The 57671-nt window shown below is 67.4% G+C and carries 45 protein-coding genes and 1 riboswitch (2 of these 46 only partly in view); of the genes, 21 read left to right on the top strand and 24 right to left on the bottom strand.

Going from position 1 to position 57671, the window contains the following annotated elements; genetic code table 11:
• The 7 genes from BM009_RS03265 to BM009_RS03235 form a co-directional block, all read left to right on the top strand.
• Window positions 1–679 carry the 3' portion of a DeoR/GlpR family DNA-binding transcription regulator gene (locus BM009_RS03265; protein ID WP_093293764.1) on the top strand. Its footprint begins 104 nt before the window's first position, so only the last 679 of its 783 coding nucleotides appear in the window; the start codon falls outside the window, past its left edge; its stop codon occupies window positions 677–679.
• Between the two features lie 83 nt (window positions 680–762).
• Window positions 763–2019, top strand: coding sequence for an MFS transporter (locus tag BM009_RS03260; RefSeq protein ID WP_093293761.1), 1257 nt, complete (start codon window positions 763–765; stop codon window positions 2017–2019).
• Window positions 2016–4394: a glycoside hydrolase family 31 protein gene (locus BM009_RS03255; RefSeq protein WP_093293759.1), complete on the top strand. Its 2379-nt coding sequence runs from the start codon at window positions 2016–2018 to the stop codon at window positions 4392–4394. Before BM009_RS03260 ends, BM009_RS03255 begins: the two co-directional genes overlap by 4 nt.
• A 164-nt stretch (window positions 4395–4558) precedes the next feature.
• Entirely contained in the window at window positions 4559–6832 is a 2274-nt protein-coding gene (locus BM009_RS03250) for a TonB-dependent receptor (protein WP_254772129.1), read from the top strand.
• Between the two features lie 262 nt (window positions 6833–7094).
• Window positions 7095–9389: a TonB-dependent receptor gene (locus BM009_RS03245; RefSeq protein ID WP_093293754.1), complete on the top strand. Its 2295-nt coding sequence runs from the start codon at window positions 7095–7097 to the stop codon at window positions 9387–9389.
• Window positions 9390–9639: 250 nt separating this feature from the next.
• The gene (locus BM009_RS03240) at window positions 9640–11931 is read left to right on the top strand and encodes a TonB-dependent receptor (RefSeq protein ID WP_093293751.1); all 2292 of its coding nucleotides are present in this window, start codon (window positions 9640–9642) and stop codon (window positions 11929–11931) included.
• Window positions 11932–11990: 59 nt separating this feature from the next.
• Entirely contained in the window at window positions 11991–13301 is a 1311-nt protein-coding gene (locus BM009_RS03235) for an alpha/beta hydrolase family protein (protein WP_093293747.1), read from the top strand.
• A gap of 205 nt (window positions 13302–13506) precedes the next feature.
• Here BM009_RS03235 and BM009_RS03230 read toward each other — a convergent pair whose 3' ends face one another.
• Together BM009_RS03230 and BM009_RS03225 are read right to left on the bottom strand one after the other, a co-directional pair.
• Window positions 13507–14892 (bottom strand): L-serine ammonia-lyase, encoded by a 1386-nt coding sequence (locus BM009_RS03230; protein ID WP_093294607.1) that lies wholly within the window; start codon window positions 14890–14892, stop codon window positions 13507–13509.
• Between the two features lie 102 nt (window positions 14893–14994).
• Window positions 14995–15084: riboswitch (glycine riboswitch) on the bottom strand.
• 28 nt (window positions 15085–15112) lie between these two features.
• Window positions 15113–15790 (bottom strand): HAD-IA family hydrolase, encoded by a 678-nt coding sequence (locus tag BM009_RS03225; RefSeq protein WP_093293744.1) that lies wholly within the window; start codon window positions 15788–15790, stop codon window positions 15113–15115.
• 83 nt (window positions 15791–15873) lie between these two features.
• On the opposite strand from BM009_RS03225, the gene glmU reads away from it, so the two are divergent.
• Both glmU and BM009_RS03215 read left to right on the top strand, forming a co-directional pair.
• Window positions 15874–17226, top strand: coding sequence for a bifunctional UDP-N-acetylglucosamine diphosphorylase/glucosamine-1-phosphate N-acetyltransferase GlmU (gene glmU, locus BM009_RS03220; protein WP_093293742.1), 1353 nt, complete (start codon window positions 15874–15876; stop codon window positions 17224–17226).
• Window positions 17223–17534 carry a hypothetical protein gene (locus BM009_RS03215; RefSeq protein ID WP_093293739.1) on the top strand — a complete coding sequence of 104 codons (312 nt, stop codon included), beginning with the start codon at window positions 17223–17225 and terminating at the stop codon, window positions 17532–17534. Before glmU ends, BM009_RS03215 begins: the two co-directional genes overlap by 4 nt.
• 18 nt (window positions 17535–17552) lie before the next feature.
• Here the strand turns inward: BM009_RS03215 and BM009_RS03210 are convergent, their stop codons facing one another.
• Window positions 17553–18305 carry a hypothetical protein gene (locus BM009_RS03210; protein WP_093293736.1) on the bottom strand — a complete coding sequence of 251 codons (753 nt, stop codon included), beginning with the start codon at window positions 18303–18305 and terminating at the stop codon, window positions 17553–17555.
• 164 nt (window positions 18306–18469) lie between these two features.
• Here BM009_RS03210 and glmS point away from each other — a divergent pair, with 164 nt between their 5' ends.
• Complete coding sequence (gene glmS / locus BM009_RS03205; RefSeq protein ID WP_093293733.1) at window positions 18470–20293, top strand: glutamine--fructose-6-phosphate transaminase (isomerizing); 1824 nt, start codon at window positions 18470–18472, stop codon at window positions 20291–20293.
• A 42-nt stretch (window positions 20294–20335) separates the two neighbouring features.
• Here glmS and BM009_RS03200 read toward each other — a convergent pair whose 3' ends face one another.
• The 9 genes from BM009_RS03200 to BM009_RS03165 form a co-directional block, all read right to left on the bottom strand.
• Window positions 20336–21727: an HlyD family type I secretion periplasmic adaptor subunit gene (locus tag BM009_RS03200; RefSeq protein WP_093293730.1), complete on the bottom strand. Its 1392-nt coding sequence runs from the start codon at window positions 21725–21727 to the stop codon at window positions 20336–20338.
• Window positions 21724–23859, bottom strand: a complete 2136-nt coding sequence (locus tag BM009_RS03195) for a type I secretion system permease/ATPase (protein ID WP_302847345.1) — start codon at window positions 23857–23859, stop codon at window positions 21724–21726. The genes BM009_RS03200 and BM009_RS03195 overlap by 4 nt, the downstream gene beginning before the upstream one ends.
• Window positions 23856–25460 carry a TolC family protein gene (locus BM009_RS03190; RefSeq protein ID WP_093293728.1) on the bottom strand — a complete coding sequence of 535 codons (1605 nt, stop codon included), beginning with the start codon at window positions 25458–25460 and terminating at the stop codon, window positions 23856–23858. The genes BM009_RS03195 and BM009_RS03190 overlap by 4 nt, the downstream gene beginning before the upstream one ends.
• Window positions 25461–25542: 82 nt before the next feature.
• A complete protein-coding gene (locus BM009_RS03185; RefSeq protein WP_093293725.1) occupies window positions 25543–29856 on the bottom strand; it encodes a glycosyl hydrolase in 4314 nt (1437 codons plus the stop codon).
• A gap of 334 nt (window positions 29857–30190) precedes the next feature.
• Window positions 30191–32209, bottom strand: coding sequence for an ATP-binding protein (locus tag BM009_RS03180; RefSeq protein WP_302847352.1), 2019 nt, complete (start codon window positions 32207–32209; stop codon window positions 30191–30193).
• A gap of 62 nt (window positions 32210–32271) precedes the next feature.
• The gene (locus tag BM009_RS03175) at window positions 32272–32532 is read right to left on the bottom strand and encodes a hypothetical protein (RefSeq protein WP_093293718.1); all 261 of its coding nucleotides are present in this window, start codon (window positions 32530–32532) and stop codon (window positions 32272–32274) included.
• Between the two features lie 3 nt (window positions 32533–32535).
• Window positions 32536–33255: a hypothetical protein gene (locus BM009_RS03170; protein WP_093293715.1), complete on the bottom strand. Its 720-nt coding sequence runs from the start codon at window positions 33253–33255 to the stop codon at window positions 32536–32538.
• Window positions 33256–33310: 55 nt separating this feature from the next.
• Complete coding sequence (locus BM009_RS22480) at window positions 33311–33460, bottom strand: hypothetical protein (RefSeq protein ID WP_175487874.1); 150 nt, start codon at window positions 33458–33460, stop codon at window positions 33311–33313.
• Window positions 33461–33727: 267 nt separating this feature from the next.
• The gene (locus BM009_RS03165; protein WP_175487873.1) at window positions 33728–34132 is read right to left on the bottom strand and encodes a response regulator transcription factor; all 405 of its coding nucleotides are present in this window, start codon (window positions 34130–34132) and stop codon (window positions 33728–33730) included.
• A gap of 249 nt (window positions 34133–34381) precedes the next feature.
• On the opposite strand from BM009_RS03165, the gene BM009_RS03160 reads away from it, so the two are divergent.
• The gene (locus tag BM009_RS03160; RefSeq protein ID WP_175487872.1) at window positions 34382–36352 is read left to right on the top strand and encodes an ATP-binding protein; all 1971 of its coding nucleotides are present in this window, start codon (window positions 34382–34384) and stop codon (window positions 36350–36352) included.
• Here the strand turns inward: BM009_RS03160 and BM009_RS03155 are convergent.
• The 4 genes from BM009_RS03155 to BM009_RS03140 form a co-directional block, all read right to left on the bottom strand.
• Entirely contained in the window at window positions 36339–36983 is a 645-nt protein-coding gene (locus tag BM009_RS03155; RefSeq protein ID WP_093293707.1) for a response regulator transcription factor, read from the bottom strand. The two genes, BM009_RS03160 and BM009_RS03155, sit on opposite strands and share 14 nt — an antisense overlap.
• 119 nt (window positions 36984–37102) lie before the next feature.
• On the bottom strand, window positions 37103–38437 hold the full coding sequence (locus BM009_RS03150; protein WP_093293704.1) for a c-type cytochrome: 1335 nt from the start codon (window positions 38435–38437) through the stop codon (window positions 37103–37105).
• Between the two features lies 1 nt (window position 38438).
• Complete coding sequence (locus BM009_RS03145) at window positions 38439–40583, bottom strand: xanthine dehydrogenase family protein molybdopterin-binding subunit (RefSeq protein ID WP_093293701.1); 2145 nt, start codon at window positions 40581–40583, stop codon at window positions 38439–38441.
• Window positions 40580–41041 carry a (2Fe-2S)-binding protein gene (locus tag BM009_RS03140; RefSeq protein WP_093293698.1) on the bottom strand — a complete coding sequence of 154 codons (462 nt, stop codon included), beginning with the start codon at window positions 41039–41041 and terminating at the stop codon, window positions 40580–40582. The genes BM009_RS03145 and BM009_RS03140 overlap by 4 nt, the downstream gene beginning before the upstream one ends.
• Before the next feature lie 173 nt (window positions 41042–41214).
• On the opposite strand from BM009_RS03140, the gene BM009_RS03135 reads away from it, so the two are divergent.
• Window positions 41215–41625 carry a hypothetical protein gene (locus tag BM009_RS03135; protein ID WP_093293696.1) on the top strand — a complete coding sequence of 137 codons (411 nt, stop codon included), beginning with the start codon at window positions 41215–41217 and terminating at the stop codon, window positions 41623–41625.
• Between the two features lie 76 nt (window positions 41626–41701).
• Here BM009_RS03135 and BM009_RS03130 read toward each other — a convergent pair whose 3' ends face one another.
• The 3 genes from BM009_RS03130 to BM009_RS22090 all read right to left on the bottom strand — a co-directional run bounded on the left by BM009_RS03130 (window position 41702) and on the right by BM009_RS22090 (window position 42594).
• Window positions 41702–41953, bottom strand: coding sequence for a hypothetical protein (locus tag BM009_RS03130; protein ID WP_093293694.1), 252 nt, complete (start codon window positions 41951–41953; stop codon window positions 41702–41704).
• Between the two features lie 220 nt (window positions 41954–42173).
• Window positions 42174–42365 carry a hypothetical protein gene (locus BM009_RS22095; RefSeq protein WP_175487871.1) on the bottom strand — a complete coding sequence of 64 codons (192 nt, stop codon included), beginning with the start codon at window positions 42363–42365 and terminating at the stop codon, window positions 42174–42176.
• A 13-nt stretch (window positions 42366–42378) separates the two neighbouring features.
• Entirely contained in the window at window positions 42379–42594 is a 216-nt protein-coding gene (locus tag BM009_RS22090) for a hypothetical protein (RefSeq protein ID WP_139216518.1), read from the bottom strand.
• Window positions 42595–42677: 83 nt separating this feature from the next.
• On the opposite strand from BM009_RS22090, the gene BM009_RS03125 reads away from it, so the two are divergent.
• The 6 genes from BM009_RS03125 to BM009_RS22870 all read left to right on the top strand — a co-directional run bounded on the left by BM009_RS03125 (window position 42678) and on the right by BM009_RS22870 (window position 47431).
• On the top strand, window positions 42678–43106 hold the full coding sequence (locus BM009_RS03125; RefSeq protein WP_093293691.1) for a DUF983 domain-containing protein: 429 nt from the start codon (window positions 42678–42680) through the stop codon (window positions 43104–43106).
• A 5-nt stretch (window positions 43107–43111) separates the two neighbouring features.
• Window positions 43112–43429 carry a hypothetical protein gene (locus BM009_RS03120; protein WP_139216517.1) on the top strand — a complete coding sequence of 106 codons (318 nt, stop codon included), beginning with the start codon at window positions 43112–43114 and terminating at the stop codon, window positions 43427–43429.
• A 58-nt stretch (window positions 43430–43487) separates the two neighbouring features.
• The gene (locus tag BM009_RS03115; RefSeq protein WP_093293686.1) at window positions 43488–44870 is read left to right on the top strand and encodes an aminotransferase-like domain-containing protein; all 1383 of its coding nucleotides are present in this window, start codon (window positions 43488–43490) and stop codon (window positions 44868–44870) included.
• A gap of 192 nt (window positions 44871–45062) precedes the next feature.
• Complete coding sequence (locus BM009_RS03110; RefSeq protein WP_093293684.1) at window positions 45063–45839, top strand: DUF2334 domain-containing protein; 777 nt, start codon at window positions 45063–45065, stop codon at window positions 45837–45839.
• Window positions 45839–47008: a glycosyltransferase gene (locus BM009_RS03105; protein WP_093293681.1), complete on the top strand. Its 1170-nt coding sequence runs from the start codon at window positions 45839–45841 to the stop codon at window positions 47006–47008. Before BM009_RS03110 ends, BM009_RS03105 begins: the two co-directional genes overlap by 1 nt.
• Before the next feature lie 105 nt (window positions 47009–47113).
• Window positions 47114–47431 (top strand): hypothetical protein, encoded by a 318-nt coding sequence (locus tag BM009_RS22870; RefSeq protein ID WP_254772128.1) that lies wholly within the window; start codon window positions 47114–47116, stop codon window positions 47429–47431.
• 37 nt (window positions 47432–47468) lie between these two features.
• On the opposite strand, the gene BM009_RS03095 is transcribed toward BM009_RS22870, so the two are convergent.
• A complete protein-coding gene (locus BM009_RS03095; RefSeq protein WP_093293678.1) occupies window positions 47469–48686 on the bottom strand; it encodes a histidine-type phosphatase in 1218 nt (405 codons plus the stop codon).
• A 231-nt stretch (window positions 48687–48917) separates the two neighbouring features.
• On the opposite strand from BM009_RS03095, the gene BM009_RS03090 reads away from it, so the two are divergent.
• Window positions 48918–51710: a TonB-dependent receptor gene (locus BM009_RS03090; RefSeq protein ID WP_093293676.1), complete on the top strand. Its 2793-nt coding sequence runs from the start codon at window positions 48918–48920 to the stop codon at window positions 51708–51710.
• Window positions 51711–52007: 297 nt separating this feature from the next.
• Here BM009_RS03090 and BM009_RS03085 read toward each other — a convergent pair whose 3' ends face one another.
• The 4 genes from BM009_RS03085 to BM009_RS03070 form a co-directional block, all read right to left on the bottom strand.
• Window positions 52008–52727, bottom strand: a complete 720-nt coding sequence (locus BM009_RS03085; protein WP_254772127.1) for a 3'(2'),5'-bisphosphate nucleotidase CysQ — start codon at window positions 52725–52727, stop codon at window positions 52008–52010.
• On the bottom strand, window positions 52724–54637 hold the full coding sequence (gene cysN, locus BM009_RS03080; RefSeq protein WP_093293670.1) for a sulfate adenylyltransferase subunit CysN: 1914 nt from the start codon (window positions 54635–54637) through the stop codon (window positions 52724–52726). The genes BM009_RS03085 and cysN overlap by 4 nt, the downstream gene beginning before the upstream one ends.
• Window positions 54637–55557 (bottom strand): sulfate adenylyltransferase subunit CysD, encoded by a 921-nt coding sequence (gene cysD, locus BM009_RS03075; RefSeq protein ID WP_254772126.1) that lies wholly within the window; start codon window positions 55555–55557, stop codon window positions 54637–54639. Before cysD ends, cysN begins: the two co-directional genes overlap by 1 nt.
• A 115-nt stretch (window positions 55558–55672) precedes the next feature.
• Complete coding sequence (locus BM009_RS03070; protein ID WP_093293664.1) at window positions 55673–56989, bottom strand: UDP-glucose dehydrogenase family protein; 1317 nt, start codon at window positions 56987–56989, stop codon at window positions 55673–55675.
• Here BM009_RS03070 and BM009_RS22085 point away from each other — a divergent pair.
• On the top strand, window positions 56982–57299 hold the full coding sequence (locus tag BM009_RS22085) for a hypothetical protein (protein ID WP_139216516.1): 318 nt from the start codon (window positions 56982–56984) through the stop codon (window positions 57297–57299). The two genes, BM009_RS03070 and BM009_RS22085, sit on opposite strands and share 8 nt — an antisense overlap.
• 272 nt (window positions 57300–57571) lie before the next feature.
• On the top strand, window positions 57572–57671 hold the 5' end (the start) of the coding sequence (locus BM009_RS03065) for a putative bifunctional diguanylate cyclase/phosphodiesterase (protein ID WP_254772125.1). It continues 1148 nt past the right edge of the window; the window shows 100 of its 1248 coding nt (coding positions 1–100); it begins with the start codon at window positions 57572–57574; its stop codon lies beyond the right edge, outside the window.

Here is a 57671-nt window from a genome sequence, read left to right as displayed (position 1 = left end):
GGAAGTGACGCCGCAGACGATCCGCCGAGACCTGAACCAGCTTGCCAAGCAGGCGATGCTGTCGCGCGTGCATGGCGGCGCGGTGGTGACCTCGGGCGTCGACAATCTCGATCGCGAGGCGCGGCGGCAGGTGGCCGCCGAGGCCAAGGCGGCGATCGGCACGGCGGCGGCGGCTTTGGTGCCAGACGGCGCCAGCCTGTTCATCAATATCGGCACGACGACCGAGGCGATCGCCCGCGCGCTGGTCCAGCACCGCCATTTGCTGGTGGTGACCAACAATCTCAACGTCGCCGACATCCTCGGCGGCGTGCCGACCATTGAGGTGGTGGTCGTCGGCGGGCGGGTACGCGCCAGCGACCGCGCGGTGGTGGGCGCGCTGGCGATGGATTTCCTGCGCGGCTTCAAGCTCGATTACGCGCTGATCGGGGCCTCGGCGATCGACGAGGAGGGGACGCTGCTCGACTTCGACATGGACGAGGTGCGCGTCTCGCAGACGATCATCGAACAGGCCCGCACCGTGATCCTCGCGACCGACCAGACCAAGTTCGGGCGGCCGGCGCCGGTGCGGATCGCGGAGATCGGAATCGTTGATCATTTGGTCACCGATCGCCTCCTACATCCCGGGATCGCTGCCGCCTGCGCGGCGGGGCAAGTCAAGGTGACGCAGACGGACGCTTGATTGGTCAGGCCAATCCGTGCAGGATTGCCGAAACGAAGAACAGAATGGCCGCGGAGCCATTCAGAGAGGGCAGTGAAAGGTTTATGCGGCGTATTGCCCATCTTCGCTGGTGGATCGTCGGGCTGATCTGTGCCGGCACCATTGCCAATTATCTCGCGCGCAACTCGTTGGGCGTGCTCGCGCCCGAGCTGAAGACCGTGCTGCACATGACGACGCAGCAGTACAGCTATGTCGTCGGCGGCTTCCAGCTCGCCTATACGGTGATGCAGCCGATCGCGGGGATGATCGTCGACCGGATCGGGCTGCGCGCGGGCTTCGCGCTGTTCGGCGCGGCCTGGTCGGTCGCCAACATGCTCCATGCGCTCGCGGCTGGCTGGCTGGGGCTGGTGTTCTTCCGCGGGCTGCTCGGCATGTTCGAATCCGCCGCCATCCCGTCGGGCATCAAGGCGATCGCCGAATGGTTTCCGGCGCGCGAGCGATCGGTGGCGGTGGGCTGGTTCAACGCCGGTACGTCGCTGGGCGCGCTACTGGCGCCGCCGGTCGTCGCGATCGTGATGATCTATACCGACTGGCGGATGGCGTTCGTCGTCACGGGTGCGGTGGGGCTGCTCTGGTCGCTCGCCTGGTGGGTATTCTACCGCAGCCCCGGCAGCCATCCCAAGATCACCCATCACGAGCGCATGCTGATCGCCGAGGGGCGGCCCAAGCCGCTCGACCGTCGTGCCTCGGCGCGCGAGATCCTGGGCACCGCGCGCTTCTGGATCATCGCGGTGCCGCGCTTCCTCGCCGAGCCGGCGTGGCAGACCTTCAGCTTCTGGATCCCGCTCTATCTCGCCACCGAACGCGGCATGGACCTCAAGCAGATCGCGCTGTTCGCCTGGCTGCCCTTCCTTGCGGCCGATCTGGGCGGGGTGCTGGGCGGCTATCTCTCACCCTTCCTGGTCGCGCGCTTCCGCCTGCCGCTGATCGCCTCGCGCGTCGCTGGGGTTGCGCTGGCGGCAGTGCTGATGATCGCGCCGGGCTGCATCGGGCTGGCGGCGAGCCCCTACACCGCCATCGCGCTGTTCTGCATCGGGGGCTTTGCGCACCAGATGATCTCGGTGCTGATCAACACGCTGTCGGCCGACGTATTCACCGCCGAGGAAGTCGGCGCGGCCAACGGCTTTATCGGCCAGGCCGGCTGGGTCGGCGGGCTGATGTTCTCGCTGCTGATCGGGCAGCTGGCCGATACGGTCGGCTATGCGCCGCTGTTCGGCATGCTTTCCGTCTTCGACATTATCGGCGCGGTCGTGCTGATCGCCGGCCTGCGCCATCTTCGCCTTCCGGAGCCTGTGAAATGAGACGCGCCACGCTTTCCAATCCCCCGCGCTTCACGATTGCCGAAGAGGGGCAGGGGCGGATCACGCTGGAGTCCGATACCGGCGCCGTCGCGCACCTGTTCGTGCTCGAGCAGGACATGGTGCGGCTGCTGCTGCTTGCGCACGGCATTGTCACGAGCCCGCCGAGCTGGGCGATCGCGCCCGGGCAGGAAGACATCGCCGAGCCGGGGCGGGACCGGATGGACGTGTCCGGCTTCACCTGCCCGGACTATCGGCTGTCCCACGATGCCGAGCAGCTGGTGCTTGAGACCGATCGCATTCGGCTCACCGCGCGGCTCCACGGTCTGCACTGCCGCTGGGAGCAGCGCGACGGCGATGCCTGGGTCCCGATGGCGGAGGATCGCCCGACCCATGCCTATGACTTCGGCTGGTGGGACGGCAAGGCGCACCATTATGTCGCGCGCCGCCCGGGCGAGCGCTTCTACGGCCTGGGCGATCGCACCGGCGACGCCAATCGCGCCGGCCGCAGCTTCCGCCTGACCAATCTCGACCCGATGGGCTATGACGCGGAAACGAGCGACCCGCAGTACAAGTCGATCCCCTATGTGCTGGTCGCCGACGAGGCCGGGCGTTGCCACGGCGCCTTCTACGACACGCTGGCCGACGTTGCCTTCGATTTCGGGCGCGAGCTCGACAATTACCACGGCTTCTACCGGCACATGGTTGCCGATTACGGCGATGTGGATCTGTGGATGATCGCCGGTCCCGATCCGCTGGCGGTGACCAAGCGCTTCACCTGGCTGACCGGCCGCCCAGCGCTGATGCCGCGCTGGTCGCTCGGCTATTCGGGCTCGACCATGACCTATACCGACGCGCCCGATGCGGCGGCGCAGATGGGCGGGTTCCTGGAGAAGCTGGCCGAGCATGACATCGGCTGCACCTCGTTCCATCTGTCCTCGGGCTACACCTCGATCGGCGACAAGCGGTACGTGTTCCACTGGAATCGCGACAAGTTCCCCGATCCCAAGGCATTCGTGTCGAGCTATGCGGACGCCGGCGTCGAGCTGGTGCCCAACATCAAGCCTGCGCTGCTGCGCAGCCATCCGCGCTATGACGAGGTCGCGGCGGCGGGCTACTTCGTCAGCGACGGAGACGGGCAGCCCGTGGAGGCACAGTTCTGGGACGAGGTCGGCAGCTATGTCGACTTCACCAACCCGGACGCCGCCGCCTGGTGGCGGGCGCAGGTGAAGTCGGCGCTGCTCGACAACGGCATTCGCTCCACCTGGAACGACAATAACGAATATGAAGTGTGGCATGCCCGCGCCCGCTTCGCCGGCTTCGGCACGTCGGTGCCTGCCGCGGCGATGCGGCCGGTGCAGCCGCTGCTGATGATGCGTGCCTCGCGCCGCGCGCAGATCGAGGCGCGGCCGGACGAACTGCCCTATGTCGTCACCCGCGCGGGCATGGCGGGGCTGCAGCGTTACGCCCAGACCTGGACCGGCGACAATCGCACCGAATGGAAGACGCTGCGCTACAATGCCCGGATGGCGATCGGCCTGGCGCTGTCGGGCGTGTCCAACAGCGGGCATGATGTCGGCGGCTTTGCCGGTCCTGCGCCGGATGCCGAGCTGTTGGTCCGTTGGGTGCAGGCGGGCGTGCTCATGCCGCGCTTCAGCATCCATAGCTGGAACGACGATCGCAGCGTCAACGAACCCTGGATGTACCCGGAGGCGCTGTCCGCGATCCAGGCGTTGATGCGGCTGCGCCAGCGACTGGTGCCGTTCTTCCACGACCTGCTCCACCGCTATCACTCGGACTATATGCCGATGGTGCTGCCGACCTGGGCGGTGTTCCCCCAGGATCCGCAATGCTGGGCGGAAAGCGACGAGCATCTGCTCGGCACCGACGTGCTGGCGGCGCCGGTGGTGGAGCAAGGCGCGACCGAGCGACGGCTCTACCTCCCCGCGGGTGCGGACTGGACCCATGTGTGGACGGGCGAGACCTTCACCGGCGGCACCTGGGTGACCGTCGCGGCGCCGCTCGACGGTCCGCCGCCGCTGTTCGCCCGGGCGGGCTCGGCGATGCTGGTCGACCTCGCCGAGGGAGGCTGGCGCGCGGGCGCACCGCGCCGCGGCATGTGGCTGTTCCCGCCCCGCGAAGGCGCTTTTGCCTGCGAAGCGATGGACGGGGACGGCAATGCCCTCGTGCGCTGGCAGATCCAGGGCGAGGCGCGGGAGGACCGGGTCGTGGTTCGCGTCACGCCAACAGGTACGCAATTGGACGACGCAGATGTGACCATGTTGCTACCAAGTAACGATCATCGTCCGCTAGTCGTGGAGCGTGGCAGCGCTGTCAGTGTGGCGTCGCAGCAACAGATTGAGCACAAGAGCAAGTAAAAAACGATTGCATACCGCGTTTCCCCGATATTTCTCGGAGTGTCGGGGAACCTATTGTCCGGCTGTCTAAAAAAGAATTGCGGGTAGAACCCTGCCGGACAAGGGGAGTATTAATGAGAGGTTACCAGGTATCGGTCGCGCATGCTGCTTTGGTTGCTGCATGCTTGGCGGGTAGTGCGCATGCGCAGACCCAGACCGTTGACACTTCCGCCGCGACGACCGTCGCCGCAGGGGCCGCCGCGGCCCAGACCGCCGGCAAGATGGCGCAGGACGATGGCGAGATCGTCGTCACCACGACCGCCCAGAAGCGCTTCGAGAACATCCAGAACGTGCCGCTCGCGGTGCAGGTGGTGACGCCCGCACAGCTCGAAGCCCAGGGCGTTCGCAACTTCCAGGATCTCGGCAAGGTCGCCCCATCGCTGACCATCCGCCCGGCCGAGCATCCGGTCAACTCGAACGTCTCGTTGCGCGGCGTCGGTACCTTCGCGTTCGGCATCGGTGTGGAGTCCTCGGTTGCGGTAACGGTCGACGGCGTGCCGCTCGCCTTTCAGGCGCGTGCCTTCACCGATCTCCCCGATGTGGCGCAGATCGAAGTGCTGCGCGGCCCGCAGAGCACGCTGTACGGCAAGGCTGCCTCGGCCGGTCTGATCAAGATCATGACCACGCAGCCGACCAACGACTTCCACGTCAAGGCGAACCTGCTCGCCACCGACGACAGCGAATATGGTGGCAGCTTCAGCGTAACCGGCCCGATCAGCGAGACGCTCGGCTATGTCTTCTCCGCCAGCTATTCGAACTGGGACGGCAACGTTAAGAACCTGTTCAACGGCAAGCAGGTGAATGGACGCGAAACCCTCAACAGCCGCGGCAAGCTGCGCTGGAAGGCGGCGCCGGACGTCACCTTCACGCTTTCGGGCAACTATCTGAACGGTAACACGACGGTTGGTCGTCCGTTCATTCGCCTGGATCCCAATGGCTATCTGCGTTTCCAGCCTGGTCTGAAGCCGGCGGTGGTGCTGCCCGGCGTGCAGGTGGGGCCGTCCAACCAGACCGTCAGCAACAACTACGACTCGCGGACGAAATATTGGGGCTGGGGCACGATGCTCCGCACCGACGTCAACATCGGCAAGATGAACATCCTCGGGCTGACGTCGTACGATCGTTTCCGCCTCGACGACTATCTCGATCATGACGACACGTCCGCACCTGGCCTTTTCGGCACGAACACGCAGATCGGCGCGTTCAAGTCGCGACTGTTCACGCAGGAAATCCGCCTGCTGTCGCCGGGCACCGACGCGTTCCGATACGCGCTCGGCATCTATTATGCGAACACTGCCTTCAAGCGGCCGTTCCTGCGCGGTCCGGCATTCTCTCCGGCAGACTGGTACGCCACGTCCGGATCGCGCCAGATTGCGGCCTTCGGTCAGATCGACTGGGAGTTCGTGAAGAACCTCACCGCGACGGTCGGCGGTCGTGCGCAAAATGAGCGCGTGCAATATACCTTTACCGATAATCGCGCGAAGGGAAGCTGGAACGGCCACGCCAGCGACAACGCGACCACCTATCGTTTGGGTCTGCAATATCAGGCGACCCGGGACGTCATGGTGTTCGGCAGCTATGCGACCGGCTACAAGGGCCAGACCTACGATCTGACCACCGGCTTCAACCAGCTCCGCGCCAATGCTGGCCCGATCAAGCCGGAGACGTCGAAGGACAAGGAGTTCGGTATCCGCACCCAGTTCTTCGATCGCCACATGACCTTCAACGTCACCTATTTCGATACCAACTACAAGAACCTGCAGGCACAGACGCTGGAGCCGCTGCCGGACGGTACGGCGAACTTCCGCCTGACCAATGTCGGCGGCCTCAACACCAAGGGCCTGGAGTTCGAAAGTGCGGTACGTGTGACGCGCGATCTGACGATCAGCGGCGCGGCGACGTACCTTGATGCCACCTACACGTCCTTCCCGGCGGCACCGTGCTATCCGCGTCAGACGCTTGCAGCCGGCTGCATCCCGAAGGGTGTCACCGGCTATCAGGTCCTGACCGGCACCCGCGCCGTGCAGTCCCCCGAATGGAAGGCGTCGGCGAGCATCGAGTACGCACCGGCGATCACCGAGAAGCTCAACGGCGTCCTGCAGGGTAGCTGGCAATATCAGGGCAGCGTCTATTTCGCAGCACGCGACCCGGAACAATTCCAGCCCGCCTACAGCATCTTCAATCTGAGCGCAGGCGTTCGGGACCACAAGCGGGCGTGGGAGGCGACGGTTTTCGTCAGCAACCTGTTTGACAAGCAGTACTACGGCTCCGTGGTCAATTCCGCAGGCAACTTCAACATCGCGCCCGTTTCGGGAAGCGCAAACGTGATCGCGACGCAAGCGGTGCTACCACGCGACTTCCGTCGGTATGCCGGTGTCCGGTTCGGCCTGAATTACTGATCATTCTTTTCGCCAGGTGCTAGTCGAGGGCGGAAGCGTTGCTTCCGCCCTTTTTTACGCCCAAATGCAATCGTTTGCTCAATTGTGGCTTTGAAGCAACATGAGCTTTCGATGTTGGCAAAGGTCCGGGATAATTCCCAACCAAATTTGGGAATTCTCGCGCTGGTCCTACAATTGTCAGGACAGAGCGACCGGTGGCCAGAGCGTATACCGGCGTGGGGGAGAGGAGGGATGAGGTTCACCTTCTAAAGGGGCATGATACATGAGGGGTTACCAGTTTCCGCTGTGCACGCTTGCGCTCGCCGCATCGTTTATCGGCAGCGCAGCACACGCGAAGTCGGCGGAAGAGCATCGTGATCCGGCGGCCGCGCCGGCCCAGGCCGCGGCGCCGGTGAAGGACGACGGCGAGATCATCGTCACGACGACCGCGCAGAAGCGCTTTGAGAATATCCAGAACGTGCCGCTCGCGGTGCAGGTCGTCACGCCCGCCCAGCTCGAGGCGCAGGGCGTCCGCCACTTCCAGGATCTCGGCAAGGTCGCGCCGTCGCTGGTGATCCGCACCGCCGAGAACCCGGTCAACTCGAACGTCTCGCTGCGCGGCGTCGGCACCTATGCGTTCGGCATCGGCGTCGAATCCTCGGTTGCGGTGACCGTGGACGGCGTGCCGCTCGCCTTTCAGGCACGCGCCTTCACCGATCTGCCCGACGTGGCGATGATCGAAGTGCTGCGCGGGCCGCAGAGCACGCTGTACGGCAAGGCCGCCTCGGCCGGCCTGATCAAGATCATGACCACCCAGCCGACCAGCGACTTCCACGTCAAGGCCAATGCGACGGTCACCGACGATAACGAATATGGCGGCAATTTCAGCGTCACCGGCCCGATCAGCGAGACGCTCGGCTATGTCTTCTCGGCCAGCTATTCCAACTGGGCCGGCAATGTCCGCAACGTGGTCGACGGCAAGGACGTCAACGGCCGCGAAACGCTGAGCACCCGCGGCAAGCTGAAGTGGAAGGCGAGCCCGGACGTCGTCTTCACCGCCTCGGCCAATTACCTCAACGGCAACACCACCGTCGGTCGTCCGTTCATCCGCATGGCGCCGGGCGCGCTGCTGCGCGGCCAGGCCGGCCTGACCGCCGATGTCGTGCTGCCGGGCATCACCATCAGCCCGCTGAACCAGAAGGTTGCGAACAACGATCGCGCCGGCACCAAGTACTGGGGCTGGGGCAGCATGCTGCGCACCGACGTCAATGTCGGCAAGATGCAGGTGCTGGGCCTGACCTCCTACGACAAGTTCCGCATGGACGATTATATCGACCATGACGACACTGCCGCGCCCGGTCCGTATGGCCGCAACATCCAGGTCGGCGCGTTCAAGTCGCGGCTGTTCACGCAGGAAATCCGCCTGCTGTCGCCGGGCACCGATGCGTTCCGCTACGCGCTGGGCCTCTACTACGCCAATACCGGTTTCCGGCGTCCGTTCATGCGCGGGCCGATGTTCGCGCAGCAGAACTGGTACGCCACCTCGGGCTCGCGCCAGGTTGCCGCGTTCGGCCAGATCGACTGGGAGTTCGTGAAGAACCTGACCGCCACCGTCGGCGGCCGCGCGCAGAACGAGCGGGTGAAGTACACCTTCCGTGACAACAATGCGAACGGCAGCTGGGCAGGCCATGCCAGCGACAATGCCACCACCTATCGCCTCGGCCTGCAATATCAGGCGACCCGCGACGTGATGCTCTTCGGCAGCTACGCCACCGGCTACAAGGGCCAGACCTACGATCTGACCAGCAACTTCAACCAGGCGCGTGCCGATGCCGGCCCGATCCGGCCGGAGACGTCGAAGGACAAGGAGTTCGGCGTCCGCACCCAGTTCTTCGGGCGCCGGATGACGTTCAACGTCACCTATTTCGACACCAACTACAAGGACCTGCAGGCGCAGTCGATCGAGACGGTCAACGGCTCCAGCAACTATCGCCTGACGAACGTGGGCGGCATGAACACCAAGGGCCTGGAGTTCGAGAGCGCCGCGCGCGTCACCCATGATCTGACGATCAGCGGTGCGGCGACCTATCTCGACGCCACCTACACCTCGTTCCCTGCGGCGCAATGCTATCCGCTGCAGACCCAGGCGCAGGGCTGCAACCCGGGCAAGCCGGCGTTCCAGAACCTGACCGGCACCCGTGCGATCCAGGCGCCCGAGTGGAAGAGCAACGCGAGCATCGAATATGCACCCGCGCTGACCGAGAAGCTGACCGGCGTGTTCCAGGGCAGCTGGCAGTATCAGTCGAGCGTCTATTATGTGGCGCACGATCCGGAGACCTTCCAGCCGGCCTACAGCATCTTCAACGTCAGCGTCGGCGTGCGCGATCACAAGCGCCGCTGGGAAGCGACGCTGTTCGTCAACAACCTGTTCGACAAGCAGTATTTCCAGTCGCTGGTGAACACCTCGTCGAACTTCATGAGCGCCGGGGCGAATGCGTCGAACGTCATCGCTACCCAGGCGCTGCTGGCGCGCGACTTCCGCCGCTATGCGGGCGTCCGCTTCGGGCTCAACTACTGATCCCTTCGCCCTGCGAACGGAACCCGGGGAGGGGCGGAGGCGATGCTTCCGCCCCTTTTCGTTTGGTGAAGCGCGGGCGCGTACCCTGCGCAAACAGGCTAGACCACAAACATTTTCGGGTAATTTTCCGGTCTGGCCACAACACTTATCCTATAATTCTCACAAAGTCAGTGTCGGCGCGCACGCGCGCAGCCGGCCGTTCCAGCTTGGGAGAGGCAAACGATAGCATCACGCAAGGGATTCAAGTTTCATGAGGGGTTTCCCATTCTCGGCACGCGCCGTCGCGCTGGCCGCCACGTTCCTCGCCGGCAGCGCCTATGCTGCGACGCCCGAGGACGCTGACAAGGGTGCGGGGGCACCCGCCCAGGCCGCGCCGGCGGCCGGGCAGGATGATGGCGAGATCATCGTCACGACGACCGCGCAGAAGCGGTTCGAGAACATCCAGAACGTGCCCCTCGCGGTGCAGGTGGTGACGCCCGCCGATCTCGAGGCGCAGGGCGTCCGCCACTTCCAGGATCTCGGCAAGGTTTCGCCCTCGCTGGTGATCCGCCCCTCGGAAAACCCGGTCAACGCCAATGTCTCGCTGCGCGGCATCGGCACCTTCGCCTATGCGATCGGCGTCGAATCCTCGGTGGCGGTGACGGTCGACGGCGTGCCGCTCGCCTTCCAGGCGCGTGCCTTCTCCGACCTGCCCGACGTGGCGATGATCGAAGTGCTGCGCGGGCCCCAGAGCACGCTGTACGGCAAGGCGGCCTCGGCCGGCCTGATCAAGATCATGACCACCCAGCCGACCAAGGACTTCCATGTGAAGGCCAATGTGCTGGCGACCGACGACCGCGAATATAGCGGGAATTTCAGCGTCACCGGTCCGATCAACGACACTCTCGGCTATGTCGTCTCGGCGAGCTATTCGAACTGGGACGGCAACGTCCTCAACGTGTTCGACAACAAGCGCGTCAACGGCCGCGAGACGCTGAACACTCGCGCCAAGCTGAAGTGGAAGGCGACGCCCGACGCGACCTTCACGCTCTCCGGCAATTATGTGGACGGCAAGACCGATTTCGGCCGCCCGTTCATTCGCATGACGCCGGGCGTGACGCTGCTCAACCGGCCGGGCCTGACCACCGACGTGGTGCTGCCGGGGATCAACATCGATCCGGACAACCAGAAGATCGCCAACAATGATCGCGCGGGCACCAAGTTCGCCGGCGGCGGCGGCATCCTGCGCAGCGACATCAACATCGGCAAGATGCAGGTGCTGGGGCTGACGTCGTACGACAAGTTCCACATGAACGACTATATCGACCAGGACGATACCGTCGCCCCGGGCGCGGTCGGCCGCAACATCCAGGATGGCCGCTTCCAGTCGCGCCTCTTCACCCAGGAAATTCGCCTGCTCTCGCCGGGCGAGGACGCGTTCCGCTACGCGTTGGGCGTCTACTTCGCCGACGCCGCGTTCGAGCGCCGCTTCTATCGCGGCCCCGCCACTTCGGTGCGCAGCTGGTCGGCGACCTCGGGCTCGCGCCAGATCGCCGCGTTCGGCCAGATCGACTGGGAGTTCGTCAAGCACCTGACCGCCACCGTCGGCGGCCGCGCGCAGAACGAGCGGGTGGAGTACACCTTCAACGACAAGCTGCTCGCCACCAACTATGGCGGCCATGCCAGCGACAACGCCACCACCTATCGGCTGGGGCTGAACTGGCAGGCGACGCGCGACATCCTCGCGTTCGGCAGCTACGCCACCGGCTATAAGGGCCAGACCTACGACATCAGCAGCGGCTTCGACCAGAACCGCGCCGACGGCGGTCCGATCCGTCCGGAAACCTCGAAGGATTGGGAATTCGGCCTCCGTACCCAGTTCTTCGACCGGCACCTGACCTTCAACGTCACCTACTTCAACACCGAGTACACCGATCTGCAGGCGCAGACGATCGAGCCGCTGGCGGACGGTACCTCCAACTTCCGTCTTACCAATGTCGGCAAAATGAAGACGCAGGGTCTCGAGTTCGAGGCGGCGGCGCGCGTGATGCGGGACCTGACGATCAACGGCGGGCTCACCTATCTCGATGCAACCTACACCTCCTGGCCGGCAGCACCTTGCTATACCCAGCAAACGCTCGCCCAGGGCTGCATCCCGCAAGGGAAGCTGAAGTATCAGGTGCTTACCGGCACCCGCGCGGTGCAGGCGCCGGAGTGGAAGGGCTCGATGTCGTTCGACTATACCCCGGCGCTCACCGAGAAGCTGAACGGCGTCGTCGTCGGCAGCTGGCAATACCAGACCAGCGTCTATTATGCGGCGCGCGATCCGGAGACGTTCCAGCCGGCCTTCAGCATCTTCAACCTCAGCGTCGGCGTGCGCGAGCATAGCCGCCGCTGGGAAGCGACGCTGTTCGTCAACAACCTGTTCGACAAGCAGTATTTCCCGGCGCTGGTGAACTCGGGCGGCAATTTCGGCCCTGCCGGCACCACCATCGCCACCCAGTCGGTCCTGCCGCGCGATTTCCGTCGCTATGCAGGCCTGCGCTTCGGTGTAAATTACTGATGCAGACACGGGAGGGCGGGGGCGATGCCTCCGCCCTCTCCATCAGGAGAGGAGACCGGATGATCGGCAAAATCGGAATCGCGGCCGCAGCATGCGCAGCCGCGATTTTTGCGTTCGAGGGCCAGGCGCAGCAGGCGCCCGCCAAGCCCAGCGTCGACGCGCCGGAGCTGGCCGCACTCGGCAGCTACGGCATCGGCGTCGCCGATATCGAGTTCGTGGAAGCGGGGCGGGCCGATCCGCTGCAGGGTGACGACAAGCCGGCGATCGTCGACCGGCACATCCCGATCAAGCTCTGGTATCCCGCCGCGGCGAAGGGGGCGGGCACCCGCTATCGCACCGCGCTGCCGGGCGAGAAGGGCAGCGACGTGCCGTTCGAGGTGCCGGGGCTCGCCACGCCCGGCGCGGCGGCGGCCAAGGGGCGTTTCCCGCTGGTGATCCTCGCCCATGGCTACAGCAACACCCCCGAGGTGCTCTCGTGGCTCGGCGAGAATCTGGCGAGCAAGGGCTATGTCGTGGTCGCGCCCGCGTTTCGCGATCCGTCGATCACCATCCGCACGCCCGCCGCCCGTGCCGGCCCGCTGACCAGCCGCCCGCTCGACATCGCCTTCGTCGCCGCCGAGGCACAGCGCCGGGCGCGGGCCGGGCAGGGGGTGTTCGCGGCGGCCGATGCCGCCAGCACCGCGCTGATCGGCTATTCGATGGGCGGCTACGGCGTGCTCACCGCCGCCGGGGCGCCGCTCGACCCCGCGGTGGCGGCTGCGACCCGCGGTGCGCTGGCCCCTTATGTGGCGGGGGCGGAGAAGGCGGAGACGCTCAAGGTCGCCAACCTCAAAGCGGTGGTGGCGATCTCGCCTGCCAGCAACCTCTACGGCACCCCGCTCTGGGCCGCGCCCGGCGTGGCCGCGATCCGCGCGCCGACGCTGTTCATCGTCGGCAGCCAGGACCATGTCGTCGGCTATGATCCCGGCGTGCGCACGCTGTTCGACCAGGAAGTCCATGCGCCGCGCTACCTGCTCACCTTCCGCGAGGCGGCGCACAGCATCGCGCTGATCGGCGCCCCGCCCGCGATGCGCGAGAGCTTCTGGGACCTCGACTGGTTCGAGGACGCGGTGTGGCGCAAGGACCGGCTGATGGCGGTGCAGGCGCATTTCATCACCGCCTTTCTCGACCGCTATGTGAAGGGCGAGGAGGCCAAGGCGGCCTATATCGACGGACTGGTGCCGAACTCGAACGACGGCAAATGGCAGGGCGCGCCCGGCGGCCGCTATGCCGGGTTCAGCCCCGGCGCGCCGGCCTCGACGATCTGGAAGGGCTTCCAGCCCAGCCGCATCTCGGGGATGAACTTCGAGTTCAAGCCCGCCCAGCCGTAAGTGCGGAGGGAGGACGGACTGGCTTTCCGACCTCCCCAGCCCCTCCACCGTCATTCCCGCGAAAGCGGGAATCCATTGCCCTGTGCGCTGGGGGAAGGAACCGCGGCATCAGCGCCAATGGATCCCCGCCTTCGCGGGGATGACGGATGTTGGAGGGATGGTGCGGGGTTTCTATCGGGAGCCGTGCCATCACGGCGCCCGCGTCTCAACACTCGACGACGTTGACCGCCAGGCCGCCGAGGCTCGTTTCCTTGTACTTGGAGCGCATGTCGAGGCCGGTCTGGCGCATCGTCTCGATCACCGCGTCGAGCGACACCTTGTGCGTGCCGTCGCCGTGGAGCGCGAGCATCGCGGCGTTGATCGCCTTCACCGCGCCCATCGTGTTGCGCTCGATGCAGGGGATCTGCACCAGCCCGCCGATCGGATCGCAGGTGAGGCCGAGATTATGCTCCATGCCGATCTCGGCGGCGTTCTCGATCTGCGCGTTGCTGCCGCCGAGCGCCGCGGCGAGCCCCGCCGCCGCCATCGAGCAGGCGACGCCCACTTCGCCCTGGCAGCCCATCTCGGCCGCCGAGATCGAGGCCTGGCGCTTGTAGAGAATGCCAATCGCGGCGGCGGTGAGCAGCAGGCGGCGGGCGCCGTCCCTCGTCGCGTTGCCGACGAAGCACTCGTAATAGCGCAGCACCGCCGGGATCACGCCCGCCGCGCCGTTGGTAGGGGCGGTGACGACGCGGCCGCCGGCGGCATTCTCCTCGTTCACCGCCAGTGCCCAGAGGCTCACCCATTCGAGCACCGAGGCGGGCTCGACCCGGGGACCGCGCGCGATCAGTTTCTGGTGGAGCTTGCGCGCGCGGCGGGGGACCTCCAGGCCGCCGGGCAGGATGCCGTCCTGCGCCATGCCGCGATCCATGCAGGCGTTCATCGCATCGTGGATGCCGTCGACAAAGGCGAGCGTCTCGGCATCGCCCCGCCAACCGCGCTCGTTGGCGAGCATCAGCCCGGCGATATCGAGCCCGAGTTCGTCGCAGCGCTCCAGCATCTCGCGCGCGCTGGCGAAGGGATGGTTGGTGCCGGCGGAGAGGCCTGCCGCGGCTTCCTCGCCCTCGCGCCGGATCGCGCCGCCGCCGACCGAATAATAGGTCCGCTCCAGCACCGCCCCGTCGACCAGCGTGGCGCGCAGCTTCATGCCGTTGGGGTGACCGGGGAGGAACTGGCGCTTGCGAAACTTGAGGTCGGCCTCGGGATCGAAGCCGACCGAGGCGGTGCCGTTCAGCAGGATGCGGCGCTCGGCGGCGATCTGCGCCAGCATCGGCTCCACCGCATCGGGATCGACGCCGTCGGGTCGCTCGCCCGCCAGCCCCAGCACCACCGCGCGATCGGTGGCATGGCCCCGGCCGGTCAGCGCCAGCGATCCGAACAGCTCGCAGCACAGCTTGGTGACGGCGCGGCCGTCCGCCACCACCCAGGCCGCGAAGTCGCGCGCGGCGCGCATCGGTCCCACGGTATGCGAGCTCGACGGCCCGATGCCGATGGTGAACACGTCGGTGATGCTGATCGGCCCTGCATTCGGACCGACGCCTTTGGTCGCCACGGAACCCGTCTCCTGAAACACTCGGTTGCGGGCCCCTTCTGTCCGTTTGCCTGAGATCGCTATCCCGTCGGCGGGCGCGCGGGGCGCCACTCTCCAGAATGTGGTGGCCGGAAGGTCCTTTTGCCTGAGAGTTTCCGGGGCGGTTGCTCCTTCGGCGATCCGGTTTCCCGGATTCTCTCCCTTTCCGACAGCTTGTGTTTCGCCGTGGGGCCTCGCGCTGTCAAACGCTGATTGGGCGGAGCGCCGCCAGTGCGGGGAGCAGTTCGGCGAAGGAATCGATCACGGCGTCGGCGCCCAGCGTGGTCACCGGCACTTGCGAGAAGCCGAAGCTGCAGGCGATCACGGGCAGGCCCGCCGCCTGCGCTGCCTGCACGTCATAGATCGAATCGCCGACGAACGCGGCCGGCCCGCCGCAGCGGCGGAGCATCTCCAGGATCGGCGCGGGCGACGGCTTGGCGGTGCCGGGGCCGAGCGTGTCGCCGCCGATCACCGTGGCGAAGCGGGGGAGCAGGCCGGTCGCCTCGAGCAGCGGCAGGGTGAGGGCCTCGAGCTTGTTGGTCACCACCGCCAGCGTGAGGCCCTGCGCGGCCAGCGCATCGAGCGCGTCCAGCACGCCCGGATAGGGGCGGCTATGCTCGGCAGTGTGCGCGGCATAGGTCTCGACGAAGCGGGGGTAGAGCCGCGCCACAACCGCCGCATCGCCGCCGCCGGTCGCCGCCACCGCCTGCTCCAGCAGCTTGTGCACCCCGCGGCCGACCATCGCGAGGATGCGATCGAGCGGCAGTGCGGGACGGCCGTCCTCCGCCAGCACGCGGTTGAGCGTCGCGGCGAGATCGCCGCTGGTATCGAGCAGCGTGCCGTCGAGATCGAAGCCGATGGTCTTGAAGGGGTTGGGCATGGGCCGTCGCATGGCAGCATCGCGCTGGAAATGCCATCGGCACCGTGGCAGGGGTTGCGGCCAGCTTTACGGAGACCGGACACGTGACTGCACCCATCGCCGCGATCATCCTCGCCGCCGGCAAGGGCACGCGGATGAAATCCGATACGCACAAGGTGCTCCATCCGATCGCCGGGCGGCCGATGCTGCTCCACCTGATTGACAGCGTGAAGGCGCTCGGCGCCGCGCGCGAGGTGGTGGTGGTCGGCGCCGGGCGCGAGCAGGTCGAGGCCGCGGTGACGCCGCTGGGGGCGGAGACCGCGCATCAGGCCGAGCAACTCGGTACCGGCCATGCCGTGCTCCAGGCCAAGGACGCGCTGGCGGGCTTCGAAGGCGACGTGCTGATTCTTTATGGCGACGTGCCGCTGGTCACCACCGCGACGATGCGGCGGATGGTGGATCGCCTGCACGGGCAAGACGATCCGGCCGTGGTCGTCCTCGGCTTCCGTACGGCGGAGCCCGGCGCCTATGGCCGGCTGATCGTCGAGGGCGGCGACCGCCTCTCGAAGATCGTCGAGTACAAGGATGCGAGCCCCGAGGAGCGCGCCGTCACCCTGTGCAATTCGGGTCTGATGGCGGTGCGCGGCGCCGATCTGTTCGCGCTGCTCGATCGCCTGACCAACCAGAATGCAGCGGGCGAATATTACCTGACCGACATCGTCGAACTGGCGAATGGCGACGGCCGGGTCGCGGCGGTGATCGAGACCGGCGCCACCGAAGTCGCCGGCGTCAACAGCCGCGGTGAGCTGGCGGCGCTGGAGGCCGAGTGGCAGCAGGCCCGTCGCGCCCGCGCGATGGTCGAGGGCGCGACGCTAATCGCCCCGGAGACGGTGTGGTTCGCGCACGACACGCAGATCGGCCGCGACGTCACGATCGAGCCGAACGTGGTGTTCGGCCCCGGCGTCACCGTGGCGGACGGCGTGGTGTTGCGCGCGTTCAGCCATATCGAGGGCGCGACCATCGCCAGCGGCGCGACCGTCGGCCCTTATGCCCGGCTGCGCCCCGGCGCGGTGCTGGAGGCGGACTCCCATGTCGGCAATTTCGTCGAGCTCAAGAACGCGGTGCTCGGCAAGGGCGCCAAGGCCAACCACCTCACCTATCTGGGCGATGCCAGCGTTGGCGCCGGGGCGAACATCGGCGCGGGCACGATCACGTGCAATTACAACGGTTTCCTCAAGCAGAAGACGGTGATCGGCGAAGGCGCGTTCATTGGATCGAACAGCGCGCTGGTGGCGCCGGTGACGATCGGCGACGGCGCGATCATCGGCGCCGGATCGGTCATCACCCGCGACGTGGAGGCCGATGCGCTGGCCGTCACGCGCCCGGAAACATTGAAGAAGCAGGGGTGGGCCACGATCTTCCGTGCAACCATGAAGGCACGAAAGGCCGCAAAATGACCGATCGCTACACCGGCAAGCCGTTTCTCAAGCTGCTCGACTGCTATGTGCTCGACGCGATCGGCCATCTCGACCCCAAGACCGATGCCGAACTGACCACGATGGAGCCCAAGCTCCACGAGGCGTTCGAAGCCGAAGGCCCGTGGCGCGGCATCGTCGAGGACAAATTGGGGTTCCAGGACGGCATGCAGGGCGCCATCCTCGAGGTGTGGCAGAACGGCCGGCAGAAGTTCGTCGAGGCGCAGGGCCATGAGCCCGATCCGCGCGAGTTCACCCGGATCTTCATCGACACCAACTTCCCGCACTAAGGCCTTGCGCGCCCGTCCTCACTTGGCGGGGGCAGGGCGCAGCGTCGCGGAGTCGAGGTGCCAGCGCAGCTGCGACGGGGAGGCGCCGTCGACGTCGTTGATACGGCGCACGACATAGCTGCCCGCGATGCGTTGCGCGCTGCCGTCGTCGAGCGTCGCTTCCACGGTCACCGGCACGGTCTGGTAGATGGAGCCGGCGCCGCCCTCGCTTGTGCCGAGCGTGCCGATCGTCACCTTGGTCGCGCGGGTGTGCGCGAACCCCTTCTCGAAGGCGGCGAAGGTCTGGCCCAGCCGGCCGTCATCGCCCCACTGCCTCCAGGCGGTGCCGAAGTCGCGGGCGTCGATTGCGGCGTAATAGCGGCGGACCACGTCGGCGGCGGCCTGGCTGCTCCTGGGATCCACGGTGCAGCCCTGCACCGGCTCGCCGTCGCCGTCGAGCAGGGCGCAGCTGCGGGCGATCTCGTCCTCGATCATCGCACAGCTATTGGCGGCATTGCAGGGCGGATGCGTCGCAGGGGATACGTTGATGCAGAGCTTCACCCGCTGCGCCGCTGCCGCCTTGCCCATCTCGTCCGCGCAGCTGCGGCGCGTGAGGGCTGCCAAGGTGGCGGAGGCGCTGGGCGCGGGCACCGGGCGGGTGACCCGATCCGCACGCGTCGTCGCCTGGTTGCCCATCGTCGTGGCGTTCGAGACAGGGTCCGTGCGATCGGAGCCGCCGCAAGCGCCCAGGGGCAGCAACAGCGCGAACAGCGCGATCTTCGGACGGAACATCAAACAACCTCTTCTCGATGGCACAGGCAAGCTGCCGGGCAGGACGCGACCCTAAACGTCGCGCGACATATTTGGGCGCATGCATCGTTCAGCTTGTCGCAACGATAGCGCGTCTAGGCGCGGCCGCCGGCCCGCGCTAGGGCAGGGGCAGGAGGACGGATGCCATGTGCGGAATCGTTGGAATCGTTGGCAGGGAAGACGTCGCAGAGCGTCTGTTCGAAGGGCTCAAGCGCCTGGAATATCGCGGCTATGATTCGGCCGGCATCGCGACGGACGTAGACGGCAAGATCGAGCGCCGCCGCGCCTCGGGCAAGTTGGTGAACCTGGGCAAGGAACTCGCCGCCCACCCGCTGCCCGGCACCACCGGCATCGCGCACACGCGTTGGGCGACGCATGGCGGCCCGACGACCAATAACGCGCACCCGCACGCCACCGGCGAAGTCGCGCTGGTCCACAACGGCATCATCGAGAACTTCAAGACGCTGCGCGAGGAGCTGATCGCGCGCGGCCGCATTTTCACCAGCGAGACCGATACCGAGGTCGTCGCGCATCTGGTGAGCGAGAAGGTGGAGGCCGGCATGGCCCCGGCGGATGCGGTGCGCGAGGTGCTGCCGCGCCTCCACGGCGCCTTCGCGCTCGCCATCCTGTTCCGCGAGCATCCGGACCTGCTGATCGGCGCGCGGCTCGGCTCGCCGCTGGTCGTCGGCTATGGCGAGGGCGAGACCTATCTCGGCTCCGACGCGCTGGCGCTGGCGCCGCTCACCCAGCGCATCGCCTATCTGGAAGAGGGCGACTGGGTCGTCATCACCAAGGATGGGGCCGAAATCTTCGACAAGGACAACAATCCCGTCGAGCGGCCGATCACCATCTCGGGCGTCACCGGCGAGCTGATCTCCAAGGGCAACCATCGGCATTACATGCTGAAGGAGATTTACGAGCAGCCGATCGTCGTGGCGCAGACGCTGCGCTCCTACCTCCAGCGCATGGAGGAGAAGATCACGCTGCCGATTCCGGACTTCGATCTCTCGGCGATCAAGCGCGTCACCATCGTCGCCTGCGGCACCAGCTACTATGCCGGCATGGTGGCGAAATACTGGTTCGAGCAGTTCGCCCGCGTGCCGGTCGACATCGATGTCGCCTCCGAATTCCGCTACCGCGCGCCGGTGATGGAAGAGGGCGGGCTGATGATCGTGATCAGCCAGTCGGGCGAGACCGCGGACACGCTGGCCGCGCTCCGCCACGCGCGCAGCGAGGGGCAGAAGATCGCCGCCGTCGTCAACGTGCCGACCAGTTCGATGGCGCGCGAGGCGGACCTGCTGCTGCCCACCCATGCCGGCCCGGAGATCGGCGTCGCCTCGACCAAGGCGTTCACCTGCCAGCTGGCGGTGCTCGCGGCGCTGGCGGCCAATCTCGCACGCGCCAAGGGCAAGCTCGACGAAGCCGAGGAGCGCCGCATCGTCCGTCACCTGGCGGAGGCGCCGTCCTCGCTCAACGCGGCGCTCGCCTATGACGAGTCGATCCAGGCGATGGCGGGGGTGATCGCGGCGGCGCGCGACGTGCTGTATCTCGGCCGCGGCACCGATTACCCGCTGGCGTTGGAAGGCGCGCTGAAGCTGAAGGAAATCAGCTACATCCACGCCGAGGGCTATGCCGCCGGCGAGATGAAGCACGGGCCGATCGCGCTGATCGACGATGCCGTGCCGGTGATCGTCATCGCCCCCTCGGGCCCCTTGTTCGACAAGACCGTCAGCAACATGCAGGAAGTGCAGGCGCGCGGCGGCAAGGTGGTGCTGATCTCGGACTATGACGGCATCCAGGCGGCGGGCGATGGCTGCATCGCCACCATCACCATGCCCAAGGTCCACCCGCTGATCGCGCCGCTGGTCTATGCGGTGCCGGTGCAGTTGCTCGCCTATCACGTCGCCGTCGCCAAGGGCACCGACGTCGACCAGCCGCGCAACCTGGCCAAGTCCGTAACCGTCGAGTGACGTGCGGGCGTGGCCGGGGGCTCCCCCCGGCCACGCCGGAGGTCACTGCTCGCGCGCGGCCTCGCGGCGGATCTGTTCGATCGGCTGGACCAGATAGGCCAGGATCGAGCGGCGGCCGATCGAGATGTCGTTGGTGGTGGCGAGGCCCGAGCCGAGCGCGACCTTGCCCTTCTCGGTATCGATGCTCGCCTTTTCCAGCGCGATGCGGGCGAGGAAATAGGGGCCGATATCCTTGTCCGGCACCGCGTCGCGGCTGATCGTCAGGATCCGGCCGGGGATGGTGCCATAGGTGGTGAAGGGGAAGGCCTGGAGCTTCACCGCCACCGGCTGGCCCGGGCGCACGAAGCCCGCGTCGCGGTTGAGCACCTTGGCCTCGACGGTCAGCCCGCCATTGGGCACCACGATCATCAGCGGCTTGGCCGGTTCGACCACGCCGCCGATCGTGTGAACCGCGAGCTGCTGCACCGTGCCCGCCACCGGCGCGTAGAGCCGCTGCAGCCGCGACTTTTCGCGCGCCTTGCGCAGCTCCTCGGCACGCAGCACGGCGTCGCCCTGCGCCTTGGCGAGCTCGGCCAGCGCGCGCTGCTGCGCCTCGGCGCGGGTCTGGACGCCCTGGTCGCCGAACTTGCGCGCCTCAGACAGTGCGCGCGCCTGCTGCGCCTCGGCCACCTTGCGCTCGCCGCCTTCGGAGTGGCGCTGGCGCTCCAGCTCCATCAGCCGCAGCCCGGGGGCATAGCCCTTCGCGGCGAGGCCGTTCATCGCGTCGATCTCGGCATCGAGTACCGGGGCGGTCGCGTGATATTTGCGGACCTGCTCGGCCGCCGCCCGAGCATCGGCCATCGCCGAGGCGCGCGCGGCGCCATAGCCATGCACTGCCGCCTCGATCTGCGCGAGCTGCGCGGCGATCAGGCGGCGCTGCGTCTCCACCACCTCGGGCGGGGTGCCTGCGGGTGCTGCGAAGCGCAAGGGGCCGCCGCGCAGCGCATCGGCAATGGCCTGGGCGCGCGCGACATCGAGCTGGGCGGTCGCCAGCGCCTGCTCGGCCTGGCGTTCCTCGGCGCCGGAGACGGTGGGGTCGAGATCGAGCAGCGGCTGGCCCTTCTGCACCACATCGCCCTCATGGACGAAGATGTGGCGGACCACGCCGGTCTCCGAGGCCTGGACCAGCTTGACGCTGTCCGCGGGCACGATGCTGCCCTCCGCCGAGGCAACCACGTCGACCTTGCCGAAGGTCATCCAGAGCAGCGTGAGGAGAAAGCAGAGCAGCAGCAGCCAGGCGGTCACCCGGCCGGTGGGGGAGACCGGCTTCTCGATCACCTCCAGCGCGGCGGGCAGGAAGTCGGGCTCGTGGCTGACGAGCCGGCCTTGCGTCCGGGCCTTTTCGGTGCGGACGGCGTCCATCCAGAGATGGGCATAATGGCGGAGCGCGTTCATGCCGCGAATCCCTGGGTCACGCCTGCCTGGCGGCGGTGGAGGTCGGCATAGCGGCCGTCGAGCGCGAGCAGTTCGTGGTGGCTGCCGCGCTCGACGATGTGGCCGCGCTCGAGCGTGATGATGGTGTCGCACTGGCGGATCGCCGACAGGCGGTGTGCGATGATCAGCACCGTGCGGCCCTCCGCCATCGCCTTGAGGTTGGTCTGGATGATTTCCTCGCTTTCGGCGTCGAGCGCGGAGGTCGCTTCGTCGAAGATCAGGATGCGCGGATCGGTGACCAGCGCACGGGCGATGGCGAGCCGCTGGCGCTGGCCGCCGGAAAGGTTGGTGCCGCGCTCCTCGATCATCGTGTCATAGCCCTGGGGCAGTCGGGTGATGAACTCGTGCGCGCCGGCCAGCTCGGCCGCAGCAATCACCTTTTCCAGCGGCAGCGCCGGGTTGGCCAGCGCGATGTTCTCGCGCACGCTGCGGCTGAACAGCAAATTTTCCTGCAGCACCACGCCGATCTGGCGGCGCAGCCAGGCCGGATCGATCTGGGCGATGTCGACACCGTCGATCAGCACCCGCCCGCCGGCGGGTACGTACAGCCGCTGGAGCAGCTTGGTGAGCGTCGACTTGCCCGATCCCGACGAGCCGACGATGCCGAGCGACTGGCCGGAGAGGACGGTGAGGTCGATATCCTCCAGCGTCCAGGGCCCTTCCAGCCCGTAGCGGAACTTCACATTCTCGAACCGCACCTCGCCGCGCAGCGCCGGCAGCGCCACCTGGCTGCCCGCGCCCGGCTCGGTCGGCTGGTTGAGCACGTCGCCCAGCCGCGCGACCGAGATGCGCACCTGCTGGAAATCCTGCCACAGCTGCGCCATCCGGATCACCGGCCCGGACAGGCGCTGCGCGAACATGTTGAACGCGACCAGCCCGCCGACGGTGAGCTCGTGCGCGATGACCTGCTTGGCGCCGAAATAGAGGATGCCGGCCATGCTCAGCTTGGAGATCAGCTGGATCGCCTGGCTGCCGGTATTGCCCAGATCGATCACCCGCTGGCTAGCGTGCGAATAGCCGGCCAGCTGGCGCTCCCAGCGGTCCTGCCATTGCGGCTCGACCGCCGCGGCCTTGATCGTCTGGATGCCGCCGATGCTCTCGATCAGCAGCGCGTTGTTCGCCGAGCCGCGCTCGAACTTGTCGTTCACCCGCGCCCGCAAGGGACCGGTGACCAGGATCGCGACCGCGAAATAGGCCGGGATGGTCAGCACCGCGACGATCGAGAGCGACGGCGAATAGATGAACATCGCCACCAGGAACACGATGGTGAACAGCGGATCGACCAGCACCGAGAGCGAGGCGTTGGTGAGGAACTCGCGCACCGATTCGAGCTGGCGCACGCGCATCGCGGTGTCGCCCACCCGCCGCGCCTCGAAATAGCCGAGCGGCAGCCGCAGCAGGTGCCAGAACAGCTTGGCGCCGAGCTCGACGTCGATCTTCTGGCTGGTCTCCGAATAGAGCCGGGTGCGCAGCCAGCCGAACAGCGTCTCCCACACCGACACCGCTACGAACCCGATCGCCAGCACGGTCAGCGTCGAGAGCGTGTTGTGGACCAGCACCTTGTCGACGATGTTCTGGAAGAACAAAGGCGCGGCGAGCCCCAGCAGGTTCAGCACCAGCGTGATCAGCAACACCTCGCCGATCAGCTTGCGATACTTGGCGGCCTGGGGGACGAACCAGCTGAAGTCGAACGCGCGGGCGGTGGCGCCCACTGCCTCGCGGGTGGTGACCAGCACCAGCTCGCCCGACCAGAACTGCGCCATCTCCCCGCGATGGACCTTCACGATCCCTTCGCCGGGGCGCTGGATCAGTGCCTCGTCGCCCGCGACCCGGCCGAGCAGGAACCAGCCGTCGGGGCCATTGGCGAGCACCGGCAGCGGCAGGCGGGCGAGCTGGTCCCAGCTCGCCGTGCGGCTGCGCGCCTTGGTGCCCTCCTGTCGGCGAATCAGGCGCAGCATGTCGGTGGCGTCGAGCGGCGCCTGGTGGCCGATCGCATGTCGCAGCTGGGCGGGGTCGGCGGCGATGCGGTGCATGCCCAGCAGCTGGGCGAGCATGATGGGGCCGCTCTCGGTCCGGTTCGAGGCGTCGCTCACGGGTTGGGCTTTCGAAGGCTGGGGGTGATGGGCTGCGGGGCGATCACCGCCGCATCCGGCTTGAGCACGGGCGCAACGGCGTGCGCCGGTCGAGTGGGCGCGTGGACCCGCGCGGCGGGCACCAGGATCGCGTCGAGCGCGCCGACCGTGTCGTCGAGCGGCAGCCGATTGGCTTCGCGGGCTGCGGCCCGCGCCGGCTGCGGGTCGTGGAGCGGCACGCCGCTGGTAAGGTCGTCGGCCTCGAGCGTGCCGATCCGGCGGAGCAATGTCGCGCGGCTCACGTAGCGGTCGCGCTCGGCATCGAGCACCGCGACCTCGGCGTCGCGCAGCGTCTGCTGGGCATAGAGCAGGTCGAAGGTCGAGCGCAGGCCCAGCCGATATTCGGCCAGCATGCCTTCCAGCTGGGTGCCTGCCGCCTGGCGGCGCTGGGCGCTGATCGTGCCGATCCGGTCGGCGGTGGCGATGTCGTTCCAGGCATCGGTCACCACCCGCGCCAGTTCGCGCTCGGCGGCTTCGATGCGGAGCCGGTCGGCCTGGGCGCGGGCGGTCGCCTCGCGCACCTGGGAGGCGCGCAGCCCGCCGCCGAGCAGCGGCACCGAGAGCACGACGCTGCCCGAATAGGCCTGGTCCTGATCGGGCAGGCGATAGGGGAGCTTGGCCCGGCCGCTGAGCCGGGCCGAGCCGCGCACGGCGAGGGTGGGGCGGCCGGTGGCGCGCGCCGCCTCGACGTCGTGGAGCGAGGCCTGGGCGGTGTTGCGCGCATAGGCGAGCTCCGGGCTGCGCTGCGCGGCGAGGAAGAAGGCGCGGTCGGGATCGGCGGGCAGCCCGGGCAGGGCCGGCGGCACCGGCGCGGTCTCCAGCCCGGCGCCGACCACCGAGAGGAAATCGGCCTGGGCAGTGCGCAGCGACTGTTCCGCCTGGAGCAGCTGCGCCTCGGCCTGGGCGACCTGGCCGCGCGCCTGGGCGATGTCGCTGCGGGTCAGCTCGCCGGCGACCTGGCGCGCCTCGATCTCGTCGAGCAGCTTGTGCAGTTCCTGCACGCTGGCGGCGCGCACCTCGCGCTCGGCACCGAAGCGGTAGATGTCCATATAGCTGGAGACCACCGACAGCAGCAGATCGCCTTCGGTGGCGCGCAGCCGCTGCTCGCCGGCGCTCACCGTGGCCTCGGCCGAGCGCCGCGTCGCGGTGGCATGCCCGCCGGTATAGAGCGGTTGCTGCACGCTGAGGCCGAGCTGGCTCTGCGACTGGGCGCTGTAGGGCGTGCCGAACAGGTTTTCGCGGCGGGAGACCCGGCCCTCGATGTTCCACTGATAGCCGGCGGTCACCTGAGCATCGGCGCGCAGCCGCAGCTCGGCCTTGGCCTGGGCGATCCGTTCGTCGACGCCGCGCAGGTCGTAGCGGGTCGCCTGTAGCGTGGGGTTGTTGCGATAGGCGAGGGCGATCGCTGCGGCGAGCGTCCGCACCGACTGCGGGCGATCCGCGTCGATGGGGGCAACCGTCTGGGCAATCGCGTGGGTGGGGAGCAGCGCGCCGGCACAGGCGAGCGCGATCGTGCATCCCCCGCGCAGCGAGGCGGCGCGAGCCCGATGAGATGGGCGCAAGAAATGCGTTCCTTACAAATGGAAAAGGGGCGCCGCGTGGGGGACGAACCGCCACGCGACGCCGGTAGTTGGGGTCCAGGGATTAACGGAACATCGATGCGGCCGAGAAAGACGATGCGCCGCTGGCGCCCCCGGCTGCCGTCTTCGCGGCGCTGCCGATCACCCCGTCGCCGTTGAGATCGACCGAGAACAGCTTTTCGGCGGCGCCGACGCTGTTCTTGTCGAAGCTCTCCTCGCCGTACCAATGTCCATTGGCATCGAGGATCCAGGCATAGCGCATGTCCGAGAACGGGCTGGTGTCGAGCACGCGGGTACGGCCCTGGTCGTCGATCGCGATCGCCGCCAGGCCCCAGTCGCCGCGCTGCTGCAGCACATCGCCCCAGTTGGAACCGTCGCGCGTGATCTGGAGCGGATCGGATCCGTTGATCGAGAAGGACGCCTTGCCGGTGGCCTGGTCGACGAACAGCGTCGCGCCGCCATGCTGGTCCACCGGGCGGAGCGCCGAGGTGCCGATCACCCCGTCGCCGTTGAGATCGGAGCCGAAGATCGTCTCCGCCTTGGGCAGATCGGTGCCGGCGAACACGTCCTCGCCGACCCAGTGCGCGGTCTTGTCGAGGATCCAGGCCCAATGCTGCGAGTTCGGCCCCATGTCGTTGGCGTTGCCGTCGAGCACGCGCAGCCGGCCCTGGTCGTCGCGACCGACGGCGAACAGCCTGGAGCCGCGATCGAGCTTCACTGCTTCGTCGGGTCCGCCGCGGGTGATGGGGAAGCGGGTGCCGTCTTCCAGCTGGATCAGCGCATTGCCGGTCGCCGGATCGACGAGCAGACGCAGCTCGCCATTCCTGGCTACCAGCTGGGCCTGCGGTGCCGGGATCACTCCGTCGCCGTTCAGGTCCTTCTGGAACAGTGCCTCGCCGTCCTGGAAGTTGCGAGGCGTGTAGACCGTCTCGCCGATCCAGTTGCCCTTGGCATCCAGCTTCCACCCATAGCTGGTGCCGGCGCCCGACATCGCATCGAGCACGCGGATGTTGCCGTCCTGGTCGCGGCCGATCGCCGACAGGCTCCAGCCGTTGCGGGCAAGCGCGGTCGCCTTGCCGTCGGCGTCGCGGAAGATGGCCGACATGCGGCCGTCCCCGTCCTGCACATAAGCGAGGCCGCTGCCCGTATCGAGGATCAGCTTCAGGCTGCCATTCTGCGCCACGGTCTGCAGCGCGCCGCGCACGACGATGCCGTCGCCGTTGATGTCGGTGCCGTACATCGGCTCCAGTGTCTGCCACTGGTTCTTGTACAGCGCCGCGCCGCCGCCGCCGATGTGCAGCGAGGCATCGAGCTTGAACGGATAATAGGGCTCGCCGCCATTGACCGACGCCAGCAGCATCAGCGACCCGTCCGTGTCACGGCCGATGCCGGCCAGCTTGGTGTGATCGTCGAGCGTCAGCGACTGGCGCTTGTCGCCGTTCAGCAGCGCGCGTGGCTGGGCGTTGCCGATCGTGATCCAGGCGGTGCCGGTATTGGCCTCGACCGAGAGCTTGAGATCGCCGTTGATCGCCACCGTGGTGAGCGCGAATTCGGGCGGATCGGTCGGCAGGTCGAGCGGCACGCCGTCGGGGCGCTGCGGCAGGTCCTGGTTCTGGAAGTCGACGGTGTGGAGTTCGCCGTCGGCAGTCTTGGTCACCATGTCGCCTGGGCCGACGGTGAGCCTGGTGCCGTCGGAGAAGACCACCGTGGTCGCCTTGTCGCCCGGGTTGAAGGCGGTGTAGCTCTTCACGCCCTTCTTGTTGAAGGCCACCGCGAAGCTGCTGTTCGAGGTGATCGACAGGTCCGGGGTGCCCAGCTGCACCAGCGTCTCGATCCACTGCAGCGTGTAGACGCGCGATTCCTCGCCCGCGCCGCTCTGGTATTGCGGGTTGGCGAGATAGTCGGCGAGGGCGGCTTCGGGATCGGCAAGAGCGAGCGCCATCTGCGACCCGTTCATCCACTCGCTCGCACGCCCGTCCTTCTGGAGCGCGTGCATCTCGGCGATTTCTTCGAGCAGTTCCTTCGGATAACCCGCCATGAACAGCGAGCCGGCGTTGATCGGCGTGTACTGGATGCCGATGATGTGGGCGGGATCGCCGTCGAAGAAGTTGGTGAAGGCTGCGCCGTCGGCACCGACGATGCCCATGATCGAGCGATCCACGCCGTCCGGGAACACGGCGTTGTCGACGTCCTGCCAATATTGCTGGAAGGCGGTCGCCTCGGTGGTGTGGAGATAGGTGCCGAGATCGGCCAGGTTCTGCTGGCCGGTCACCGCACCCCAGCGGGCGACGGCGCTCGCGAATTCCAGCGCTTCCGAGGCCGATTCCTGGTTCTGCCCGTTGCCGGTGCCCGATGCCCAGCTGTGACCGGCATAGGGATCGAAGTTGCGCAGGAAGCCATAAGTCAGGTCGTTGCGATCGTCGTTCGCCGCGTCCTTGATCAGCTCGTTGACCATCGCGCCCCACTTGCTCTGCTGCGCCCATTGCGGGTCGAGCTGGGCGATCGTCGCGGCGGCGTTGATCAGATAGCCATAGTGGAAATGATGGTCGTTGAGCTTGTCGTCGGAATCGTACGAAGCCGGATAGCCGATCAGCGTCGCCCATTCCTTGTCGTAGACGAACTGGAACTTGTCGCCGTCATCGGCAGTGAACCAGCGCTCCAGCTGCTTCTCGATCGCGCCGACGAACACGTCCTTGGCCTGGCCATAGCCGACCATCTGGGCGAGCATCGCCAGATCGCCGAACTTGGCGTTCTGGCGCGAGCCCCAATAGGTGTCGCCCTCCAGCGGGTTGCCCTGCGCGGTGAGGAACGCCTTGAGCTCGCCGTGCAGCATGTCGACGATCTGCTGCCGCTGTTCGGCGGTGCCGACGAAGGGCAGGATGGGGAGGATCGGCTGGACGTTCATCGTCGTGGTGAACGTGTTGCCGTCCTTCAGCACCTTGATTTCGCCGCGCGGCGAGGCGTAGCTGATGTTGCTCAGCGGCGCGTCCGAGTTGATGTATTGGTGCCGGTACAGCGCCATCATCGGGTTTTCGGACAGGCCGGGGTCCTGCTCCATCATCTGCGTGGTCGCAGTGAAGGTGGTGGTGAGCTTGCCGGTGGTCTGGTCGACGGTGAACGACGACTTGGTGTCGGTCACGAAGGCATAGGCGTGCGCGCGGAAGTCCATCAGCGTGCTGACCGATGCATCCGGCAGCACCGCGACCGAATAATAGTCCTTGCCGTCGAGGTTCGAGGTCAGGCCCTTGTCGGTGAACTTCCAGGTCGCGCCGCTCGGGCCGAAGATGCCGTAGTTCTTGCCGTTGATCGTCACGCCGACGACGCCGTCCTGCGCGTACCAGACGCGGCCCGGACCCTCATAGCCCGGCACGCTCAGGCCCGGCTGGATATGGGTGGTGTCGTAGCTCGGCGCGCCTGCCGGCGCCGCAGTGAGGCCCGACGGGTCGCTGCCCGCCTTGGCACCGCCCTGCAGGTACAGCACGCCGCCGTCGATTGCCTTGCCGGTCGCGTCGGTCAGGTTGCTGAAGGGCAGCTTCACATAGCTCGCCACGTCGTTGGTGCGGACCGAGACATCGCCGTCGCCATTGGCGCGCCACAGCTCGACCTTCACCGAGCCATTGTGCATGTCCTTCATCGCGCCGGTAGCGCTGAGCAGCTTGGCGCCGCTATAATCCTGATCGCCGACACCGGCGTCGGTGCCGAACCAGTCATAGGTCTCGACGCGGTCGACCTTGCCGTCGCCGTCGAAATCATAGGAAAGGCGGAACTGGATGCCGTCGGCGACGTGCGATCCGGCATCGACCGGGAAATTGAACGCGAGCGCGCCGCCGTTGAAGCTGCCGTTCAGGCCGGTGGCGGTGTAGCTCAGCGGATTGTTGGGAACGTCGCGGGTCGGGCCGGTCTGCTGGCTGAAGTCGATCTCGACATCGGCGCTGCTCGAGCGCGTGACATAGACGAACGGCAGGCCTTCGCCCATCGTCGCGCGCATCTGGCCGTCCCAGTCGGCGGTCGCCGTCCAGTCGGATGCGGCGGCAAGCTTGGTGCCGCTGGCGTTCATGCCGACCAGACCGAGCGTGATGTCGGCATGGAAGTCGTAGTTATAGCCGGTTTCAGAGACGCGCGGCGTATCCGAATAGCCGATGTTCAGGCCATGCGCCTGGGTCTGGAAGCCGAACGGATCCGCCTGCATCACGCTCGAGAAATTGCCGTACTGGGCATAGGCCAGCGTGGTGAAGATCGAGTTGCTGGGCGGTGCGCCGACATAGTCGTCGGTCAGACGCGGCTTTACCGGATCGCCAGCGTTGTTGGTCGGCCCCTTCGAGCCATCGGGAAATTCGGTCCCGATCGAACCGGCCCCCACCGAAATAACGGTACCCATATGCGCGTTTACTCCCTTGACGATACTGTGCTGAGGCCTGGCGGCGCAGCATGCGCGGGTGGGAATCCCCGGTTCTTCCCGTGCGTCGCACGGTACAGTCCCCCCCGAGCCTGCTGCCGACCTTCAGCGCCACTCATTTCGGACTCGTGACATTTGTCACGCTGGATGGTTACGATTGAAATCTGGGCGGGTGCTTGCCTCGCTGGCCCAGCACTTTTCGGTTCCGCGATCGGGTCTCAGGCGAGGAAGCGCTCCAGATGCGCGAGGAACGGCTGCGGCTACTGGACGTGCGGCGCGTGACCGGCGGCGATATGAACGGCGCTATGGCGTGCAGTCAGGTCGCCGAACCCACGGCCGGCAGCACCAGCGTGAAGATCGCGCCGGGGCCGTCGGCGCGGTCGCGCACCTCCAGCCGACCATTATGCGCCTCGGCGATCGAGCGGCAGATGGTCAGGCCGATCCCCAGCCCGTCGGGCTTGGTGGTGCGGAAGGACTGGAAGGGGGCGGCCACGAAGTCGGCGGACAGGCCAGGGCCGCTATCGGCCACTTCGGCCAACACAAGGCCGTCGCGGGTGCGCAGCGTCAGGTCGATGCGGCGCTTCCCGTGCGGGGAGGCCTCCATCGCCTGGATTGCGTTGACCATCAGGTTGGCGAGCAGTTGCTGCAGCTGGATCCGGTCGCCGCACACTTCGGGCACGTTCGCATCGCGGCTCAGCGTGACCTGGACGCCGCGTTCGGTGAGTTCCTGGCGAAGCAGCAGCCGCGTCTCGGCGAGAATGTCGGTGAGCGACAGCGGCACCATCGGCATCTCCCGATTGGCGGCGAGCGCGCGGATGCGCTGGATGATCTTGCCCACCCGCAGCGCGTTCTGGCCGATCTGCCCGGTGATCTTGCCGAGCTTCTCCAACGCCGGCTCGGGTGCCCGGGCCAGCCGCTCGGCGGCGGCGGCATGCATGGCGATGGCGGTGACCGGCTGGCTGATCTCGTGCACGATCGAAGCCGAGAGCTGGCCGAGCAGCGCGATGCGCGAGGCATGCGACGCCTGCTGGCGCATCCGCTCGATCTCCACGCGTGCCTTGACCTGCTCGCTGATGTCAATCTGCGCGACCAGCACCTCGGCGCTGGCGGGATCGGGGTTCGAGACGCGGCAGAACAGCGTGTCGAACGGCGTGCCGTCGAGCCGAAACATGCGGACTTCGGCCTGGAACACCATTTCGCAATCGTACGAGCCTTCGATCGAACGGCGCAGCACCTCGCATCCCGGCTGGATCAGCCCGGTGAGCGAACGGCCGATCAGCTCGTCGGCCGAGCGCGCGCCATAGAGGCGCACCGCGGCGTCGTTGACCGAGGTGAAGCGGAGATTGCCGGCGAGCTGGTCGACGAAACCGGGATGCGCATCGATATAGGCGCGGATGTCGGTGACGCCTTCGGCCCGCAGCCGGCTGAACATCGCCCGCGTATCGGGCGCGGCAAGTTCGGAGAGCGCGAGCGTAGGCACGTCCAGCAGCATCTTGCGTCGCGTGCTTGCTTCGTCCCGCTGCCGGGTGGCCTGTACGCGATCGGTGATGTCGGTGAAGCCGACCAGCAGCGTGCCGGTGCCGACCGTCCCGGGCAGGAAGGATACGGTGAACAGCACGTCAAATTCGCGGCCGTCGCGGGCGCGCATGCGGGTTTCGGCGACGTGGCGCGGCTTTCCGCCGATCGCGGAGAGCACGCTTTCGGTGAAGTCGCCGGTGCTCGCCTTGGGCCAATATCGGTCGAGCGGCGTGGTGATCAGGTCGCGCTTGGTGCCGGGGCCGAACATCTCGATCGAGCGATCGTTGATGTCCACGATCCGCGTCGACCGCATCATGGCCCGGACGATCGCCGGGTTGGCGCGGAGATGCGCGGCGACATCGGTAATGCCCTGCTCGCGCAGCTGGCGCAGCAACACGCCGACACCGCTGAAATCGAGCTCCCAAAAAGAGGCGGCGACCGCGCCGAACAGGTTGCGATAGCGATATTCGCTTGCCGCCAGGGCGACCTCGGCGGGGTGGGCCGTGTCCACTGGATCGGAGACTTCCATCCATTCGTCGTCCGCCCCGGTGCAGCTGGCGAGCCGGACGCGGACGGTGGTGGCCGTGCCATCGCGGCGGCGGCGCTCGACGCATCCCTGCCATATGCCGCGGCTCCGCAGTTCCTCGGCGGCGCTGTCGGGATAGGCGCCGAGCAGCTCGGCCAGGGGGCGGCCCAGCGCCTCCTGGGGCTGCCAGCCATAGAGGGCGGTGGCGGCGAGGTTCCAGCTGGTGATCGCTGCCCCGGCGGCGGTGGAGATCATGCTCTCGCTTGATAGATCCAGCAATTGCGCTGGCACTCGCTGCACGTATGTTCCCCGACCCTCGCGCTACCGGGCGCAGCGCGGATGCCGCCCTGCTATCACCAGGGCGGCGCGAGGTATATGGGGTTGCTCAGCCCGCATGATGGCGGTGGATGGCGGAGACCACCGCCGCGCCTTTGCCGACGCCGGAAGCGCCGCGCTCGATCGATCACGCCTTCCAGCACGACGAAGAAGTCCGGCCCGCGATCGCCGCGACCGAAGAGCAGGGTGTCGGACGCCGGCCATTCCTCGGCGCCATCCGCCGCGATCCGTGCGATCAGCGGCGGCTCGGGGCGCAGCGGCGTGTCGGCGCCCGACACGGCTCAGCCGAACACATAGTGATCGATGTCGATCGACACGACTAGCGGTTCGGGCACGCGCTGGCCGTCGGGCTGGCGCGGGTAGATGCGGCGGCGGGTGGGCAGGCGGATGCCGTCGACTTCGGTATAGTCGGTCAGATAATGGGCGCCGGGCGTACCGCCGGCGATCTCGACGTCATAGTCGTGGCGGGCGATCAGTCCCTCGTCGGTGACGTAGAGCGTCTGCACGCTGCTGTGGCTGACGATGCTCGGCGGCAGCGTTACCCGCAGGCGGCGCCAATGGTTGCCGTCTTCCTCCCAGTCGGCCAGCTGCTCGGTCTCCACGCCCTCCCAGGCGAGCAGGAACGGCATGTTGAAATAGGTCCACATCGCGCAGCCGGCGAAATAGGCGAGCTGCGGCGGGGTCCAGGGCGTCTCCAGCATGTGGCCGGCGAAGCTGTCGCGTGGCTGGTCGAGTGCCGCGATCTCCGTGCCATCGGCATCGAGCAGCGCGACGCGGCCGGGGCGGTAGTCCGAGCGGGTGGCGAGGGTGCCGAACGGCGCGTGGCCGGCGTGGATCTCGCGCAGGCTGACGGCGACGCTGGTGTCGTCGAGCACGCCGCCCTGGCCCTTGAGCGGCCAGAGCACGCCGCCCTGGATCAGATGCGCGGTGAGGCTGTCGTGGCGCTTCCAGCGCTCCAGACCGCCATGGGCGTCGATGATTTCTGCGGCGAGCTTGTGCATGGTGTCGGTCCCTTCCGGTTTCCCCGAAGCTTAGGGGCGGGGGACCGCGGCGCCATCATACGCCGGTAGGAGCGGCGGCGCGCGGGGCGGGGGGATCGTCGAACGGCATCGCCTGGGCGCGGCGCGGGCTGCGCGGCTGGGGACTGTCGAGCAGGATGCGTACCGCCCAGGGGCGGCCGGCATTGCGGGCATAGTTCACGCGCATCTTCGGTCTCCTGAAGTCTTGCAGCCATAAACAGCGCGCCGGGCGATCGCGCCATTCTACGCATGGCGTGGCGCCGGCATACGTGCGTTTAGGGTAGCGCGAACGGCGGCGCGGCCGGCGATCCAGAAGCGCGCGGCGTCGCGGGGGCGGGCTGCTGTCGAGCCTTCATTTGGAGGGTGTCGGGCGGCGGGGGCAGGGGGGCAATGCCGCCCGACCTCTTCGATGTACCGTACCGCACCCGGCGACATCAGTATACGGAAGTATCCGCTAACGCATCCTGGGGTGAGCCGATCCTATCCCTCCATGCGGGGGAAGCACCGCCTCGACGCAGCCGAGCAATTCCATCGGATCGAACGGCTTGGCGAGGACGCAAGCGACGCCGATGGCTTCGGCGCTGCGCCGCACCGAGTCCGTCGCATAGGCGGAGATCAGGATGATCGGCGTGGTCACCGCCTCCGCGCGGAGCTGGCGCGAGAGCTCGATGCCGGTCATCCCCGGCATCTGGATGTCGCTGACGATGCACTGGCACTTCTCGGCCACGGCCGCGCGCAGGAAATCGCTGGCGCAGCCAAAGGCGCGCGTCCGCAGGCCGCTGCTCTCGAACAGGTCGGCCAACGCCTCGCGCACGCCGGCATCGTCATCGATAATGGAGACGAGGGGGGCGTCATTCACGCGCAAGACCTTCTTGCCGATAATTCACCCGATCACCTCTCGATCCTTCCCGCCGCTGCACAAGTCATACTCGGGTATGCGGAGGAGAGTTCCTGCGCGTCAAAGCAAATGTCCGCGTTCCAGCCGCCTCCCTAGACGGAGGTATGGCCGGCCGCGGCAGCGGGGCACCTACTCCGGTATAGGATGGCCGCGGCCATGGCTGTGCCAACGTCCCTCTGGGCAACCGCCCGAACCACGAGCAGGAGCCCTATGACCGCGAACGGGACCAGAGCGGCGCTGCGGACTGCCGCCGTCGCCTTGGCGGCGATGGTGTTCTGGGGAGACTCGATCACCGAGATCGATGCGTCGATCGCGATCCTGTACCTCCTCGTGCCGATGCTGGTCTCGGTGGAGGGCCGAGAGGGCGAGATCCGGCTGGCAACCGGTGGCTGCATGGCCCTGGCGTTGCTCTCCTGGATCCTCGTCCATGGCGGCGCGCCGGATACGGGCAATGTCTTGCGGGTGCTGTTCGCCTGTGTCGCGATCGGCGTCACCGGCGCGTTGCTCGTCAACCACCAGCGGCTGGTGAAGGTGCGCGAGGCGCTGGAGACCAGCCGGCGCGAAATGGAGCATTTCGCCGATTCGGTCCCGCAGATCCTGTGGCGATCGACCCCCGACGGCCGGATCGACTTCTTCAACCGCGCCTATGGCGACCTCACCGGCCGGTCGATTCCCGAAGCGATCGCCACGCAGGACTGGACGCCGGACCTTCACCCCGAGGAGGCGGCCGCGTTCCTGGCACATACCCAGGCGTGTTTCGAAGCCGGGGCGGACATCCGCACCATCTATCGCCTGCGGCACGCCAACGGCCAGTATCGCTGGATGCTGATCTCCGCTCGGCCGATGCGGGACGCGGACGGCCGGGTGCTGGCTTATTATGGCAACAACACCGACGTGCATGACCAGGTGACGATGCAGCAGCAGGTGCACGAGCTGAACGCGACGCTGGAGCATCTCGTCGCCGAGCGCACCGCCGCACTGACCAAGGAGCAGGTGCGCAATTCCAGCCTGTTCGAACTGAGCAGCATCAGCTTCGCCGAGATGGACTTCGGTGCGACCCTGCCGATCCTGGAGGATCTGCGTCGTGCCGGCGTGCGCGACCTGCGCGCCTATTTCGCCGACCACCCGGACGAACTGGCGCATTGTCTGGGCCTGGCCCGCACCACCCGGGTGAACACCGCGCTGGCCAGGCTGATGGGCTATGCCGACCTCGCCGAACTGGCGGCGAAGCCGCCTGGGGAGAATGCGGAGGACGGGCCGGACGTGCAGCTCCAGCAGCTCGAAATGATCTTTGCGGGCGAGACCACGCTGAACGGCCATACCGTGCTGATCGGCAAGGGCGGATTGCGCATCCCGGTCTATTTCTCCGTCAGCGCGCTCGGCGACGGGCTGCATCTGTCGAGCCTGGTCGACCTCACCGAGCGCGAGCGGATCGAGGAATTGCGCCGCGGCGCCCAGGCCGAGCTGGCGCGGGCCAACCGCATCGCCGCGCTCGGCGCCTATTCGGCCTCGATCGCGCACGAGCTCAACCAGCCGGTCGCCTCGCTGCTGATGGACGCGCGCACCGGCTTGCGAACACTGCAGGGAGGCACCCCGAACCCCGAGCTCGCCGCGCGCGTGCTGGAGCGGATCAACCAGGCGGCGCAGCGCATTGCCGCGATCATCACGCGCGCTCGGGACACCATCGTCTCCGGCGATCGGCCCGCCGAGCTGGTGGACCTTTGCGCGCTTGCGGCGGAGCTGCGCGACCTGCTGGATCGGCAGTTGCGCGCGGTGCGCGCGACGCTCGAGGTGACATGCGCGGCGGGTACTCCCCCGGTGCTGGCGGACCGCGTCAACCTGCAGCAGGTGCTCGTCAATCTGGTGAGCAACGCCGCCGATGCGCTGCGCGACATCGGCGGCGCGCGCCGCATCCTGGTGTCGGTCCAGGCCGTCGCAGAGGGCGTGGAGGTGCGCGTGGAGGATACCGGGCCGGGTATTGCCGAGGCGCATCGCGACAAGCTGTTCCAGCCTTTCTTCACCACCAAGGCAGGCGGGATCGGCATGGGGCTGCAGATCTGCCGCTCGATCGTCGACGGCATGGGGGGGCGGCTGGAGGCGGGCAATCGCCCCGAGGGCGGTGCGTGGTTCCGCTTCGTCCTCGCTGCGGCGGACGAGGATTCCCCAGTCAGCGCAGGTTGAGCGCGCGGACCTTCTGGATCATGTCGACGACGGTGGTCGCCTTGAGCTTCCGGAAGGCGCTGCTGCGGTGCATCTTCACGGTGATCTCGGCGATGCCCAGCTCATGGGCGATCTGCTTGTTGAGCAGGCCGCGATCGACGGCCTTGAGCACGTCCAGCTCGCGCGGAGTCAGCCGCTCGGCAAGCTTGCGGAGTTCGGCGGTGCCGGCGTCCGCGGCGCGCTGTTCGGCATCCTGTCGCAGTGCCTCGCTCACCGCGTCGAGCAGTTCCTGGTCGCGGAACGGCTTGGGCAGGAAGTTGATCGCACCCAGCTTCATCGCGCGCACCGACATCGGCACATCGGCATGGCCGGTGATGAAGATGATGGGAACGCGCAGACCCTGGTCGTTCATCCGGCGCTGCAGGTCGAGGCCGCTCTCCTCGGGCATCCGCACGTCGAGCACGAGGCAGCTCGGCACCTCGCGGCGCGGCGCATCGAGAAAGGCACGCGTGGAGGGGAAAGCCTCGGCCTGGAGCCCGACCGAGCCGAACAGGTCGACCAGCGCCTCGCGGACCATCGCATCGTCGTCGACGACGAAGATCTGGCTCTCCGCCAGTGCAGGTTCGGCGCGGCCTTCTCGCAATGCCAGCATTCCCATTCTCCTGCTGGAGCGAACCGGAGCGGCGCGGTGCAGCAACGGACCGTAACATATCGCAGCCATCGCCATTCGTAAAATCCCTGGGGCCCCTACCGGGGTATGGGGTCCGGGATCTATTCGGCGCGCAGCTTGCCCACCTCCTTCGGCGCGATCTTCGACGGCATCGTGCCAAAGCGCGCGGTCACGTAATTGGCGACGGCCGCGATCTCGGTATCGCTATAGCTGTGCGCGAAGCCGGGCATATAGGGGCGGCCGGCGGTCTGCGGGACGGTGCCCTGCAGCACCATCAGCGCCACGTTCGCCGCGGTGGGATCGCCGACCGCCTTCTTGGCGGTGAGCTGGGCATCGGCGACGAGCGCGCCCTTGCCGCTCCAGGCATGGCAACTGACGCAGGCCTGTTCGAAGACGCGCTTGCCGATCGGATTGTCGGTCGGCCCCTGTGCGTGCGACGCGGCGGCGAACGCGGCAGGGGCACCCAGGCGCGCGCTGTGGATCGGCGGGATTGTCTGGAGGTAGGTTGCGATGGCGGCGATGTCGCCCTTGGTCAGCTTCGAGAAGCTGAGGTCGACCGCCTCGCGCATCGGGCCCGAGGCGACGCCGCGACCATTCGCATGGCCGGTCGAAAGATAGGCCTCGATCTCGGGCTTGCTCCAAGCACCGATGCCGGTCGTGCGGTCGCCGGTGATGTTGTAGGCGTTCCAGCCCTCGGCCGCGCCGCCAGCGAACTTCTGGCGGGTATTCATCGCCTGCGCCAACGTGCGCGGGGTGTGGCATTCGCCGCAATGCGCCGGGCCTTCGACCAGATAGGCGCCGCGATTCCATTCCGGGCTGCGCTCGGCGATCGCCTCGAAGCGCTTGTCCTTGTTGAAGAAATAGCCCCAGAACCCCATCAGCCAGCGCTGGTTGTAGGGGAAGGTGAAGCTGTTGGGCAGATTGGCCTGCCGCACCGGCTGGAGCGAGAATAGATAGGCCTTGATCGCCAGCACGTCCCCGTCCGGCATCAGCGAATAGGAGGCATAGGGGAAGGCCGGGTAGAGCCGCGTGCCATCCGCCGAAATGCCCTGGTGCACCGCGCGGAGGAACTGCGCGTCGGTCCAGTTGCCGATGCCGGTGGCTTTGTCGGGCGTGATGTTGGGCGTGTAGAGCGTGCCGAAGGGCAGCTTGAAGGGCCGCCCGCCCGCGAACGGCGTGCCGCCCTTGGCGGTGTGGCAGGCGCGGCAGTCGGCTGCGTCGGTGAGGTAGCGGCCCTTCTCGATCAGGCTGGCATTGGCGAGCTCGGCCGGCACGCCGACGGGCGAGGGGGCCTTATAGTCGGCCAGTGCGACCCTGGTGCCGCCCGCAAAGTCGAGCGGGCCGGGGAGGAACAGCATGCGGCCGGCGATGCCGCCGCCGCCGATCACCACGACAGCGCCCACCAGCAGGGCGATGGTGCGGGTGCGGATCGCCATGTCAGGCCTTTCGTGCGATGAGATTGGGGTCGATCGGCATGCGGGTCAGCTGCATGCCGGTCGCGGCATAGACCGCGTTGGCCACTGCGGGCTGGACGCTCACCGTGCCGGGCTCGCCGATGCCGCCCGGCGCCTCGCCGCTGGGGACCAGATGGACCTCGATCTGCGGCATCTCGTCGATCCGCAGCACGCGATAGTCGTGGAAATTGCTCTGCTGCACGCGGCCCTTTTCCAGCGTGATCTGCTGGTGGAGCACGGCCGACAGGCCGAACACATGCCCGCCCTGGATCTGCGCGACCACCCCGTCCGGGTTGACGGTGACGCCGCAATCGACCGCGGTGACCAGGCGCTGCACCCGCACCGTGCCGTCGTCCGCCACCGCGACTTCCGCGATGGTCGCGAGATAGCTGCCGAACGCAAATTGCAGGCAGATGCCGCGCCCCGAGCGCGCCGGCAACGGCGTGCCCCAGCCGGCCTTTTCGGCAGCAAGGTCGAGCACATGGCGTGCCCGGCCCTTCGGGTCGGTGAGGCTGCGCCGATAGTCGAGCGGGTCCTTGCCCGCCTTGTTCGCGAGCAGGTCGACAAAGCATTCGGTCGAGAAGACGTTGTTGTTCGGCCCCACGCCCCGCCAGAAGCAGGTCTCGATGCCGACGGGCTCGTGGCGGACATAGCGGGTCGCCGGGTTGGGCAACGCATAGGGCGTTTCCACCGCACCGTCGATCGCGTCCGGATCGATGCCCCCGGTAAAGGCGGGCGGCAGGAAACGCGCGATCACGGCCGGGCCGACGACCTTGTGCTCCCAGGCGACCAGCTTGCCCTGATCGAGCTTCGCGCGCAGCCAGCTGCCGTAGATCGAGCGGTATCTCGCCTTCTGGATGTCTTCCTCGCGGGTCCAGACGACCTTTACCGGCCCGTCCACCTTTTGCGCCACGCGCACGGCCTTTTCGACCATGTCCACTTCGAGCCGCCGGCCGAACCCGCCGCCGATCAGATGGTTGTTCAGCGTCACCGCTTCGGGGGGCAGGCCAAGCACCTTGGCAGCGATGCCCTGTGCCATGGTGCTCACCTGGGTTCCGACCCACAGCTCGCACGCGCCGGGCTTCACATGCACGGTGCAGTTCATCGGCTCCATCGGGGCATGCGCGAGCGCGGGGATCTCGTAGTAGGCGGAGACCACGCCTTCGGCGTTCGGATCGACGACGGCGCCCTTCGTCACCGCAATCCCCGGCTGGGCAGCGGCGGCCTGCAGGCCTTGCCACAGCGTTTCGGTGGAGACGGCAGCGTTGGCGCCGTCGTTCCAGGTGATGGCGAGAGCATCGAGGCCCTGCTTGGCCGCCCACATATGGTCGCCGACCACCGCGACGATATCGTCCAGCACGATGATCTGGCGCACGCCCGGGAGCGCCTTGGCCTGGCTATCGTCGACATGCGCGACCTTGCCGCCCAGCACCGGGCTGGCGCAGAGCGTGGCGAACTTCACGCCTTCGGGCATCGCGTCGATGCCGTATTGCAGGCTGCCGTCCACCTTGTGCGCGGTATCCAGCCGGCGATGTGGCTTGCCGACCAGGCGGAAAGCCTTGGGGTCCTTCAGCATCGGCTCGGCGGGCGGCTTCAGACGGGCTGCGGCACCGGCGACCGCGCCATAGCCGATCGAGCGGCTGCTGGCCGCATGGTGGACTTGGCCACTCTCGGTGGTGCAGGTCGCCGGATCGACGTTCCAGCGCGCAGCCGCGGCCTGCACCAGCATCGCACGCGCAGCGGCGCCCGCCTTGCGCATCGGCACAAAATAGGCGCGCACCGAGGTGGAGCCGCCGGTCATCTGGACCTTGAAGAGCGGGTTGCCATAGAGCGCGTCGCTGGGCGGCGCCTCGGCCAGCGTCACCGTGGCGAGGTCGGCGTCCAGCTCCTCCGCGATCAGCATGGCGAGCGTGGTGTAGATGCCCTGGCCCATTTCGACCTGGGGCATGATCAGCGTCGTCGCGCCATCGGTGCCGATGCGGATGAAGGCGTCTGGCGCGAAGGCGGCTGCGTGCGCGCTGTCGCCCGCGACGGCGAGCTGGCCGCCGGCCAGGCCCACCGCAAGGACGAAGCCGCCCGCGGCGATCCCGTGCAGCAGCTGGCGGCGGGTGGGCGCGGCGGCGTTCATGCGTGGTGCTCCGCCGCGGCCTTCTTGATGCCCTCGCGGATGCGGACATAGGTGCCGCAGCGGCAGATATTCCCCGCCATCGCCGCGTCGATGTCTGCGTCGGTGGGGGCTGGGGTGGCGGCGATCAGCGCCGCGGCGGACATGATCTGGCCGGACTGGCAATAGCCGCACTGGATCACGTCGAGGTCGAGCCATGCCTTCTGTACGGCGGCACCGGCCGGGGTTGCGCCCACGCCTTCGACGGTCGTGATCTTGCGCGCGCCGACCAGGCCTACCGGCAGCTGGCATGAGCGGACGGGCTGGCCATCGAGATGGACGGTGCACGCGCCGCACTGGGCGATGCCGCAGCCGAACTTGGTGCCGGTCATGCCCAGCACGTCGCGCAGCACCCACAGGAGCGGCACGTCCGCCGTGACTTCGGCGCGGTGCGCCTCGCCGTTGATCGATAGCTCGAGCATGCGCCCCTCTGAAAAGCTGCTTTGGTACGGTACCGAAGCTACCCCTGCTCGCTGCCGCGCGCAGCCATACGGCCGTATGCCCCCGATTGGCCGACCGTACGGTTTCGCAGCTGGCGGAAAGGCGCGATCCTGAAGCTCCACAAACCCGCAGCCGCAGCCGGAGGAGGCGCCTGATGATGCACAGCCCGCAGCTTCGCTTCGAAGGTCCTTCCGACCACCATGCCGAGGCGGTGGGGCTCGCGTCCGAAGGCGCGGCGCAGGATCGCAACCGCTGCGGTTTCACGCCGCTCGAATGGCTCTGCATCGCCATCGGCCAGCAGGAGGGCATTGAGGCGCGAGGCGGCCTGTTCCGCTTGGGAGCGCTGCTGCGCCGACTGTTCGGCGGGCCACGGGTTCGGCACATGGCGGTGGACCGGCTGGAGGTGCTGAGCCGCGTCGCCGCGCGTGCGCAGATCGGTGGCGCGCGACTGGCGGACGAGGATATCACGCTGTTCCGCCGCGCCGGCTACTCCAACGGCCAGCTCCTGTTGATGCTTGCCAGCCTGGAACAGGCGCAAAGGCCTCCGCGAACAGAGCTGTCGTGAAGCCCCACACCATCCCGGCACGCGTTCGGAGGCGGTCCACATTCTGCTGGGCGAACCGGCGTGCCGGGGGCGGCGGTCATTCCGTCTCGCTGAAATGCCTCTCGCCGCTGCGCGCAACCATCGCCAGGACGATCGCAAGGATCAGTCCGCTGACGATCGCGCTCACCACCGCATCCTTGAACAGCGGGTAGAAGAGCCAGGCCAGCAGCGCCGCCGCGGCGCCCAGCACCACGATCCGGGCGAGGAGCGCCCAGCGCTGCCGGCGTTCGCGCTGCTGGCGCAGGGTGCGCGCGGCACGCTGCCGCGCGGCGATGACGGTGCGTCGCATCCAGGGTCTCCATGGGGGGCGTTCGCCCGAAGCAAAGCGGAGCCGGGATTGTGCCGTCGCGACGCGGTCCGGCACAACTATCCACCGGTATGCCGCACCCGGCGCACGGGATGGTGATGCCGCGGCGGGATGTCGCGATGCCGGCGTATGAATCGGCCAGCGGCAGGCGCGGCCGGTGGATCCGGTTCATGGAAGCATGCTTATGCCCGGCCGCTGGCGCTCAGGCGGCGATCGGCATGCTCGATGCAGTGCTCACAGGCTTCACCCCGGGGGACGCGTCACCATTCCGCCGCTCCAGCAGGACGCCCGCAGGGAAGCGCGTGACGCCGAGCGTCGCGCCATTGCCGCCAATCTCCGCCAGCCCCGCATTACCGCGCGGTTGTCGGCTGATCCCAGCCACTACTGAATTCACACACTTTTCTCTGTTAATGAAGAGCATTAGCGTGAAATTCGATCAGATACTGCGCTCGACCACCGGCGGCAACGCGACCCGCATCGGCATTGGCCGGCATGACGATCGCCATTGCGATCATCTTCCTGTGAATCGGTCCACGCAAGTTCGTGCCGTACGAGGCCGACAGCATCACCCCGCGCATGGCGAACCAGGAACCCCATTTGGCTGTCAATCCTACACTATCCATGCAAAGTATGTTTTATCCGGATTGTGTATGGATGTGCCCATCCCTATGTGGGATCTGCATGGAGCGACTCAGGAGTGTGAGTCATGACGGAACCGATCAAGGCAGCGTTTCCCTGGATCCTGAAAAGCGGATGGAAGGGGCTTTGTCCGCGTTGCGGAAAGGGCCGCATGTTCCGGTCGTGGCTGAAGGTGGCCGACAAATGCGAGGCATGCGGCCTCGACTATCGTTTCGCCTCGCCGGATGACGGCCCGGCTTTCTTCTCGCTGTGCATCGTCGTGTTCCCGCTCACCTTCGTGGTGGTGTGGGTGCAGGTGGCGTTCGACCCGCCCTTGTGGATCCACCTGTTCACGTCGCTGCCGCTGATGGTGCTGGGCAGTCTGTTGCCGCTGCGGCCGATCAAGGGCTGGCTGGTCGCCTCCCAATATGTCAACCGCGCCCGAGAGGCGGGGACCGAGCGGCTGTGGAACCGGCTGGACGGCCGCGCGGCCGGCAGCGATCTGTTCGAGGGGTGATCGCGGTGGCTTCGCCATCTTCGCAGATCGAGGCTGCCCGCCAGGCCGCGGCGGCGGTGCTCGTCGACCTGGGACGGCTCGCCGAAGCCGGCATGGTCGCGCGCGGGCAGGGCGACGATTTCCTGGAGGTGCGTGCCGCCCTGCTCGCGGTCCGGCGGGCAAGCAGCCGTGTCGCGCTGCTGGAACGCGCGCTGCACTGCTATGCCGATCCCGACTTCTGGGACGCGGAGCCGTGCGAGGCGATGCTGGCCTATCATGACCGCGGCGATGTCGCCCGGGCCGCGCTGCGCGGCCGCGACGGCTTTGCGCAGCACCGGGATTGAGGGACGGCCATGCGCGCAACGTCTGTAAATTCGTATGGGATCGGCTAGGCCTCGAACCATGCAAGGCTGGAAACCCGACATCGCCGGAACCCTTGGTCCCAAATATCTCGCCATCGCCGAGGCGCTCGCGCGCGACATCGAGGCGGGTACCCTCAACCCCGGCGACCGGCTGCCGCCGCAGCGGATGCTGGCCGAGGCGCTGGGCGTGGACCTGACCACGGTGACCCGCGCCTATGGCGAGGCGCAGCGGCTGGGGCTGATCGAAGGCGATGGCCGCCGCGGCAGTTTCGTCCGCAACAAGGCCGCCGAGCCCGTCGGCATTCCCTATGCCGAACCGGCCGATGCCGGCATGAACGCGCCCCCCGAAGCTGCGGACCGGCAGCTGGAAAAGGCCTTCGCCAGCTCGGCGGCGAACCTGCTCGGCCGGGCGGACGGGCCCGCGCCCTTCCATTATCAGCCGCGCGGCGGCATGCCGCTGGCGCGCGCGGCCGGGGCGGCACTGCTGCAGGGCCGCGGTATTCCCGCCCAGGAAGATACCGTGCTGGTAAGCGCCGGCGGGCAGCATGCGCTGCACGCGGTGATCAGCACCGAGTTGCGCCCCGGCGACGTGCTGGCGGTGGGTGCGTTCGTCTATCCCGGGCTGCTCGCGGTCGCGCGGCGCTACGGCCTGACATTACGGGTGATTGCCGGCGACGGCGAGGGCATGCTGCCGCAAGCGCTGGACGAAGCCTGTGCCGAAGGCGTGGCGGCGCTCTACATTGTGCCCACCAACGACAATCCGACCACCGCGACGATGGGCCTCGCCCGGCGCGAGGCGCTGGCGGCGGTGATCCGCAGCCATGGCCTCAAGCTGATCGAGGACGATGCCTATGGCCTGCTGCCGGAGGTGCCGCTGCCGCCGCTCGCCGCGCTGGTGCCAGAGCGCTGCTGGCACATCGCCAGCGTCTCCAAGATCCTGTCGCCGGGTCTCCGCGTCGCCTGGATCGCCGCGCCGGACATCGCCGCGGCGTGGCGGCTTGCGGCCGATCTGCACGAGACGGCGGTAATGGCGCCCCCGCTCAACGTCGCGGTTGTCGCGGACTGGCTGCACGGCGGCAGCTTCGACACGCTGCGCGCCGCGGTGCGGGCGCAGGCACGGGCACGCCAGGCCATCGCCCGCGCGTTGCTGCGTCCCGGCAGCTACCACGCGCAGGATGAAGGCTATCACCTCTGGATGCCGCTGCCCGGCGGCGCCAATGCGGCGGAGATCGTCAACGCGCTTCGGCCGCAGGGGCTGGCGGTGGTGGCGGGCGACGCCTTTGCGGTGGAGTCGGCCAGTGCGGCGCCCGCGCTCAGGATTTCCATCGGCGGATCGACGCCGCGCGACCGGCTGGAGCGTGCGCTGCGGCTGCTCGATGCGCTTACCACGCCCGACACGACGCGAAAGATCGCGCTCGTTTAGGCAGTTCGGTCGTCGCCCTCGTCCGTCGTCCAAGCCGCCTTGCCGCATTTCTCGCCGGGGTGGTGCGGATTGTCCGCCGCGGCGACGTTTGATGCTTTGACGTCACTGCGTTACAAAAAGTCCGAATTCGGCCCGCTTGCCGCCCAGTTCCGGCGGTCTATATCGCTCGCACCTGCAGCAAAGAACGATAGTATGACCGCAACCACCCGCCCCCAGGGGCCCAAAGGCTCCAGCCTGCTCGCATCGATCCACGATGTCGGGCCCCGTTCCGAGGGCGCGGTCGACCAGCTTTCCGAGCTGTTCCTGCGGCATATCGGTGCCCCCCGCTATGCGATGCTGGTGGTGCCGGACCATTGGGGCTCGGCCCCGCTGGTCCCCGGCAGCCCCTTCGCCACGCGGCTGCGCGGCTGGGCCGATTCGGGCATCGAGATGTTCCTGCACGGCTGGTTCCACAAGGACGTGTCCGAGCATGCCTCGGCCGGCGCGCGCTTCAAGGCCAAGCACATGACCGCCGGCGAGGGCGAATTCCTCGGCCTCGACTATGCCACTGCGCGCGACCGGATGGTGCGGGGCAGGGCGCTGGTGGAGGACATTATCGGCCGCCCGGTCACCGGCTTCATCGCGCCCGCCTGGCTGTACGGCGACGGTGCCCGCGAGGCGCTGCGCGACCTGGGTTTCGCGCTGGCCGAGGATCATTTCCGGGTCTGGGCGCCGCAGCAGCAGGACCGCGTGCTCGCCAAGGGCCCGGTGATCACCTGGGCCAGCCGCAGCAAGAGCCGGATCGCCTCGTCGCTTGCCGTCGCCGCACTTGCCCGCACGCTGCTGCCGCGGCGCCCGGCGATGCGGCTCGGCGTGCATCCAGGGGATGTCACCGTGCCGGCGCTGCTGACGAGCATCGACAAGACGCTTGGTGCGCTGACCAAGGGCGGCCGCTTCGGCCAATATCGCGAACTGCTGGAGACGCATTGATGCGCATCCTCGACGTCTGCGCCTTCTACAGCCCCTATGGCGGCGGCGTGAAAACCTATGTTCGTCGCAAGATGGAACTCGGCGCCAAGCTGGGCCATGAGATCATCATCCTCGCCCCGGGCGAGCGCGAGGAGATACTGGAGGAGCGCGACGGCGCGATCCTGGCGACGATCCCGGCACCGCTGCTGCCGCTCGACCGCCGCTACCGCTATTTCGACGACGAGCCCGCGCTCCACGCCGCGCTGAACCGCTGGCGGCCCGATTTCGTCGAGGCCTCGTCGCCGTGGCGCAGCGCCTCGATGGTCGCGCGCTGGCAGGGATCGGCGGCGCGGTCGCTGGTGATGCACGCCGATCCGCTGGCGGCCTATGCCTATCGCTGGTTCGGCACGATCGCCAATCGCGAGACGATCGACAAGGGCTTCTCCTCCTTCTGGCAGCATCTCCGCCGGCTCGACGACGGGTTCGACCAGGTCGTCACGGCCGGGCGTGGGCTTGCCCAGCGGCTGACCGAGGGCGGCCTCACCAAGGTTGTGACGATCCCGATGGGCGTGGAGCCCGGCTATTTCAGCCCGACCCTGCGCGACGAATCGCTGCGCGCCGAGCTGCTCGCGAGCTGCGGGCTGGGCCCCGAGGCGACGCTGCTGATCGGCGTCGGGCGGCTGGCGGCGGAAAAGCGCTGGCCGATGGTGATCGAGGCGGCCGAGGCGGCGGCGGGGCGCCACCCCATGGGGCTGATCCTGATCGGCACCGGCACCGCGCGCTCCAAGGTGATCACCGCGATCGGCCGCAACCCGCACGCCCAGCTGTTCGAGCCGACCAGCAACCGCGAGCAGCTCGCCCGCGTGCTGGCGAGCTCCGACGCGCTCGTCCATGGCTGCGAGGCGGAAACCTTCTGCATGGTCGCGGCCGAGGCGCGCGCGAGCGGCCTGCCGCTGATCGTGCCCGACGAGGGCGGCGCGGCCGACCAGTTCGTCGAGGGGCAGGGGATGCTCTATCGCTCGGCAGACCCGGTCTCCCTGCGCGACGCGCTGACCCATTTCGTCGACACCACCCCGATGTTCCACCGCATGCGCGCCACCGCCGATGCGCCGGGCACGCGGACGATGGACCAGCATTTCGAGGAGCTGTTCGCCAGCTACCAGGCGATGGCGTATTCGCGGGCGGCGTGAGGCTGGGTCAGAAGGTCCGTGCATGATCGCCGGGCGCATCGGACCCTGACTGTCGTCCATTCGAACGGTAGCGTTGGAATGTCGACACTTGGTGGATTGCAGAAGTTGAGCCTGTTGCTTAACCTCCCGGCAATGTCGCTCGCGAGCAAGATCATCCTGCACAGTCCCGTGAAGGACGAGCGCCGACTGGCAGCATTCGTAGAGCAGTGTCTCGCTGATGGTGTGTCGTTACTGGCCATCGTCGGCCCCGGGTGTACGGAGCTAGAGGAAACAATCGACTGGCTCGTTACAGGGGACGGCGGCAACCCGGGCCGCTTCCTGTGTACTACTTCCCACCCCGATGAGCCGTTCGATGATGTGCTGAATATGGCGCATACTTGGGAGCTTGAACGCGGGAATCTCGTGCAGGAAGTTCGGTTATAGGAACGGCCGCTTCTGGGCGAAAGCGGACGCCTTCCATTCACTTTCGGGCAGGCGCAGTCGCCGCCTTCAATCGCTTCAGGAACTTCGGCAATGCACAGCGATGCTCGGCACCCTCGTCACAGCCCGGCAGCCGCAGCGGTGTCCACACCGTCCGATCCCGCGCCGCGCGCATGTCGGCGGCGCTCTGGCTGCGGTACCAGAGGCGGACCGCCGGGCGGCCGTTCGGTCCCCGCACCAGCGCAATGGCGATGCCGCCGCCCGGTGAAGGGTCGTTGGTCGCGAAGCCCGGCGCCTTGACCGGCACGCCCAGCACCGCCGCCAGCGCCGCGACATTGGTGTCGTGGCCGATCAGCACGTCCAGCTTGGGTGCCGTCGCGCTGGTCAGGTCCGCGGTGATGCGGTCGACCGTTGGCGCCATCTGGAATGCTGCCATATAGGGCGGGCGGCTGAACACGTCGAACAGCGCGCCATGCACCGCGCCGAGCGCCTCCAGCCGCGCCGGCGTCGCGCGGCCCCAGCCCACCTGCGCGAGCGGCATGCCCTCCAAATATTGCAGCATCAGCACCTGCGCGGTGCCCGAGGCGGCGCGGATCGGGCCCTTGAGGTCGATCCCGTGGCCATCCGCGCTCGCGCGGACCGACGAGGGCTCCACCGGGCTGCACGGCGCGGCGGGGCAGGCGAGCACCTGCTCCAGCAGCGCGAGCCCTGCGGCGTGGCGCCGGGTCAGCGCCTCGGCCCCGCCGGTGTAGCGGTTGATCGACTCCACCGCGCGGTTCGCGTCGAAGGCGGCGGGATGCGCGCCCAGCGGCTCGAAGGTCGGGTCGTTGGTGCCTTCGGGCTTGTGGCCCACCGTGATCTCGCAGCCAGGCGCGAAGCCCGCCGCATAGGCCTCGCCGCTGGCGATCGTCCGCGGCGAGCTGTTGGTCCAGAGCCGGAGCGCGGCAGGATCGGGGCAGCCGTTCGCGGCGACCAGCCCGGCGGCGGCGAACCACCGCCGGTCGGCCTTGGCGAGCGCACGGAGCGCGGCAGCGCCGTGCGGCGTCACCTGTTCTGCCGGCGCGTCCCAGCGCGGCCAGGGCTGGCCGGTGCGCGTCGCGGGCGGCACCTCGCCGCCGAGCGGCGCGCGCACGCCGTGGCGCATCAGCAGCACCAGCCGCTCTACCTTGGGAGGCTTCGGCGGCGTCGCCTGCGCGAGGGCGGGAACCATGGTGAGCGCGGCAAGTGCGGCCGTACGCGCGAAAGGAACCGTGATCATCGGGGGACGCTATCCGGCCCGCATGAAAGCTGTGTGACGAAAAAGAACACCAATTTAATAATTGGTATTATCTCCGCGATTTCCGAGCCTTGTTCTGCGCTGCAGCAAATTTGTAATTTCAAGACACTGAAATTGCCACGGACGCTACGCCGAATTGCCGCGGGCCAAGGCTAGCGGCGGCAGCGACCAGCCGGAACAGGCTGGCACCAATATCCAGCGAAGGACATACCAATGGGAAACTGGAACAAGCGCACCGCGCTGCTCCTGGGCGGGGGCATGGTCGCACTCATCGCACAGGGCCAGGCATGGGCCGCCACGCCGCGCGAGGACGCCGTCGTGGCCGCCGCGTCGGACATCCCCGGATCGGACACGGACGATCAGACGCGCGACGGCGACACGATCGTCGTCACCGGCCAGCGCGCGGCGATCAAGACGGTGCAGGACGAGCAGGTGAAGAACGCCTCGCTCGTCACCATCGTCTCGGGCGAGGAACTGCGCGCGCAGCCGCAGCAGAACCTGGCCGATCTGCTCACCCGCCTGCCGGGCGTCAGTTCCTCGGTCGACCAGTCGCGCAACGCCGCCTCGACCGGCGAGGCGCAGTATCTCTCGATCCGCGGCCTGGACACTGCGTACAACGCCTATGAACTCGACGGTGTCCGCTTGGCGCAGACCGATGCGCGCACCCGCGCCATCTCGATGAACCTGCTGTCGCCCTTCGCGCTCTCCGAAGTCCGCGTCGACAAGGCGCCGACCGCGGCGCAGGACGGCGACGCCATTGCCGGCGTGATCGACCTGCGCACCGCCTCGCCGTTCGACTTCGGCGCGCACCATTTCCAGATCCGCGCGCAGGGCCAGATCGCCGGCCGCGCCGCCGCCCGCGACCAGGATCCCTGGGGCGGCACGATCGCGCTCGAAACCGCGCAGCGCTTCGGCAATTTCGGGATCTATGCTTCGGGCTATTACGGCAAGAAGAACATCTTCAGCGAGTCGGTCGCTATCCACAAGGATTACACCAAGCAGAACGGCAATCTGCCCGGCGCGGTGCGCGACAACCTCGCCAATGCGGTGCCCGTCGGCGTCGAGTGGAACATCTTCCAGAACAAGATCGAGCGCTTCGGCGGCACGGTGAACCTGGAGTGGAAGGGCGACAGCACCGATCTCTACGCCCGCACCACCTATGGCGAGTATCGCCTGAAGGACTGGATGGACCAGACCGCCGCGCGCAGCGTGGGCCTCACCGCCGGCCAGACCAACCCCAACACCGGCAACCCGCTGGGTTCCAACTATGACGCGGCGGGCTATCTGGCACTCTACGGCCTGGGCGGCACCAATTACTTCCGTACCGAGCACAGCAACCAGCGGCTGTTCACCACCAAGATCGGCGGCGAGAGCCGGCTGGGCGACCTGACGCTCGACTATAACGGCGCCTATTCGCGCGGTGCGACCAGCTATCCGCTGCGCATCCAGGCCAAGTGGGGCAGCCCGACCTATATCGGCGTGAACGCGACGGGTCCGGCCACCTACAAGCTGATCACCGGGCTGGCCGACCGCACCAACCCGCAGGTGGTGCTGACCGACGACGCCCGCAACACCATCACCAACCTCGACAATTTCGCCCAGGCCTACACCACGGCGCAGTTCGAGGATTCGTGGGAATCGAAGCTCGAGGGCCGGCTGGACGGCACCTGGCGCTTCGGCGATCGCGGGCTGTCCTCGATTCAGGCGGGCGGCAAGTACGAAGCCTCCAAGCGCTATTCGAACAGCCTCGGCGACGACGGCGCGCTGGAATATGACTTCACCGCCACCGACCCGAACATTACCAAGCTCACATCAGTGCCGGGCAAGCGGCTGAACGGCTTCATGAACGACGTGCAGGTGCCGTTCTACATCCCCGATCACGCCTGGATCGAGGCGCAGAACGCCAAGCTGTCGCTCTCGAAGCTCGCCAGCATCGATCCGGTGCTGCTCGAACAGAACCGCCTCGACGGCAAGGAGCACCGCGCCAGCGGCTATGTGCTCGCCAACTTCGCGTTCGGCGGCCTGACGATCACCCCCGGCCTTCGCTACGAGCACAACTGGTTCCAGGGCCGCTACTGGCAGGACAATGGCACGACGTCGGGCTTCACCACCAGCGCCCGCAGCTATGACGAGTGGCTGCCGAGCCTGATCGCCTCCTACCGCCCGAGCGAGAACACCGTGTACCGCTTCTCGGTGCGCAAGAGCTATTCGCGCCCGGCGTTCGACCTGCTGCTTGGGCCGACCAGCGTCTCGCGCGACGACAGCGGCAAGATCACCTCGATCTTCGTGCCGAACCCCAATCTCGACACGGTCGAAGCGTGGAACGTCGATACCTCGATCGAGCACAAGGGCGCGGGCACCGACCTGTTCTCGGCGTCGCTCTACTATAAGCGCCTGAACCATGTGATGTTCTCGACCGGCTCGACCAACGCCGCCGGCGACCTCAACGTGTGGACCTCGCCGAACAGCCAGCTCTCGCCCGACGGGGTCGAGATCGAGACGCTCGATACCAGCGGCAAGGGCAGCGTCTACGGCGTCGAGCTGTTCGCGCGGTACAGCCTGAAGGGCCTGCCGGGGATGCTCGACGGCCTGGGCTTCCAGGGCAATATCACGCTGCAGCGCGCGGATGCGACGGTGTACGTGTCGAACGCCTATCGCCGCCAGCGCATGCCGCAGGCACCGCAGGTGATGTTCAACACCGAATTGTTCTGGACGCATGGCGGGTTCAACGCCGCGCTGAACTACGCCTACACCGGCAACAAGCTGTACGACCTGCGCTCGTCCCAGCCGGACACCTATGTCCAGCCGGTCTCCACGATGAACGCGATCCTCAGCTACACGGTGAACCAGCATCTCACCGCCGGCGTATCGGTGCAGAACCTGCTCGATTCACATAGCTATTGGGCGACGGCGGGGGTCGGCAAGGCGCTGCTCTCAGTGGATCGCAAGGGCGGCTATGTCGAGGTGGGGCGCACCTATATGCTCAACCTGTCCTACGCGTTCTGAACGAAAAGGCCGGTCCGCCAAGGGAGGGAAGCGGACCGGCCTGTCATGCGCAAGCAATACTCTCACACTCGGAAAACAAGTCGGCGCGCCCACGGGGGGATCGGTTCGCGGTGCGCCGACTTGTTCCAAAATGGCTGCGCCCTGCGTCAGTTCAGGGCTGGCCGATACGCAGTTACCGGCGAAGGAAGCGGGGGGAAGCGCTGCCGTTCGCGTGCCCTCTAGTTAGCCGCTGAGGCCGATCCCGGCCATTCGGGACGAGTCCCATCCGGGTTTGTCCGTAACGCTTTCTCAACGATGCTAACGATTGCAGTCGGCAACCGCCGCCAGCACCGGCTCGGCCCATTCGCGGCGGCAGATCAGCAGATCGGGCACGCTGGTGCTCGCCTGGTTGTAGATGATCGGGCTGCCGTCGATGCGCGAGGCGTGCAGCCCCGCCGCCAGTGCGACCGCCACCGGCGCGCAATTGTCCCATTGGTGCTGGCCGCCCGAATGGAGGTAGATTTCCGCCTCGCCGCGGACCACCGCCATTGCCTTGGCCCCTGCCGAGCCCATGCCGACATGCACCGCACCGATCGAGCTGCCGACCTCGGCGCAGAGCTGGCTGGCGCGGGTGCGGCTGACGAGCATGCGCGGCGGCTGCTGTGGCGTGGCCAGGGCAGGCGGCGTATCGCTCGCGAGCGTCAGGCCCAGCCGGGGCAGGGCGACGGCGCCCACCGCGGGCGCGCCGTCGATGGCGAGCGCGACGTGCACCGCCCAGTCCTCGCGTCGCTCGGCGAATTCGCGGGTGCCGTCGAGCGGATCGATGATCCACACTCGGCTGCGGCCGAGGCGAACGGGATCGTCGGCGGATTCCTCGGAGAGGATCGCGTCGTCGGGCCGCGCGGCGCGCAGGCGACCGAGGATGAGCGTGTTCGCCTCCGCATCCCCGCGCGCGCCGCCCGCGCACTCGCCCTGGATGCGCAGCAACAGGGCACCGGCTTCCTCGGCAATGGCATGGGCGAGCTGGGCGTCGTTCACAGCATCGGGCTCCACACGCCCATGATCGCCTCGACGATCTGCTCGGCCGCTTCCTCGGGGCTCGTGCGGGTTGTGTCGATGCGGATCTCGGGCGCCAGCGGCGGCTCGTACGGGCTGGAGATGCCGGTGAAATTGGCGATCTCGCCGGCGCGCGCCTTCTTGTAGAGCCCCTTCACGTCGCGGCGCTCGGCCTCCTCCATCGGCGTGTCGACGAAGATCTCGAAGAACTCGCCGTGCGGCAGCAGTGATCGCACCATCGCCCGCTCCGCGCGGAAGGGCGAGATGAAGGCGGTGAGCACGATCAGGCCGGCATCGGTCATCAGCTTGGCAACTTCGCCGATCCGGCGAATATTTTCCACCCGGTCCTGATCGCTGAAGCCGAGATCGCGGTTGAGCCCGTGGCGGATATTGTCGCCGTCGAGCAGGAAGCTGTGTTTGCCCAGCGCGTGCAGCTTCTTCTCGACGAGGTTGGCGATGGTCGACTTGCCCGAACCCGACAGGCCGGTGAACCAGAGAAGGCGCGGCTGCTGGCCCTTTTGCTGGGCATGCGCCTCGCGGGTGATCTCCACCGCCTGCCAATGGACGTTCTGCGCCCGGCGCAGCGCGAAATCGAGCATGCCGGCGCCGACCGTGGCATTGGTCAGCTTGTCGATCAGGATGAATCCGCCGAGATCGTGGCTTCCGGCATAGGGCTCAAAGACGATCGCCCGGTCGGTGGCGACCTCGGCGACACCGATGTCGTTGAGCGCCAGCGTCTTGGCCGGCGCGCGTGCCATGGTGTTGACGTCGATCGCATATTCGGGGGCGCGGATCACCGCGCTGACCGTCTGCGTGCCGAGCTTGAGCCAATAGGCGCGGCCGGGCAGCAGCTCGGCCGGGTCCATCCAGACGATGGTTGCCTTGAACTGGTCGGCGACCTGCGGGGGCGCATCGGCGGTCGCGATCACGTCCCCGCGCGAGCAATCGACTTCGTCGGCAAGCGTGAGGGTGACCGATTCCCCGGCTACCGCCACCTCCTTGTCGCCGCCCATCGCGACGATGCGCGCGACGGTGCTGGTTCGCCCCGAGGGCAGGATGCGCACGGGGTCGCCTGGCCGGATCGTGCCGCCGGAGATTATTCCGGCGAAACCACGGAAGTCGAGATTGGGGCGGTTGACCCATTGCACCGGCATGCGGAACGGCTTGATGCGATCGATGTCGGCGTCGACCTCGACGCTTTCGAGATGGTCGAGCAGCACCGGTCCGCTGAACCACGGCATCGCATCGCTGCGCGTCGTGACATTGTCGCCCTGGAAGCCCGAGATCGGGATCGGCGTGAAATCCTGGATGCCGATCGACTGGGCGAATTCGGCATAGTCGTCGACGATCCGCTCGAACACGCCCTGGTCATAGTCGACCAGATCCATCTTGTTCACCGCCACCACCAGATGCCGGATGCCGAGCAGGTGCGCGAGGAAGCTGTGCCGCCGGGTCTGGGTCAGCACACCCTTGCGCGCGTCGATCAGGATCACGGCGAGGTCGGCAGTCGAGGCGCCGGTGACCATGTTGCGGGTATACTGCTCGTGGCCGGGCGTATCGGCGACGATGAACTTGCGCTTCTCGGTCGCGAAGAAGCGGTAGGCGACGTCGATTGTGATGCCCTGCTCGCGCTCGGCGGCGAGGCCGTCCACCAGCAGCGCGAAATCGATCGCCTGGCCCTGGGTGCCGACGCGCTTGGAATCGTTCTCCAGCGCGGAAAGCTGGTCCTCGAAGATCTGCTTCGAATCGTAGAGCAGGCGGCCGATCAGCGTCGACTTGCCGTCGTCGACCGAGCCACAGGTGAGGAAGCGCAGCAGCGACTTGGTCTGGTGCAGTTCGAGATAGGCCGAGATGTCGGAGGCGATCAGCGCATCGGGGCGATAGGCGGTCATCAGAAATACCCCTCCTGCTTCTTCTTCTCCATGCTGGCGGCCTGGTCGTGGTCGATCGCGCGGCCCTGGCGCTCGCTGGTGGTGGTGAGCAGCATTTCCTGGATCACGCTCTCTAGCGTGTCGGCATTGCTCTCCACCGCGCCGGTGAGCGGGTAGCAGCCGAGCGTGCGGAAGCGGATCGAGCGCTTGACCGGCACTTCGCCGGGGTGCAGCCGGAAGCGATCGTCATCCACCATCAGCAGCATGCCGTCGCGCTCGACCGTCGGGCGGGGGGCTGCGAAATAGAGCGGCACGATCTCGATATTCTCGGCCAGGATGTACTGCCAGATGTCGAGCTCGGTCCAGTTGGAGAGCGGGAAGACGCGGATGCTCTCGCCCTTGGCCTTGCGGGCATTGTAGAGCCGCCACAGCTCGGGGCGCTGGTTCTTCGGATCCCAGCGATGGCTGGCGGTGCGGAAGCTGAAGATGCGCTCCTTGGCGCGGCTCTTCTCCTCGTCGCGCCGCGCGCCGCCGAATGCTGCATCGAAGCCGTATTTGTCGAGCGCCTGCTTCAGCCCCTCGGTCTTCCACAGATCGGTGTGGAGCCCGCCATGGTCGAACGGGTTGATCCCGCGTGCCTTGGCCTCGGGATTCTGGTGGACGAGCAGTTCCATGCCCGCCGCGGCCGCCGCGCGCTCGCGCAGTTCGTACATCGCCTTGAACTTCCAGGTCGTGTCGACATGGAGCAGCGGGAAGGGCGGGGGCGCGGGATAGAAGGCCTTGCGCGCGAGATGGAGCATCACCGCGCTGTCCTTGCCGATCGAATAGAGCATCACCGGCCGTTCGGCCTCGGCGACGACTTCGCGCAGGATGTGGATGCTCTCGGCCTCGAGCCGCTGGAGATGGGTCAGCGGGGCGGGCGATGCGGTGGCGGAATCCATGGCGCTCGTTTGCAGCATGGTGGGGGATGTAAAAAGCCCCGGGCGTCCGCGCGATCTAGTTATTGTTTAGGGCGGCATACCCGCTCCCGCCGATCAGCGGGAGCGGGTAGGCGGATCAGTCGTGGCTCGGCTTGCCGACGCCGGTGTACTGCAGGCCGGCGCGTTCGAGCTCGGCCGGCGGATAGATGTTGCGCAGGTCGACCAGCACCGGGCTGTTGAGGCTGTTCTTGATGCGGGTGAGGTCGAGCGCGCGGAACGCGTCCCACTCGGTGACGATCACCAGCGCGTCGGAGCCCTCGGCCGCGGCATAGGGATTCTCGACGAACTCGACGTCGGTGAGCATCTTGCTCGCCTGCTCGACGCCCTCGGGATCATAGGCCTTCACCGTCGCCCCTGCATCCTGCAGCGCCGCGATGATCGAGAGGCTGGGCGCGTCGCGCATGTCGTCGGTGTTCGGCTTGAAGGTCAGGCCGAGGATGCCGACGGTCTTGCCGCGCACGTCGCCGCCCATCGCCTTGATAACCTTGCGGCCCATCGCGCGCTTGCGGGCGTCGTTCACCTGCACCGTTGCCTCGACGATGCGCAGCGGCGTCTCGTTGTCGGCCGCGGTCTTCATCAGCGCCAGCGTGTCCTTGGGGAAGCACGAGCCGCCATAGCCCGGGCCGGCATGGAGGAACTTGCCGCCGATGCGGTTGTCCATGCCGATGCCGCGCGACACTTCCTGCACGTCCGCGCCCACCTGCTCGCACAGGTCCGCGATCTCGTTGATGAAGGTGATCTTCACCGCGAGGAAGGCGTTGGCCGCGTACTTGATCAGCTCGGAGGTGCGGCGGCCGGTGAACAGCACCGGGGCCGACTGGTTGAGCGAGAGCGGGCGATAGATTTCGCGCATCACCTGGCGGGCGAACTCGTCATCGGTGCCGACGACGACGCGGTCCGGGCGCTTGAAGTCTTCGATCGCCGCGCCTTCGCGCAGGAACTCGGGATTGGAGACGACCTTGGCGCCGCTGTTCGGGGCGACCTCGGCAAGGATCCGCTCGACCTCGTCGCCGGTGCCGACGGGCACGGTCGACTTGGTGACGATCACGCTCGGCTTGGTGAGATTCTCCGCGATCTCCCGCGCTGCAGCGAAGACATAGGAGAGATCGGCATGGCCGTCGCCGCGGCGGCTGGGCGTGCCGACGGCGATGAACACCGCATCGGCATCCTTCACCCCTTCGGCCAGGTCGGTCGTGAACGAGAGGCGGCCCGCCTTCACGTTGCTGGCGACCAGGGCATCGAGGCCCGGTTCGTAGATGGGCATCACATTCTGGTGGAGCAGCTCGATCTTCCGCGCGTCCTTGTCCACGCAGATGACTTCGTGGCCGAAGTCAGAGAAGCAGGCTCCAGATACCAGGCCCACATAGCCCGTGCCGATCATCGCAATGCGCACGATTTTCCCCTGTGCCGAAAGTGCTGTTTCCAGCGGTCCGACGAAGCTCTTAACCGAACCTGCCGCGACCGCAACCCACCGCAGTGCAGCAATTGCGTCAGGCCGTTGGCCGCAAAAGAAAAAGGCCTGCGGGGGCAGGCCTTTTTCCTGGTTAATGTCAGCCGGCTACCTCGCGGCGCCGGCTGCCACGGGGTTGAATTCAGAGCGGGCGGATCTCGGTGCCGCCGACGCCATCACGGAAGAAGAGGGTGAAGAACTTCATTTTTTTGGCTCCCATTTCTGCGCTGTTCCGCGCAAGTCATTTCGTTAATGAAAAATTTACTTTTCCGCAATCGGGGATTCTGCGGAGGGTGAGAGCTGCGCATATGTGCAAGTTCTCGTTTACCTTTTCTTCAATCGCCTTTCGTAATCCTGTTCGTCCAACGGTTCGGGGCGGGTCCGCAGGGATCAGCTAGGGGTCGGCAGGCGGTGTAAAGCCGTAAAAAATGCCGGTTTTTGGCTGGTTTGCGCATCAACCAGTAGTTTTTCGCGAATCTGTCCTTTATTCGGTGTGTGGCCGAGCAGGCGGCGGGAGGGCATTCGGTGAGCCAAGGCTTGAACGTGTCGGCATTGTGCCGCGTGACCAATTTCGAGACAGCGCGCCGCATCCTCGGCAAAAATGGACTGCATTTCGCCGCCGAGG

Source organism: Sphingomonas sp. NFR04 (genome assembly GCF_900114095.1).
Classification (GTDB): domain Bacteria; phylum Pseudomonadota; class Alphaproteobacteria; order Sphingomonadales; family Sphingomonadaceae; genus Sphingomonas.
The sequence above is the reverse complement of the archived record's forward strand: the minus strand, read 5'-3'. Positions and strand labels throughout refer to the sequence as shown.

Coding starts and splice junctions, on each gene's coding strand:
- BM009_RS03260 (WP_093293761.1), top strand. CDS start 763: ATGCGGCGTATTGCCCATCTTCGCTGGTGGATCGTCGGGCTGATCTGT.
- BM009_RS03255 (WP_093293759.1), top strand. CDS start 2,016: ATGAGACGCGCCACGCTTTCCAATCCCCCGCGCTTCACGATTGCCGAA.
- BM009_RS03245 (WP_093293754.1), top strand. CDS start 7,095: ATGAGGGGTTACCAGTTTCCGCTGTGCACGCTTGCGCTCGCCGCATCG.
- BM009_RS03240 (WP_093293751.1), top strand. CDS start 9,640: ATGAGGGGTTTCCCATTCTCGGCACGCGCCGTCGCGCTGGCCGCCACG.
- BM009_RS03235 (WP_093293747.1), top strand. CDS start 11,991: ATGATCGGCAAAATCGGAATCGCGGCCGCAGCATGCGCAGCCGCGATT.
- BM009_RS03225 (WP_093293744.1), bottom strand. CDS start 15,790: ATGCCCAACCCCTTCAAGACCATCGGCTTCGATCTCGACGGCACGCTG.
- BM009_RS03215 (WP_093293739.1), top strand. CDS start 17,223: ATGACCGATCGCTACACCGGCAAGCCGTTTCTCAAGCTGCTCGACTGC.
- BM009_RS03210 (WP_093293736.1), bottom strand. CDS start 18,305: ATGTTCCGTCCGAAGATCGCGCTGTTCGCGCTGTTGCTGCCCCTGGGC.
- glmS (WP_093293733.1), top strand. CDS start 18,470: ATGTGCGGAATCGTTGGAATCGTTGGCAGGGAAGACGTCGCAGAGCGT.
- BM009_RS03200 (WP_093293730.1), bottom strand. CDS start 21,727: ATGAACGCGCTCCGCCATTATGCCCATCTCTGGATGGACGCCGTCCGC.
- BM009_RS03185 (WP_093293725.1), bottom strand. CDS start 29,856: ATGGGTACCGTTATTTCGGTGGGGGCCGGTTCGATCGGGACCGAATTT.
- BM009_RS03170 (WP_093293715.1), bottom strand. CDS start 33,255: ATGCACAAGCTCGCCGCAGAAATCATCGACGCCCATGGCGGTCTGGAG.
- BM009_RS22480 (WP_175487874.1), bottom strand. CDS start 33,460: ATGCGCGTGAACTATGCCCGCAATGCCGGCCGCCCCTGGGCGGTACGC.
- BM009_RS03160 (WP_175487872.1), top strand. CDS start 34,382: ATGACCGCGAACGGGACCAGAGCGGCGCTGCGGACTGCCGCCGTCGCC.
- BM009_RS03155 (WP_093293707.1), bottom strand. CDS start 36,983: ATGCTGGCATTGCGAGAAGGCCGCGCCGAACCTGCACTGGCGGAGAGC.
- BM009_RS03150 (WP_093293704.1), bottom strand. CDS start 38,437: ATGGCGATCCGCACCCGCACCATCGCCCTGCTGGTGGGCGCTGTCGTG.
- BM009_RS03145 (WP_093293701.1), bottom strand. CDS start 40,583: ATGAACGCCGCCGCGCCCACCCGCCGCCAGCTGCTGCACGGGATCGCC.
- BM009_RS03140 (WP_093293698.1), bottom strand. CDS start 41,041: ATGCTCGAGCTATCGATCAACGGCGAGGCGCACCGCGCCGAAGTCACG.
- BM009_RS03135 (WP_093293696.1), top strand. CDS start 41,215: ATGATGCACAGCCCGCAGCTTCGCTTCGAAGGTCCTTCCGACCACCAT.
- BM009_RS03130 (WP_093293694.1), bottom strand. CDS start 41,953: ATGCGACGCACCGTCATCGCCGCGCGGCAGCGTGCCGCGCGCACCCTG.
- BM009_RS22090 (WP_139216518.1), bottom strand. CDS start 42,594: ATGGATAGTGTAGGATTGACAGCCAAATGGGGTTCCTGGTTCGCCATG.
- BM009_RS03125 (WP_093293691.1), top strand. CDS start 42,678: ATGACGGAACCGATCAAGGCAGCGTTTCCCTGGATCCTGAAAAGCGGA.
- BM009_RS03115 (WP_093293686.1), top strand. CDS start 43,488: ATGCAAGGCTGGAAACCCGACATCGCCGGAACCCTTGGTCCCAAATAT.
- BM009_RS03110 (WP_093293684.1), top strand. CDS start 45,063: ATGACCGCAACCACCCGCCCCCAGGGGCCCAAAGGCTCCAGCCTGCTC.
- BM009_RS03105 (WP_093293681.1), top strand. CDS start 45,839: ATGCGCATCCTCGACGTCTGCGCCTTCTACAGCCCCTATGGCGGCGGC.
- BM009_RS03095 (WP_093293678.1), bottom strand. CDS start 48,686: ATGATCACGGTTCCTTTCGCGCGTACGGCCGCACTTGCCGCGCTCACC.
- BM009_RS03090 (WP_093293676.1), top strand. CDS start 48,918: ATGGGAAACTGGAACAAGCGCACCGCGCTGCTCCTGGGCGGGGGCATG.
- cysN (WP_093293670.1), bottom strand. CDS start 54,637: ATGACCGCCTATCGCCCCGATGCGCTGATCGCCTCCGACATCTCGGCC.
- cysD (WP_254772126.1), bottom strand. CDS start 55,557: ATGGATTCCGCCACCGCATCGCCCGCCCCGCTGACCCATCTCCAGCGG.
- BM009_RS22085 (WP_139216516.1), top strand. CDS start 56,982: ATGCGCACGATTTTCCCCTGTGCCGAAAGTGCTGTTTCCAGCGGTCCG.